This window comes from Agrobacterium tumefaciens, assembly GCF_005221385.1.
Taxonomy (GTDB): Bacteria; Pseudomonadota; Alphaproteobacteria; order Rhizobiales; family Rhizobiaceae; genus Agrobacterium; species Agrobacterium tomkonis.
On the sequence record NZ_CP039904.1, the window covers coordinates 633,654 to 689,707 of the forward strand.

Annotated in this window: 55 protein-coding genes and 1 riboswitch (2 of these 56 cut by a window edge); of the genes, 27 read left to right on the forward strand and 28 right to left on the reverse strand. The window is 59.9% G+C overall.

Annotation, left to right across the window (positions count from 1 at the left end; all coding sequences use genetic code 11):
* The 4 genes from CFBP6623_RS18090 to CFBP6623_RS18105 all read right to left on the reverse strand — a co-directional run.
* A protein-coding gene (locus CFBP6623_RS18090; RefSeq protein ID WP_046799791.1) for an ABC transporter ATP-binding protein crosses the window boundary here: on the reverse strand, nt 1-909 show its 5' portion. 204 nt of this gene lie to the left of the window's left edge; 909 of the gene's 1,113 nt are visible here — the first part of the coding sequence; the start codon lies at nt 907-909; the stop codon falls past the left edge of the window.
* Between the two features lie 5 nt (nt 910-914).
* A complete protein-coding gene (locus tag CFBP6623_RS18095; protein WP_046799792.1) occupies nt 915-1,997 on the reverse strand; it encodes a carbohydrate ABC transporter permease in 1,083 nt (360 codons plus the stop codon).
* Complete coding sequence (locus CFBP6623_RS18100) at nt 1,997-2,908, reverse strand: carbohydrate ABC transporter permease (protein WP_046799793.1); 912 nt, start codon at nt 2,906-2,908, stop codon at nt 1,997-1,999. The genes CFBP6623_RS18095 and CFBP6623_RS18100 overlap by 1 nt, the downstream gene beginning before the upstream one ends.
* Nucleotides 2,909-2,975: 67 nt before the next feature.
* Nucleotides 2,976-4,349, reverse strand: a complete 1,374-nt coding sequence (locus CFBP6623_RS18105) for an ABC transporter substrate-binding protein (RefSeq protein WP_046799794.1) — start codon at nt 4,347-4,349, stop codon at nt 2,976-2,978.
* A gap of 163 nt (nt 4,350-4,512) precedes the next feature.
* Between CFBP6623_RS18105 and CFBP6623_RS18110 the strand changes: the two genes are divergently transcribed.
* Entirely contained in the window at nt 4,513-5,652 is a 1,140-nt protein-coding gene (locus CFBP6623_RS18110) for an ROK family transcriptional regulator (RefSeq protein WP_046799795.1), read from the forward strand.
* A 28-nt stretch (nt 5,653-5,680) separates the two neighbouring features.
* Here CFBP6623_RS18110 and CFBP6623_RS18115 read toward each other — a convergent pair whose 3' ends face one another.
* Together CFBP6623_RS18115 and CFBP6623_RS18120 are read right to left on the reverse strand one after the other, a co-directional pair.
* Nucleotides 5,681-6,022, reverse strand: coding sequence for a hypothetical protein (locus tag CFBP6623_RS18115; RefSeq protein ID WP_046800018.1), 342 nt, complete (start codon nt 6,020-6,022; stop codon nt 5,681-5,683).
* 163 nt (nt 6,023-6,185) lie between these two features.
* Nucleotides 6,186-6,677, reverse strand: coding sequence for a hypothetical protein (locus CFBP6623_RS18120; RefSeq protein WP_046799796.1), 492 nt, complete (start codon nt 6,675-6,677; stop codon nt 6,186-6,188).
* Between the two features lie 172 nt (nt 6,678-6,849).
* Between CFBP6623_RS18120 and CFBP6623_RS18125 the strand changes: the two genes are divergently transcribed.
* The 7 genes from CFBP6623_RS18125 (at nt 6,850) to CFBP6623_RS18155 (ending at nt 13,200) form a co-directional block, all read left to right on the forward strand.
* A complete protein-coding gene (locus CFBP6623_RS18125) occupies nt 6,850-8,802 on the forward strand; it encodes a BTAD domain-containing putative transcriptional regulator (RefSeq protein WP_046799797.1) in 1,953 nt (650 codons plus the stop codon).
* An 8-nt stretch (nt 8,803-8,810) separates the two neighbouring features.
* On the forward strand, nt 8,811-9,239 hold the full coding sequence (locus tag CFBP6623_RS18130; protein ID WP_046799798.1) for a hypothetical protein: 429 nt from the start codon (nt 8,811-8,813) through the stop codon (nt 9,237-9,239).
* Nucleotides 9,240-9,276: 37 nt separating this feature from the next.
* Complete coding sequence (locus CFBP6623_RS18135) at nt 9,277-10,470, forward strand: YcaO-like family protein (protein ID WP_080843223.1); 1,194 nt, start codon at nt 9,277-9,279, stop codon at nt 10,468-10,470.
* Nucleotides 10,467-11,180 (forward strand): TfuA-like protein, encoded by a 714-nt coding sequence (locus CFBP6623_RS18140; protein WP_046799799.1) that lies wholly within the window; start codon nt 10,467-10,469, stop codon nt 11,178-11,180. Before CFBP6623_RS18135 ends, CFBP6623_RS18140 begins: the two co-directional genes overlap by 4 nt.
* Nucleotides 11,177-12,295, forward strand: a complete 1,119-nt coding sequence (locus CFBP6623_RS18145) for a hypothetical protein (RefSeq protein ID WP_046799800.1) — start codon at nt 11,177-11,179, stop codon at nt 12,293-12,295. Before CFBP6623_RS18140 ends, CFBP6623_RS18145 begins: the two co-directional genes overlap by 4 nt.
* Before the next feature lie 139 nt (nt 12,296-12,434).
* Nucleotides 12,435-12,872, forward strand: coding sequence for a helix-turn-helix domain-containing protein (locus tag CFBP6623_RS18150; protein ID WP_046799801.1), 438 nt, complete (start codon nt 12,435-12,437; stop codon nt 12,870-12,872).
* A 94-nt stretch (nt 12,873-12,966) separates the two neighbouring features.
* Nucleotides 12,967-13,200, forward strand: coding sequence for a hypothetical protein (locus CFBP6623_RS18155; RefSeq protein ID WP_046799802.1), 234 nt, complete (start codon nt 12,967-12,969; stop codon nt 13,198-13,200).
* A gap of 177 nt (nt 13,201-13,377) precedes the next feature.
* Here CFBP6623_RS18155 and metE read toward each other — a convergent pair whose 3' ends face one another.
* From metE to xylF, 4 genes are all read right to left on the reverse strand, one after another.
* Nucleotides 13,378-15,729, reverse strand: coding sequence for a 5-methyltetrahydropteroyltriglutamate--homocysteine S-methyltransferase (gene metE / locus CFBP6623_RS18160; protein WP_080843224.1), 2,352 nt, complete (start codon nt 15,727-15,729; stop codon nt 13,378-13,380).
* A gap of 100 nt (nt 15,730-15,829) precedes the next feature.
* A riboswitch (cobalamin riboswitch) is annotated at nt 15,830-16,046 on the reverse strand.
* A gap of 60 nt (nt 16,047-16,106) precedes the next feature.
* Nucleotides 16,107-16,889 carry an ATP-binding cassette domain-containing protein gene (locus CFBP6623_RS18165; RefSeq protein WP_046799804.1) on the reverse strand — a complete coding sequence of 261 codons (783 nt, stop codon included), beginning with the start codon at nt 16,887-16,889 and terminating at the stop codon, nt 16,107-16,109.
* A gap of 18 nt (nt 16,890-16,907) precedes the next feature.
* Nucleotides 16,908-18,212: a sugar ABC transporter permease gene (locus tag CFBP6623_RS18170; protein ID WP_404801044.1), complete on the reverse strand. Its 1,305-nt coding sequence runs from the start codon at nt 18,210-18,212 to the stop codon at nt 16,908-16,910.
* A gap of 87 nt (nt 18,213-18,299) precedes the next feature.
* Nucleotides 18,300-19,340 carry a D-xylose ABC transporter substrate-binding protein gene (xylF, locus tag CFBP6623_RS18175; RefSeq protein ID WP_046799806.1) on the reverse strand — a complete coding sequence of 347 codons (1,041 nt, stop codon included), beginning with the start codon at nt 19,338-19,340 and terminating at the stop codon, nt 18,300-18,302.
* A gap of 244 nt (nt 19,341-19,584) precedes the next feature.
* On the opposite strand from xylF, the gene CFBP6623_RS18180 reads away from it, so the two are divergent.
* Nucleotides 19,585-20,811 carry an ROK family transcriptional regulator gene (locus tag CFBP6623_RS18180; protein WP_046799807.1) on the forward strand — a complete coding sequence of 409 codons (1,227 nt, stop codon included), beginning with the start codon at nt 19,585-19,587 and terminating at the stop codon, nt 20,809-20,811.
* A 24-nt stretch (nt 20,812-20,835) separates the two neighbouring features.
* On the opposite strand, the gene CFBP6623_RS18185 is transcribed toward CFBP6623_RS18180, so the two are convergent.
* The 9 genes from CFBP6623_RS18185 to CFBP6623_RS18225 all read right to left on the reverse strand — a co-directional run bounded on the left by CFBP6623_RS18185 (nt 20,836) and on the right by CFBP6623_RS18225 (nt 31,434).
* Nucleotides 20,836-22,380: a glycerol-3-phosphate dehydrogenase gene (locus tag CFBP6623_RS18185; protein ID WP_046799808.1), complete on the reverse strand. Its 1,545-nt coding sequence runs from the start codon at nt 22,378-22,380 to the stop codon at nt 20,836-20,838.
* A 267-nt stretch (nt 22,381-22,647) separates the two neighbouring features.
* Nucleotides 22,648-23,064, reverse strand: a complete 417-nt coding sequence (gene mce / locus CFBP6623_RS18190; protein ID WP_046800021.1) for a methylmalonyl-CoA epimerase — start codon at nt 23,062-23,064, stop codon at nt 22,648-22,650.
* Nucleotides 23,065-23,077: 13 nt separating this feature from the next.
* Nucleotides 23,078-25,219: a methylmalonyl-CoA mutase gene (scpA, locus tag CFBP6623_RS18195; RefSeq protein WP_046799809.1), complete on the reverse strand. Its 2,142-nt coding sequence runs from the start codon at nt 25,217-25,219 to the stop codon at nt 23,078-23,080.
* Nucleotides 25,220-25,361: 142 nt separating this feature from the next.
* Nucleotides 25,362-27,365, reverse strand: a complete 2,004-nt coding sequence (locus tag CFBP6623_RS18200) for an acetyl-CoA carboxylase biotin carboxylase subunit (protein WP_062653051.1) — start codon at nt 27,363-27,365, stop codon at nt 25,362-25,364.
* A gap of 4 nt (nt 27,366-27,369) precedes the next feature.
* Nucleotides 27,370-27,771: a hypothetical protein gene (locus CFBP6623_RS18205; protein ID WP_170979833.1), complete on the reverse strand. Its 402-nt coding sequence runs from the start codon at nt 27,769-27,771 to the stop codon at nt 27,370-27,372.
* A gap of 35 nt (nt 27,772-27,806) precedes the next feature.
* Entirely contained in the window at nt 27,807-28,367 is a 561-nt protein-coding gene (locus CFBP6623_RS18210) for an RNA 2'-phosphotransferase (RefSeq protein WP_046799811.1), read from the reverse strand.
* A gap of 35 nt (nt 28,368-28,402) precedes the next feature.
* Entirely contained in the window at nt 28,403-28,780 is a 378-nt protein-coding gene (locus CFBP6623_RS18215; protein WP_046799812.1) for a hypothetical protein, read from the reverse strand.
* Between the two features lie 122 nt (nt 28,781-28,902).
* Nucleotides 28,903-29,799, reverse strand: coding sequence for a glutathione-dependent disulfide-bond oxidoreductase (gene yghU, locus CFBP6623_RS18220; protein WP_046799813.1), 897 nt, complete (start codon nt 29,797-29,799; stop codon nt 28,903-28,905).
* A gap of 102 nt (nt 29,800-29,901) precedes the next feature.
* Complete coding sequence (locus CFBP6623_RS18225; RefSeq protein ID WP_062653048.1) at nt 29,902-31,434, reverse strand: acyl-CoA carboxylase subunit beta; 1,533 nt, start codon at nt 31,432-31,434, stop codon at nt 29,902-29,904.
* 119 nt (nt 31,435-31,553) lie between these two features.
* Between CFBP6623_RS18225 and CFBP6623_RS18230 the strand changes: the two genes are divergently transcribed.
* Nucleotides 31,554-32,972, forward strand: coding sequence for a helix-turn-helix domain-containing protein (locus tag CFBP6623_RS18230; RefSeq protein ID WP_046799815.1), 1,419 nt, complete (start codon nt 31,554-31,556; stop codon nt 32,970-32,972).
* 13 nt (nt 32,973-32,985) lie between these two features.
* Here CFBP6623_RS18230 and CFBP6623_RS18235 read toward each other — a convergent pair whose 3' ends face one another.
* Complete coding sequence (locus CFBP6623_RS18235; RefSeq protein ID WP_080842830.1) at nt 32,986-33,633, reverse strand: DNA-3-methyladenine glycosylase family protein; 648 nt, start codon at nt 33,631-33,633, stop codon at nt 32,986-32,988.
* A 54-nt stretch (nt 33,634-33,687) separates the two neighbouring features.
* Between CFBP6623_RS18235 and gluQRS the strand changes: the two genes are divergently transcribed.
* Complete coding sequence (gene gluQRS / locus CFBP6623_RS18240) at nt 33,688-34,587, forward strand: tRNA glutamyl-Q(34) synthetase GluQRS (RefSeq protein ID WP_046799817.1); 900 nt, start codon at nt 33,688-33,690, stop codon at nt 34,585-34,587.
* Here gluQRS and CFBP6623_RS18245 read toward each other — a convergent pair.
* Entirely contained in the window at nt 34,555-35,472 is a 918-nt protein-coding gene (locus CFBP6623_RS18245) for a YihY/virulence factor BrkB family protein (RefSeq protein WP_046800023.1), read from the reverse strand. The genes gluQRS and CFBP6623_RS18245 overlap by 33 nt on opposite strands.
* Nucleotides 35,473-35,652: 180 nt before the next feature.
* On the opposite strand from CFBP6623_RS18245, the gene CFBP6623_RS18250 reads away from it, so the two are divergent.
* The 7 genes from CFBP6623_RS18250 (at nt 35,653) to CFBP6623_RS18280 (ending at nt 40,969) form a co-directional block, all read left to right on the forward strand.
* Nucleotides 35,653-36,486, forward strand: a complete 834-nt coding sequence (locus tag CFBP6623_RS18250) for an SDR family oxidoreductase (RefSeq protein WP_046799818.1) — start codon at nt 35,653-35,655, stop codon at nt 36,484-36,486.
* Nucleotides 36,487-36,503: 17 nt separating this feature from the next.
* Complete coding sequence (locus tag CFBP6623_RS18255; protein WP_046799819.1) at nt 36,504-36,701, forward strand: twin transmembrane helix small protein; 198 nt, start codon at nt 36,504-36,506, stop codon at nt 36,699-36,701.
* A 1-nt stretch (nt 36,702) separates the two neighbouring features.
* Entirely contained in the window at nt 36,703-37,281 is a 579-nt protein-coding gene (locus CFBP6623_RS18260) for a cob(I)yrinic acid a,c-diamide adenosyltransferase (protein WP_046799820.1), read from the forward strand.
* 35 nt (nt 37,282-37,316) lie between these two features.
* Entirely contained in the window at nt 37,317-38,090 is a 774-nt protein-coding gene (locus CFBP6623_RS18265; protein ID WP_046799821.1) for a rhomboid family intramembrane serine protease, read from the forward strand.
* A 183-nt stretch (nt 38,091-38,273) separates the two neighbouring features.
* Entirely contained in the window at nt 38,274-39,020 is a 747-nt protein-coding gene (locus tag CFBP6623_RS18270; RefSeq protein WP_035222604.1) for an electron transfer flavoprotein subunit beta/FixA family protein, read from the forward strand.
* Nucleotides 39,021-39,045: 25 nt separating this feature from the next.
* Nucleotides 39,046-39,975 carry an electron transfer flavoprotein subunit alpha/FixB family protein gene (locus CFBP6623_RS18275; protein WP_046799822.1) on the forward strand — a complete coding sequence of 310 codons (930 nt, stop codon included), beginning with the start codon at nt 39,046-39,048 and terminating at the stop codon, nt 39,973-39,975.
* A 112-nt stretch (nt 39,976-40,087) separates the two neighbouring features.
* Nucleotides 40,088-40,969: a 3-hydroxybutyryl-CoA dehydrogenase gene (locus CFBP6623_RS18280; protein WP_046799823.1), complete on the forward strand. Its 882-nt coding sequence runs from the start codon at nt 40,088-40,090 to the stop codon at nt 40,967-40,969.
* Between the two features lie 56 nt (nt 40,970-41,025).
* On the opposite strand, the gene tlpA is transcribed toward CFBP6623_RS18280, so the two are convergent.
* On the reverse strand, nt 41,026-41,694 hold the full coding sequence (gene tlpA / locus CFBP6623_RS18285; protein ID WP_046799824.1) for a thiol:disulfide interchange protein TlpA: 669 nt from the start codon (nt 41,692-41,694) through the stop codon (nt 41,026-41,028).
* Nucleotides 41,695-41,718: 24 nt separating this feature from the next.
* Between tlpA and argH the strand changes: the two genes are divergently transcribed.
* From argH to CFBP6623_RS18305, 4 genes are all read left to right on the forward strand, one after another.
* Nucleotides 41,719-43,119: an argininosuccinate lyase gene (gene argH, locus CFBP6623_RS18290; RefSeq protein ID WP_046799825.1), complete on the forward strand. Its 1,401-nt coding sequence runs from the start codon at nt 41,719-41,721 to the stop codon at nt 43,117-43,119.
* Nucleotides 43,120-43,213: 94 nt separating this feature from the next.
* Entirely contained in the window at nt 43,214-43,417 is a 204-nt protein-coding gene (lptM, locus tag CFBP6623_RS18295) for an LPS translocon maturation chaperone LptM (protein ID WP_003497438.1), read from the forward strand.
* A gap of 13 nt (nt 43,418-43,430) precedes the next feature.
* Nucleotides 43,431-44,699 carry a diaminopimelate decarboxylase gene (lysA, locus tag CFBP6623_RS18300; protein ID WP_080842832.1) on the forward strand — a complete coding sequence of 423 codons (1,269 nt, stop codon included), beginning with the start codon at nt 43,431-43,433 and terminating at the stop codon, nt 44,697-44,699.
* A 175-nt stretch (nt 44,700-44,874) separates the two neighbouring features.
* A complete protein-coding gene (locus CFBP6623_RS18305; RefSeq protein WP_046799827.1) occupies nt 44,875-47,589 on the forward strand; it encodes a TIGR02302 family protein in 2,715 nt (904 codons plus the stop codon).
* 251 nt (nt 47,590-47,840) lie between these two features.
* Here the strand turns inward: CFBP6623_RS18305 and CFBP6623_RS18310 are convergent, their stop codons facing one another.
* The 3 genes from CFBP6623_RS18310 to CFBP6623_RS18320 form a co-directional block, all read right to left on the reverse strand.
* Nucleotides 47,841-48,200 carry a response regulator gene (locus CFBP6623_RS18310; protein WP_046799828.1) on the reverse strand — a complete coding sequence of 120 codons (360 nt, stop codon included), beginning with the start codon at nt 48,198-48,200 and terminating at the stop codon, nt 47,841-47,843.
* A 142-nt stretch (nt 48,201-48,342) separates the two neighbouring features.
* Complete coding sequence (hpt, locus tag CFBP6623_RS18315) at nt 48,343-48,885, reverse strand: hypoxanthine phosphoribosyltransferase (protein WP_003497442.1); 543 nt, start codon at nt 48,883-48,885, stop codon at nt 48,343-48,345.
* A 70-nt stretch (nt 48,886-48,955) separates the two neighbouring features.
* Nucleotides 48,956-49,624, reverse strand: coding sequence for a hypothetical protein (locus CFBP6623_RS18320; RefSeq protein ID WP_046799829.1), 669 nt, complete (start codon nt 49,622-49,624; stop codon nt 48,956-48,958).
* 199 nt (nt 49,625-49,823) lie between these two features.
* Here CFBP6623_RS18320 and ftsE point away from each other — a divergent pair, with 199 nt between their 5' ends.
* From ftsE to CFBP6623_RS18340, 4 genes are all read left to right on the forward strand, one after another.
* On the forward strand, nt 49,824-50,483 hold the full coding sequence (gene ftsE, locus CFBP6623_RS18325; RefSeq protein ID WP_046799830.1) for a cell division ATP-binding protein FtsE: 660 nt from the start codon (nt 49,824-49,826) through the stop codon (nt 50,481-50,483).
* The gene (locus CFBP6623_RS18330; RefSeq protein WP_046799831.1) at nt 50,476-51,483 is read left to right on the forward strand and encodes a cell division protein FtsX; all 1,008 of its coding nucleotides are present in this window, start codon (nt 50,476-50,478) and stop codon (nt 51,481-51,483) included. The genes ftsE and CFBP6623_RS18330 overlap by 8 nt, the downstream gene beginning before the upstream one ends.
* A 127-nt stretch (nt 51,484-51,610) precedes the next feature.
* Nucleotides 51,611-52,327, forward strand: coding sequence for a YdcF family protein (locus CFBP6623_RS18335; RefSeq protein ID WP_046799832.1), 717 nt, complete (start codon nt 51,611-51,613; stop codon nt 52,325-52,327).
* A 115-nt stretch (nt 52,328-52,442) separates the two neighbouring features.
* Entirely contained in the window at nt 52,443-53,243 is an 801-nt protein-coding gene (locus CFBP6623_RS18340; RefSeq protein WP_046799833.1) for a lysophospholipid acyltransferase family protein, read from the forward strand.
* Here the strand turns inward: CFBP6623_RS18340 and CFBP6623_RS18345 are convergent.
* On the reverse strand, nt 53,213-53,767 hold the full coding sequence (locus CFBP6623_RS18345) for a gamma-glutamylcyclotransferase (protein ID WP_046799834.1): 555 nt from the start codon (nt 53,765-53,767) through the stop codon (nt 53,213-53,215). The genes CFBP6623_RS18340 and CFBP6623_RS18345 overlap by 31 nt on opposite strands.
* Nucleotides 53,768-53,816: 49 nt before the next feature.
* Between CFBP6623_RS18345 and CFBP6623_RS18350 the strand changes: the two genes are divergently transcribed.
* Nucleotides 53,817-54,818: a DUF2125 domain-containing protein gene (locus CFBP6623_RS18350; RefSeq protein ID WP_046799835.1), complete on the forward strand. Its 1,002-nt coding sequence runs from the start codon at nt 53,817-53,819 to the stop codon at nt 54,816-54,818.
* On the opposite strand, the gene CFBP6623_RS18355 is transcribed toward CFBP6623_RS18350, so the two are convergent.
* Both CFBP6623_RS18355 and CFBP6623_RS18360 read right to left on the reverse strand, forming a co-directional pair.
* Nucleotides 54,815-55,234, reverse strand: coding sequence for a GNAT family N-acetyltransferase (locus CFBP6623_RS18355; protein WP_046799836.1), 420 nt, complete (start codon nt 55,232-55,234; stop codon nt 54,815-54,817). The two genes, CFBP6623_RS18350 and CFBP6623_RS18355, sit on opposite strands and share 4 nt — an antisense overlap.
* 9 nt (nt 55,235-55,243) lie before the next feature.
* A protein-coding gene (locus tag CFBP6623_RS18360; RefSeq protein WP_080842834.1) for a prephenate/arogenate dehydrogenase family protein crosses the window boundary here: on the reverse strand, nt 55,244-56,054 show its 3' portion. 119 nt of this gene lie beyond the right edge of the window; 811 of the gene's 930 nt are visible here — the last part of the coding sequence; the start codon falls outside the window, past its right edge; the stop codon is at nt 55,244-55,246.

Here is a 56,054-nt window from a genome sequence, read left to right on the forward strand (position 1 = left end):
GTAGAACACCTCACGCCCCATCGGCTCGACGGTGGTGACCGGTCCTTCCAGCCGCGCTTCGGCGGATTTGACGAGCGTAATATCCTCCGGGCGCAAACCGAAAGTGATCTCGCCGTCGCAACGGGCATTGATGTCGAACCTGGCGTCGCCAATCTGCAACTGCTCGCCTTTCGCCTGCCCCTTCAGCAGATTCATCGGGGGAGTACCGATAAAACCGGCGATGAACAGATTGTCGGGCCGGCGATAAAGATCATCGGGCGTGCCGATCTGGGCGATAGAGCCGTTATTCATGCAGATGATCCTGTCCGCCATGGTGATCGCTTCGATCTGGTCATGGGTGACGATCAGCGTCGTGATGCCAAGACGCTTCTGGATGTTTTTCAGCTCGGCGCGCATGGCGATGCGCAGGGTGGCGTCAAGATTGGAGAGCGGCTCGTCGAGAAGCAGGATATTCGGCTCCTTGACCAGCGCCCGGGCCAGCGCGACACGCTGCTGCTGACCGCCGGAAAGCTGCGAAGGTCGCCGGTCGAGCAGCGCGCCGATCTGCACCAGGCTCGCAGCCTCTTCCACCCGCCGCGCCACGTCCTCGCGCGGCACATTCTTGAAACGCAGCGGAAAGGCGATGTTCTGCCGTACCGTCAGGTTGGGATAAAGCGCATAGGACTGAAAGACGATGCCGACATTGCGATCGCGTGCATCGATGCGGTTGACATTGTGGCCGTCGAAAGCGATCTCACCGCCGCTCGGCGCGTAAAGCCCGGCCAGCAGGAAAAGTGTGGTCGATTTTCCGCATCCGGAAGGACCGAGAACGGCGACGAATTCACCATCTTCGATGGAGACCGTCATCGGTTGCAGAACCCGGGTGTCGCCCCAGCTCTTGGTGACTTTGTCGAGAGTGATCCTGGCCATGGTGATTATCCTTTGATCCCGCCGATATTCATCTGGGTGATGTATTTCTGCGTGAAGACGTAAATGATCAGCACAGGCAGCAGATAAACGACGCCGACGGCGGCGATCATGCCGAAGTTCACGCCCACGCTGTCCTGTGCCACGAAGAAGAGATAAAGGCTCATCGTCATCTGGCTTTTTTCGATGAGCAGGGTCTGGACGAAGACATATTCCTCCCAGCCACGCAGAAAGGTGAAAGTGGCGACCGCGATCAGCCCGCCTCTCACCTGCGGCATTACCACCATGCGGAAGGCCTGAAAGCGGGTCGCGCCATCGGTGACGGCGCTCATTTCGATGTCCCAGGGGACATTGTCGAAGAAGCCCTTGAGAACGAAGATGGCGAAGGGCAGCTCCAACGCGCTCATGACCAGCACGACGCCGAAGAGATTGTTGAGCAGGCCCATGTAATGCAACTGCACGAAGATCGCGACGGTGAGCGCCAGCGCCGGAAAGGCATGCAGGAGCAAAAGCCCGCGCAGGACGTTTTCACGCCCGGCGAAGCTGAAGCGCGACAGGGCATAGGCGGCGGGCGTGGCGACCAGCGCGACGATCAGGGTCTGGGAAGCGGCAAACAGCAGCGAACTCTGCAGGGCCGTCCAGACGGATGGCATCAGCGCGATGCGCGTGCTGCCGGTTTTCTCGATATCGCGGCTCCACAGAAAGCTGTAGTTCTCGATGGTCAGATGCGGCAGAACCAGAACGAAAACCAGTGTCGCCACCACGGCGGCGAGCGCCAGCCAGAGCAGCATGGGATTGCGCAGGCGGGTGGAAAAAAGCGCAACCGCAACCGCCCCGCAATAGGCAAGAGCCGCGATTGCGCCGCTGCGCCACAGCACAAGCCGGCTGAGATTGTCGTCTGAGGTCGTGAACGACTTCACCACCAGCCATAGATAGGGCAGGAGAACAGGGGCCGAAACCACGGTCAGGAACACGAGGATGACAGGCAGAAAGCTGGCGCGATGGGCAAGGCCGCGCCTTTCAAGCCGCGTCCAGTCCGGCTGCAGACCAGGCACGCGCCCGGCATGGGTTTGGGTATCGGCGAGCGTCATCACAGCACCTCGATTTTAGGGGGAGCAAAGGTCGAGCGCATATTGGTGAGGCGCCATTGAACCAGCGTCACCGCGACGCCGATGGCCATCAGGCCGAGCGCGAGTGCGGCGCCATAGGCATAAGCACCGTTTTCGAAGGCGCGACGGTAGATATAAAGCGCATAGGTGGTGCTGTCGTAGACCGGGCCGCCGCCGGTGATCAGCAGAATATATTCATAGGTCGTCATCAGTGAGAGCGCCTGATAAAGCGTGACAAAACGGATCGGCGCGGAGAGAGCCGGTGCAACGACATGGCGAAGCACGCCCCACTCGCTGGCGCCGTCGATGCGCGCGGCATTGGCAAGGTGCGACGGTATGGAGCGGATAGACGACGTCAGGATGACCATGGCGAAGGACGCACCGACGACGCCGTTCGCCACCACCACCAGAATAAGCGGAAAGTCGTTGCGCAGGTTGAGCACGGGTGCGCCGAGCGCGCCAAGGAACTGGTTGAGCAGTCCGGAAGATGTGGGATCGGCGATCCAGATCCAGAGCACGCCGTAGAGCACGGCCGGACTCATGCGCGGCAGAAGCCACAGGCCGCGAAAGAAATTGCCAAGCCGGTCCGGCATCGCCGTCGTCGTAACGGCCAGAAGCGCACCGAGGCTGATATTGAAGATGAACAGGGTCGCTCCGACATAGATGAGCGTCGTCAACAGCACGATCGGCAGGCGTATGTCGCGCTGGACCATACGCTGGAAATTCTCGGCCGTGAATTTGCCGATCTTCAGATTGGCGCCCATATCGGTGAATGCGATCACCAGATTGACGACGATCGGGGCCAGAAAGAAAAGGCCGAGCAGAAGAAGAGCCGGCGCCAGATAAAAGATCGGCCGGGCCGGGCGGCGCGCCCTGAGCTGAAATTGGGACATCACAATATACCGGTGAGAGCGCAAAAGTGCCGCCCGGCAAGGCCGGGCGGCGTGGTCGAGGGCAAACTCAGTTGCTTGCGGTTTCGCGGATTTCGACGTCTGCGCCGAATTGCAGTTCCAGTTCGTCGGCAATGAAATCGACCGCCTGGGCCGCCGTCATCTTGCCGGTTTCGACCGCCTGCAGACCGCTGAACAGCACCTTGTTATAGCTGCTGAACTTGGTGTGGTTGGGCACGAACTTCGCGAATTTCATCATCGGCGAGGCGGCGGAGAGTGCCCAGTTGTCCTTGTACTTCGGCATCGCCGTCTGGGCGTTGCTGATGGCCGTGTGATAAGAGGTCACGGCGTGTTCGTTGTTGAAATAGGGCAATGTCGCGAGCGCCACGAGATCGGCGGCTATATCGGGATTGGTGCCCTTCGGGTTGAGGGTATAGAGCAGCGGATGCGACAGGTTGGCCGGCTTACCGCCCTTTTCGGCGGCCGGAGCGGCGATCCAGCCGATCTTGTTGAAATATCCCTTGCCGTCGGTCGGCCAGGTCGCGCCGTTCTTTTCACCCACCTGCCAGGCAACCGCCCAGACGCCCTGATGGAAGATGAAGGACTTTTCCGTTTTGAAGGCGGTCTGGATCGCTTCCCAGCTCATGGCCGTATTGTCGACCGGGGTGACGCCCTGCTTGGCATTGCGCTCGTACCAGCCGAGCGCCTTGACCATCTCGGCCTTGGGGAACAAGAGCTTGCCGGTCTTTTCGTCCATGAACTTCACGCCATAGGACTGGAACACCATCAGGTAGTCGATGCCGACATTCGGACGGTGCAGCATGCCGTATTGCGCAACCTTGCCGTCCACCACTTCCTTCGACAGCGCCGTCAGATCGTCGAGCGTGAATTCACCGGCGTCGACCTTGGCCGGCAGGCCCTCGATGAAAGCCTCATCCTTGCCGATCTTGCGCAGCATGTCCTTGTTGTAGAAGAACATGCGGATTTCCGCATCCTGCGGAACGCCGTAAATCTTGCCGTCCGTCGCCCTGGCGGAATCCCACAGAACCGGCAGGATATCGCCATAGACCCAAGGCGTAGCGGCGATCTTGCCTTCCATCGGCATGGCGTAACCGTCCTGCGCGAACTGGCCGATCCACTCATGCGGCAGAACGTATATGTCCGGCCCCTGGCCGACAGAAAACGCCTTCAGCGTATCGAGTGCCAGGGCGTCCCAGCCCTGTACGCTACTGTTGTTGACGTCGATGACAATGCGCTTGTCGACGCCTGCGGCCTTGAACTGCGCGTTCATGATGCCGGCGGCGGCTTCGATGTTGGTGACGCGGCCAGGTCCATTCTTGTCGGCGAGCGTCCAGAGTTTGATTTTGATGTCTTCGGCAAAGGCAACAGCCGGCAAAAGCGTGCCGAGAGCGACTGTCGCCATCAAAGAAAGAGACTTGAACATGTGAACTATTCCCGTTGAAACTTTTTACTTAATTAACTTGCTTAATTAACAGCCTTATGACAGTTTTCGTCGCGAACCATTTCCGATGAAAACATCATTTAATTAAGTTGCTTAATTTACATCTTCATGACAATTCCGTGGGTGGAGTCTGGAGAGCGAAACTTTGACTGAGCGACGAAACGGCGGACTTACGGGCATCGGCACGACGCAGGGCGCGCTTCTGGGTTACATCAGGCGCAAGGGTTCGGCCTCGCGGGTCGAGCTTGCCGATCATTGCAACATAACGCCGGCCGCCGTCAGCATGATGACGCGCAATCTGCTCGAGCGTGGAATCATCGTGGAGGGCGCGCGACGGCAGGAGGGGCGCGGCGCGCCCCATATCGATCTGCTGCTCAAGAAAAACGTCGGTTATGCCCTTGGCGTGCACGCCAATTGTTATCTGGTGATGTTGACGCTCCTGAATTTCGGCGGCGAGATCGTCGGCGAATTGCGGCTGCGCGGCTCCTATCGTGCATTTTCCGATGTGCAGAAGGCGCTTCAGGAAGGATCCGAGGAACTACTGGCAAAAAACGCGATCGACAGGAAGGACCTGATCGGCGCCGTGATTGCCATGCCGACCCGCTTTCACAGAGAGGCCGCGTCGCTCGATCTGGCCGAAGAGGTGATTTCCTGGGCAGATTCGGACCTTTCCGCCATGCTGCGCGAAGCGTTGCCCTGCCCGGTGATCATCGAAAACGACGCCAACGCCGCCGCCATGGGCGAACTCACGCTCGGCAACACGGCCGGGCATGAAAATTTTGCCTATATCTACCTGTCCGAAGGCATTGGCGGCGGCGTCATCATCAAGAACGAGCTTTATCGCGGTTATCTCGGCAATGCCGGCGAGATCGGTGCCTTGCGCAACCGCAACGTTTCGCGACCCTCCTTCGAAGATCTGGCTGCATGGTGCCTCAAGCATGTGGGCGAAAAACCCGCAGGGCGCGCGCCCGATGTCTGGACGGATTATCTGTCGCGCAATCCGGCCGTGCTTGATGCGTGGCTTGAGCGGGCAGGCCCGGAGGTCGCCAGCCTTGGCTTCGCCGTCAGCGCCGTACTTGCACCCACCGCCATCTATGTCGGCGGCACATTACCGAGGATCGTGCGTGAAAAACTGGTGGACTGGCTGGATTTCAAACGCTCGGACCCGTTCAACGGCTCGAAGGTGATACAGCCGCAGATCCTGCTGCCTGAAGTGATCGCGACAGACCCCGTTGCTTTCGGCGCGGCGGCGATGATCCTCCACGGCGTCAGCGAAACGGGCTGACGCCCCGGACCTTCCGGGTTGTCGTGCCCTAACCGAGATTGGTCACCATGAAATAGATCAGCCAGCAATGTGCGATCGCCAATGCCGCCCAGGCCCATTTTGCGACCTTGATATCGGCGTCGACGACGGTATTGCTGATCTCGCCCCCGCCAAGAGCCTCTTCCCCAACCCGATCCTCCCGCGTCAGAGACGTGGAAGAAGCCTTGGAATCCGGCTCGCTGACAATATAAAGCCTGTCGCTGCGCATCAAAGCACGCGGCTCGGCATCGACGCTTTCCGTATGGGAAAGTGCGCCCTGACGGGAGACGCCGTTCACCGCAGGAAGCTGCGATGACACCCGCCTGTTACGCATGTTACCTCGATTGGGCATCATAATTTTCCACATAATAAAAATAAAAATATTCACCGGTAAGCCCGGATAAAGCCGTGGCTTTTCCGGGCATGTCAGAAAGAGCGGCAGCTCACGCCCCGCCTATCGACCAGGTATTCCCCCATGTCCCTGCGTCTCCCCGGACACAAAGACGCCCTTGCATTCAGCGTGCCGGACTTCCCGGCAGATCACGCCTGACCGCGTAAGGCTTTGCCTCCCGCTGGATCAGGAAGACGGATTTCTCGACCGGCAGCGGCTCGACCGTCCGGTACCGTTGAAACCGCCTGGAATATTCGAACCGGATCAGCCTGCCTTCGAACTTCCCGGCCAGAACACGATAGCCGTTGACGAATTCGTTCAGGATTTCCAGTTCCTCTCCCCACAGCCAGCCACCGTAAGAGGTGCCTTCGTTCGAACGCAGCACGATCTCGAAAAAATGCCCGCCCGCCACCACCGGCATGCGGAAAAGAATATCGAGATTATCCTCGTCCTCATCGTCGCATTTTTCAGCCGATAACCTGGCATGGGCAACCTTCGCATGAACCAGCGCCGAGACCGGATAGAACGGGCGTCCCTTGAACCACATGAACTCGCTGACCGCATATCCGACATCGTCGGCACGCTGGTAAGGTTCAATACGCGGCTCGAACGCCATGTAGCTTCCGTTAAACGCTATCACTTTCGAAAATTCCCGATGCCTGCCCGCTGCATATTCGCTGCTTTCAGCCCGTCCTTCATGCTTCTGCCTGCGACAATAGGCAGGCCGCGTCACACCAGCGTCAAATGGAGCGCTATGATGACTTTCAATTTCCCGGACACGTTGTTAGATGGTGATTCATGAGGGGACGAAAGTGGCTGGGAACGCTGAACTGATACCGATCCGGCTTTTTGGCACCCCGCGCTGTGATGCGGTGCGGGAAGCATTTTTCCCGTCCAAGGGCTTTGCCCTCATCGCAGCCCTCATTCTTGCGCCCAACCAGTCGCTTTCCCGCCAGCACGCCGCATCGCTCCTGTGGGAAAATGTCGAGCAGAAACGCGCACTCGGCAATTTACGACAGCTGATTCTGCGCCTTCAGAAGCTGCCCAATGAAGACGAGTCCATCCTTCTGACCGAAGGGAACGATCTGAAGGCGGGAAAGCTGGCGCAGCGGACCGACCTTGCGATCTTTCTTGTCGGCGCGAGAGCCGAAGACCCGATGCGGCGGCTGCAGGCCCTGCTCGAATTTAGCGGCGACCTGCTGGATGGGCTGGATGCCGGGCAGGATCATCTCTACCTCTGGCTATTGTCGGAACGCCGTCGTCTCAAGGACCTGTTCTTCTCAAGCTACACGCAGCTTCTGGAGGAGCTGACCCGCTTCGGCCGCGCCAGCTCCAACGATATCGCGAGACTTGCCGAATGCGCGTGCAAGATCGAACCGGAACGCGAGGAAACCTACCGCGCCGCCATGGCCGCCTATGCGCGGATCGGAAATATCAGCGCCTGCGAGGGCATGTTCGCGCTGTTGCAGGAGCAGCTGCGTCAGGAGGCACGCTCGCCGGAAGCCGAGACCGTGGCGCTGAGACGCCGGATACAGAGCCTCGCCTCAACGATAACCACCCCCGCCGAGCCTGACGAAGCCAGCCGGCGAAAAACCACCACGAAACCGCGCGTCGCCTTCGGCCTGCCGGCCCGGGTGGACGGGCTGCCGGCATCGCCGGTCATGCATGCCTTTATCGAGGATGTCGCCAACAGCCTGGTGCGCTACCGGACCTTTACCGTCCTTTCACCACACAGCACCTTTGCGCTCTCGCGGGACCGGGCCGATGATGGTTACGCCATGCTGCGGGCCGACTACCGGATCATGTCGTCGGTTTTCGACGATACCGGCATGTCGGTGGCGCTGATCGAGGAGGCGACCGGCGAAATCGTCTGGTCGCTGGAAGTGGTTCTCACCGAGCGGCACATCCACACCGCATTTCGCCTGCTCTCCAAACAGGTGGCTGCGGCGCTTGCCCGCGAGATCGAGCGGCTACAGGTGGAACCCGACCGGAACCATAGCGGCGAGGCCTACCGGCAATTGCTGGAGGGCCAACAGCTCCTGCGCGGCAAATGCGACCTGCCGCTTCTGCGCAGAGCCCGCTCCATGTTCCGCAGAGCCGTCGATCTCGATCACGGCATGGCCGTCGCCCGCGCCCGGGTGGCGCAGAGCCTGCAGCTGGAATGGCTGATGCTGGGCGGCAACGACCCTCACCTGCTGCACCGCGCCAAGGCGGAGGCCGACGCTTCCGTGGAGATCGACCCTGCCCTCGGTGTTGGCCACTGGATGTGCGCCGTGGTGGCGCTCTACCAGCGGGATTTCGACATATCCGCCGAAAAATTCTTCGAGGCAGAGGCGCTTGCTCCCAACTCCGCCGACCTCCTGCTCCAGCATGCCGATGCACTCGCCCACTTTGGCGATGCCGAAACCGCCTGGGAGAAGTTCCAGCAGGCGATCGATCTCAACCCGCTCGCACCCGATATCTACTGGTGGGCCGGCGCCAGCATCGCCTTCAAGCGCGAGGATTACGGCGCGGCGGTGGAATTATGCGCGCGAATGGAAAATGACGAGCCGGCCCTGCGGGTTTTGACCGCAAGCCACGCGCTGCATGGCGATTTGGCCGCTGCCCGGGAAACCGGCGGCAGGCTTCAGGAAAACTATCCGGGTATGTCGGCGAGGGAGATCAGCAGCCTTTCTCCAGACCGTGACCCGATAGCGAATGAAAAATTCTATCACGCACTTCGATTAGCTGGGATCAAATAGGAGATATTATGTCCTCGCATTTCTTCATTGTCGGAAAAAAGGGCTTCGGCGTTCTTTTCATTCGCACGACGCCGCTCAGGGTTGCGTCCGTATCGCATGAGACGATCGCGGCCTATGAAGCCAGCCACCCCGGCGTGGACGGCTATGCACGCGTCGCGGCTGCGGCAAAGGCCATGCTCGTTCGCCAGGACGGCCAGCCCGAGGCTGAGCTGGACCAGGTCCAGATCCAGGGCATCGAAGCCCTCGTCGCCGGTGGCGCCGTGGTTTCCGAAGCCGATTTCGCCTTTATCGGTGAAGTCACCGACGCCGGCTGGGATTTCAACCGCATGGTGCAGGCGCCAATCGGCGCGGCGCTGAAGGCTGTCGGTCCGGCAGGTTCGGTCACCGGCGAGCTGTTCGACGCCATCCTTGCCGACGACGCCAACTCTGCGCCCTGATCGCGGTTCCGCAGCCTTGACCGCTGCCGGTGCTCCCATATCAGCGACAGCGGCTTCAAGGCATGCGGACGCATCGTTCTTCGATCCCGAACTGCTCCGGCAGTTCGGGATTACCCGTGTCGGTGACGTGACCGGTCTCGATATTATCGGCATACCCGTCTGGTTTGCGGTGCGCCCCAATTCGCGCGGGCTTTCGGTTTCGCAGGGCAAGGGACTTGTCGCGGAACAGGCGCGGCTCTCGGCGATCATGGAAGCGGTCGAAGGTGCCGTCGCTGAAGATACCCGCAAACATGTCTCCGCCTTCGGCTCTCTCGAGCAGATGCGGGCAAAAGGCGTTCCTCTCATTCCTTTCGAAACCGTCGGCCGCGTCGATCCGGAAAGGCTGGATCCTCGGCGCGAACGCGGCTGGGTGAAGGGAATATCCGTTCGCCAGCAGCAGGACGTATTTGCTCCTTACGAACTCATTGGAATGGATTTTCGCGCGGATTTCCCCTGGGATCGGCAGGCTTTCCTCATGAGTTCGCAAGGTCTCGCGGCGGGGTTTAATCATGACCATGCGGTTCTCCACGCCTTGCTCGAACTCGTTGAAAACGACGCCTGCTTTCTCGTCGATACTTTCGAAACCCGCACGATCGCGCCAGATCCGGTCACGTTTCCGGTCGGCATCGATGCGTCGTTCGACAGCCTTGTTGAACGCCTTTCAGACATTGACCTGACACCGCCCTTCTTCGACATGACGAATACACTCGGCGTGCCGGTGGTGATGGCAAGCCTTCCCCGCTCGGTTAACGCGCTGGACGGCCCCGCAACCCGCAATGCGGCGGGCGCCGCCTGCCGTCCCGCAACCTATGACGCCGCTGTTGCAGCGCTGCTCGAAGCGATCCAGTCGCGACTGACGGATATCAGCGGCGCGCGGGATGATCTCTCCCCACTGCGTTACCAGCGGGACATGTTGACTGCGCCCGCTTTCGGGCGGCAACCGGTAGAACGGACGCCGGTGCAGCTTGATCTTGTAACGGATGACAGAGCTTTGCCGCCCTGGCGCCAGCTTGCCGAGCGCCTTTTCACCGCAGGAATCAAGGATATTTATGTCTTCCCACTGGAAACGGGTGTCCCGGGCCTCAATGTCGTGCGGGTTTTGGCGAGCGGCCTTACCCCGACCAGTGGAGGCCTGCAAAACATATCGCCGCGGGCGCTCGATCATTTCCTGAGCGCCGGAGGTCTTCGATGAAAACCGTGGTTTTTGCAGGCCCCTCCATCCATGGTGTCACTGGCGAAAAAATGTCAGGTCTCGATCTTCGCGGACCGGCGGCCTGCGGTGATATTTTCGATGCCGTGCAGCAGGGCGTCCGGACAATCGGTCTCATCGACGGCCTTTATGGGGACTGCGCCGCCGTCTGGCACAAGGAAATCCTGCATGCCCTGTCATCCGGCGTCACTATTCTCGGGGCTGCCAGCATGGGAGCGCTCCGGGCGACGGAATGTGCCGCCTTCGGCATGATCGGCATCGGCGAAATCTTCGCGGCCTATTTTGACGGACGACGGTTTTCCGACGCGGATGTGGCGGTCAGCCACGCGCCGGGTGAACTTGGCTATCGTCCACTGACGATCGCGCTGGTCGACGCCGAGGCAACGCTAGAAGCGTGCCGCGATAAAATCACACCGGAAGACTACGATACGCTGCTGCGCGCTGCCCGATACCTGCATTTTAGCCGCAGAACATGGCGTGCCATTACCACTGAAGCCGGGCTTGGTTCAGAAGTGGCAAATTTTCTGGCCAAAGAGGCCGTTTCCGTAAAAAGAAACGACGCGGTCGAACTTCTGGAGGCGCTCAATGCAGGGGACCTGCCGTCCCCGCCATCGCCATCATGGAAATTCCAGAACACGGTGTTTTTTCAGCAATTGGCGGCGCGGCGGATGACGGGAGAAAAGATGCCGTGACAATTTCCCGGTCTCCGTCTTTCGTAGCCGATTGTGGTGGACTGATTGACACGATCGCGTTCGCGCTTCCGGCATCGTTTTTTACCGATGATCACGACAGGCATCGCGTCTCGCCACTGCTTCCCATCGGAAACCTGCTTTCGGCTCTGCCCCACGAAATGATGGCGGCCATCATCATTGACCGGGACTGCATTCCATCGGCGCAGGACTGGCTCGAAAGGCTGGCTCCCCCCTGCGCCGCCGAGTTGCTGCCGCTTGATGAAAACAGCCGCATTTCGCATCCGTGGATACAGGATATGGTCCATGTTCGGACCGATGAAGAAGGCGCTGCGACCGAACTGGTTTCGGCAGCGGGAAACGCCAGCGCCAGCGCGCTCGCCAAGCGTTTCGAACTTGTAACAGCCGTTTCGGACGTCCTCTTGGATGGTGGCAACCAGCTGGTTGGCCCGGATTTTCGGCTGATTGGCCATTCGAGCCTTGAGGACGGCAGCGGTACAGGTGTCGGGAGCAACGCTGTAGAATGTTCGCAGCAATGGCAGAAGGTTCAGGCTCTCGACGGCAGAACAGTCTACAGCTTTGGATACCGGCCGGAAGACCTTTCTCCGGCAAGACCGGCCCCCATGGCGATGGCCTCCCGGAGAATGCACCAATGCGGTTTCCACGTTGACCAGTTCGTTTCGGTGACTGGTCTGAGACAGGATAACCGTCCGCTGCTCCTGGTCGCCGATCCGGTGGCGCATGCGGGATGCGGCAGCCGTGCAGCGACGGATCTGAAACAAAAGCTCGACGCCTCGGTGCATTCGCTGATCCGGCAGGGTTTCGCGGTAAGGCGAAATCCCATTCCTGTTTCCCCGGCCATCGACAGCAACAAATGCATTCCGCGACTTTACAACAATGTCATTCTTGAAAATGTCGTACGATCAGGCCAAAAGCAGCCATTCGTCTGGTTGCCGCATTTCGGCGATGAGGAGGCGCTCGGGGAGTTCGACGAAGACAACAGGCAAATCTGGGCAGGGCTCGGTTTCGATCCCATCTGCGTGACCGGGTGGAGCCATCTTGCAAGCCGCAACGGGGCGTTGCGTTGCGCCACAAAGGTTATAAGCCGGGCTTCGTAGCGTGTTCCGTATCTGTAAAACCGAATTCTTTTGTCAATAAAGGTTCATATTACCCGTGGAAATTGTGTTGAATGTCTACCTTCAACAATATTAATTGATAATTATCCGATTTAAGACCCTCAACATGGAGGAATTTATTATGCAGCCCAAACTTCCCAGCCCGATCGACGTGCATGTCGGCACCCAGATCAGAATGCGGCGCAAGTCGCTCGGCATGAGCCAGAGCGCTCTGGCCGGCCGGCTCGGTATCACCTTTCAGCAGGTCCAGAAGTACGAAAAAGGTGCAAATCGCGTTGGTGCATCGCGTTTACAGGCCATCGCATCGGTTCTCGGTGTCGATGTCAGCTCGCTTTTCGCCAATGCCACGCCCGATGTCGGAAACGACAATCCGGCCATAGGCTCGATAAACGCCATGCAGTCCTTCGTCGCTTCGAATGAAGGATTTTCGCTCAATCAGGCCTTTTCGCGAATCAAGAGCGCAAGCATCCGCCGAAGCATTGTCGCCCTCGTGACATCGCTTGCAGCGACCGAAACGGCGGAAAATACGACCGCGCCAGAGAAGAAGAACGATGAGTAACGCAGGTGTGACGCTCGCGTGACGCTCGATATGGTCGAAAATGAATAACGCGGGATCAACGCGTTTTCATACTGTCGATTGTCGAGAGGGAAGCATGGCGGCGTCTACCACAGCAATACTTGAACAGGACAATGCAGACGAGATTCTGGCGCTTGGAAGGATGGTTTCATACCTTTGCCAGCGCTCGAAATCCATGGAACTGGGCATGTCGACCTATTTCCTGGAAATGGCATTGTTGTCGCTGGCTCAGGATATCAATCAGCACGGCCTGCCGCCTGCAGGCGCAGAGCTGAATTCCAGCGGTTTCGCACCGGCCGATCTGCATTGAGCAATTTCCTATCCGCAGCCGCATAGATGCGTAGCACGAAGCGTTCCCGCACCTTCCTCCAGCCGGGAACGCCTTGAAATGAATTGACGCATCTTGCATCTGCCTGCGCATAGCCCCTCCCAAGGGATTTCATCGTAAATGATGATCGAGGCCCGGTTTTTCGCCGGGCCTCGCCTATTATCGGGGCAGCGCGCGCCGAAGTTCCGCAGCTGCGGCGACCATGTTGACGAGCGCCGGCCTCACCTCTTCCCATTTGCGGGTTTTCAGGCCGCAATCCGGGTTGATCCAGAGTTGCCGATCGTCAAGCCGCTCTCGCGCCAGTGCCAGAAGGTCAACCATTTCGCCGACGGCCGGTACACGCGGCGAATGGATGTCGTAAACGCCGGGGCCGATCTGGTTCGGATATTTGTAGGTCCGGAAAGCATCCAGCAGTTCCATCTTCGAACGTGAGGTCTCGATGGAAATCACGTCGGCATCCATTGCGGCAATCGCATCGATGATCTGGTTGAACTCCGAATAGCACATATGGGTGTGGACCTGTGTGTGATCGCCCACGCCGCTCGAGCAAATGCGGAAGCACTCCACCGCCCAGCCGAGATAGTGCTGCCAATCCCGATGCCGAAGCGGCAGACCTTCACGAAGAGCTGCTTCATCGATCTGGATCATCTGCGCGCCTGCCGCCTCGAGATCATTGACCTCATCACGGATGGCCAGCGCGATCTGCCGGCATGTCAAGCTTCTGGCGATATCGTCGCGGACGAAAGACCAGTTGAGGATCGTTACCGGACCGGTCAGCATGCCCTTGACGGGTTTATCAGTGAGTGACTGCGAATATTCCCACCAGCGAACCGTCATCGGTTTCGGCCGCGACACATCGCCGAAGATGATCGGCGGGCGGACATAACGCGAGCCGTAACTCTGCACCCATGCGTGCTGAGTGAAAGCGAAGCCGGAAAGCTGCTCGCCGAAATATTGCACCATGTCGTTGCGCTCGAACTCGCCGTGAACGAGGACATCGAGACCTATTTCTTCCTGCCAACGGATGGTTGCTTCGGTTTCCTTTTGCAGAAAGCCTTCATATTGCGCATCTGTCAGGGCACCTTTCGCATGCGCGGACCGGGCCTTGCGCACCTCCGGCGTCTGCGGGAAGGAGCCGATGGTCGTCGTCGGGAAGAGCGGCAGGGTGATGGCCTGCGCCTGCACCTTCTGCCGTTCGGCAAAGGCGCTCGTCCGCTGCCTGTCGGCCTCGCCGATCGTTCCGATACGTTTCTGCACGGCTGTATTCGTCACCTTTGGCGACGAGGCGCGTGTGGCAGCTGCCTTCGAAGCCGCGCCCAGTTCAGCCGCAACCGCAACCTTGCCCTCACCGAGCGCCCTGCCGAGCGTCGCAAGCTCGCCGAGCTTTTGGGTTGCGAAGGAAAGCCAGCTTTTCAGGTCGGCATCAAGGCCGGTTTCCAGTTCGAGATCGACGGGAACATGCAGCAGCGAGCAGGAAGGAGCAATTTGAAACGCTTCTACGCCCCGCGCGGCAATGGCCGCTTCCAGCCGATCAACGATTGCCGCAAGATCGGCACGCCAGATGTTACGACCATCAATGACACCGAGCGAAAGGACGCGATTTGCGGGCAAAGCCTTCAGCACAGCCTCGAACTCATTGGACGCACGCACCAGATCAATATGAAGACCCGCGACCGGAAGTGCCACAACGGTTTCCAGATTGTCCTCAAGCCCGCCGAAATAGGTGGCGACGAGGATTTTCAGGTCCGGCGCGGCTTTCGACAAGGTCTGATAGGCCATTGTGAGCGCATGGCGTTCACCCTCGGAAAGGTCCAACGCGGCAACTGGTTCGTCTATCTGTACCCAGTTCGCACCGGCCGCATGCAGACGGCGCAGCAGTTCTTCGTAAACAGGCAATAGCTTCGCCAGCAGATCGAGCGGCTTGAAAACGGCCTCCCGCGCCTTGGCAAGTTTCAGGAAGGTGACCGGACCGAGGATGACGGGACGAGTGTGAATGCCGAGCGCCTTCGCCTCAAGAAAATGCTCGACCGGCTTTTGCGAGGTGAGCACGAAATGCTGATCCTCGGAAACCTCCGGCACCATGTAATGATAATTCGTGTCGAACCACTTGGTCATTTCCAGCGCCCGAACGCCCAACCCGTGAAGGTCATCTGCCCCGTGGGCGTGGCCGCAACCCGCATGGGCCTCGCTCTGGCTGCCACGCACCATGGCGAAATAGGTCGACAGGGAAACGTCTCCACCTTCCCATCCGTAGACCGACGGAATGGCACCCACCATCACGGCTGTATCAAGAACATGATCATAGAGGGAGAAATCATTGGAGGGGATGTGGGCGATCCCCTTCTCGCGCTGAAGCACCCAGTTTTCGGCGCGCAGCCTGGCGGCGGTTTCAAGAAGTTCCGTCTCGGGAATCTTTCCCGACCAGAAGCCTTCAAGCGCGAACTTCAATTCGCGATGGCAGCCAATTCTCGGAAAACCGAGCGATGCGACTGGAATGGTCTTGTTTGGCATTGTCATACCCCATTTGGTTGTGGGGGCATGGGTAAAGCGGACGCGTGCAGGCCCGACCTTTGCCGAACCATTGCAGCAACCACCGGGACACCCCGCCCGTGGACGTTATTTTGTCCTGGCAGGTCTCCTGGCTTACGGGTCGTCGCCTTTGCCCGTCTTCCCGGGGGTTTTCACCCCAGTGACGTGGATGGACAAAGGCTCGCCGCTTACAGTTGCGGGGGCAGCTCCGGCCTTGCCGATCGTCGGCGCACCGGATTCCCTCTTAGCTCCGAGATTGAAACATTCAGGCCCGGAGAACCATGACGTCAGCATTTCTCACCACAGGCGTCACGATGTCAATAGACATAAAGAAATCTTTATGTCTTTATTTCCCCATTTCAGGATGCGACCGCGCCCGGCCCCGGAACGGCACCCGAGGGCACCTTGCCGAGAATGATCATGCCCAGAACCTCGTCTTTAGTGACATCCTCAGTCCGGGCATGGCCGACAACCTTGCCGTTTTTCATCACGAAGACCCGGTCGGCAAGATCGAAGACATCGTGAATATCGTGGCTGATGAGGAAGATGCCGATGCCCTGCCGTTTCAGCTCCTTGACGAGATCGCCCACCTGCGCCGTCTCCTGCGGCCCGAGTGCCGCCGTTGGCTCATCCATGATGAGGATACGGGCATCGAACAGAATGGCGCGGGCAATGGCGACGGACTGCCGCTGGCCACCGGACAGCGCCTTCACCGGCTCCTTGAACCGCCGGAAATTGGGATTGAGACGCCCCATCACCTCGCGGGCTGAGGCTTCCATGGCGACATCGTCAAGCGTGCCCCATTTCGTTTTCAGCTCGCGACCGAGATAAAGATTGGCCGCCGCATCGACATTGTCGGCCACGGCCAGCGTCTGGTAGATGGTCTCGATGCCGTATTTCTTAGCGTCGCGGGGATTACGGATATCCGCATCCTCGCCATTGATGAGGATATCGCCGCCATCGCGCCGGTAGGCGCCGGAGAGGATCTTGATAAGGGTCGATTTGCCCGCGCCGTTGTGGCCGAGAAGGGCGACCACCTCACCGGGGAAAAGGTCAACAGAGGCGTTTTCCACCGCATGGATGCCGCCGAAGGAAATGGAAATATTGCGCATTTCCACGAGGGGCGTGACTTGGTCCGTCATAGGAGTTCTCCTCGGTTCTTACTTGGCGCGGGCGCGGTAGATGGTGTCGAGCCAGACGGCGACGACCAGAACCACACCGACGACGATGCGCTGGAAGGGCGTATCAATACCCACCAGCACCATGCCGGATTGCAGCGACTGCATGACGAGCGCGCCGAGCATCGCGCCCGCTATGGTGCCGACACCGCCGGCAAGCGAGGTGCCGCCGATGACAGCCGCCGCGATGGTGTAAAGCTCGTCCAGCTCCCCTTGCGCATTGGTGGCCGCATTGAGGCGAGCGGTCGAGATGGCTGCGGCGATGGCGCAGAGAACGCCCATCAGCGTGAAGATCTTGACCGTGACCCAGCGGGTCTTGATGCCGGCCAACTCCGCAGCCTCCGGGTTGCCGCCAATGGCGAAGACATAACGCCCGAAGCGCAGCCGCGTGGCGATGAAGGTCATGACCGCACCAACCGCAAGCGCCATCAGCACCGGAACGGCAATGCCGTGCGCAATGAACAACCCGCCTTCCGGCCAGGTTATGCCATTGGCGTCAGCATAGTTGCGGGCAATGTTGATAGGCCAGGGGTAGCTGTTCACCACCGCCACAAAACCGATAACAATGAGGCAGCCGAGCGCCACCAGAAAATATTCCGCCCAGACCGGCCGCAGCGGAAAACCGAAACGGCGACGCTGATGGCGGGAATTCAGGATGGCCGCCACGATGGCGACGCAGGCCACGACAGCGGCGATCCAGCTCCATGTCGCGCCAATCGAGCCATTGGTGCCGCCGCCCATCAGACGGAAGGTGGAATCCATCGGCGCAACGGTACGCCCGCTGGTAATAAACCAGGTGCCACCGCGCCAGACCAGCAACCCGCCGAGCGTGACGATGAAGGACGGCACGTTCAGGAAAGCGATGATCGAGCCCTGCAACATGCCGATCGCGCCGCCGACGAGAATGCCGGTGAGAAGCGTGACGATCCATGTCGCCCAATGTTCGAAGCCGAGAAGCTGCGGCAGGATTTCTGCCTGCATGACCCCCATGATCATGCCGGAAAAACCGAGGATCGACCCGACCGACAGATCGATATTGCGGGTGACGATGACAAGCACCATGCCGGTTGCCATGACAGCCACGGACGCGGTCTGCACTGAAAGGTTCCAGAGGTTTCGCGGCGTCAGGAACAGGCCGCCAGACAGGATATGAAATCCGATCCAGATCAGAAGAAGCGCCCCGACCATGCCGAGCAGCCTGGTATCCAGCTCCGTGGCACTGATGAAGCGCGTTATCGAGCCTGTCTTTTCCGTCTTTTGCGACGCTGTGGAATTGGATTGGGTCATATCGGCCATGAACTGCCGGTCCTCCTTACATCTGAAAGGCGCCACGCCACCGATGTGGCGCAGCGCCCAAAGCTGGACCCTTGGGTCTTAGTCGCAGGCCTTCACGGTTCCGGCCTTCACACCCTGGCAGGCCGTTTCCTTCTTGATCCAGCCGGCATCGATGACGACGTTCAGATTGTCCTTGGTGATCGCGATCGGCTTGAGGAAGACCGACTGCATCGCTACCTTTTTCGGACCGCCATCAAAGCTGGTGACGCCCTTGATTTCCGTCATCTTCTTGCCGCCGGCCAGTTCCAGCGCGATGCCGGCTGCTTCCTTGCCGAGTTCGCGGCTGTCTTTCCAGACCGATACCGTCTGCGTGCCAAGCGCAACGCGGTTAAGTGCCGCGAAGTCTGCATCCTGACCGGAAACGGGAACCGAACCGGCCATGCCCTGCGCAGCGAGAGCGGCAATAGCGCCACCGGCCGTGCCGTCATTCGAGGCAACGACCGCATCGACCTTATTGTTATTCTTGGTCAGGAACTGTTCCATGTTCTTCTGGGCATTTTCCGGCTTCCAGCCATCGGTATAGGCTTCGCCGACATTCTTGATCTTGCCACCGTCAATGGCGGCCTTCAGCACTTCCTGCTGGCCGGCGAACAGGAAGTCCGCATTCGGGTCGGAAGACGAGCCCTTGATGAAGACGTAGTTACCTTCCGGCTTGACCTTGAAAACTTCGGCAGCCTGAAGACGGCCAACTTCCTTGTTGTCGAAGGTGATGTAGAAGGCGTTCTGATTTTCGATCAGGCGGTCATAACCAACAACCGGAATGCCTTCGGCAACGGCCTTCTCCACCGCCGGGCCAATCGCGTCGCTATCCTGCGCCAGAATGATCAGCGCATTGGCGCCCTGCGAAATCAGCGACTCCACATCGGTCAGCTGCTTTGCGGCAGAAGACTGCGCATCGGCGGAAATGTATTTCGCGCCGGCCTTGTCGAGTGCTGCCTTGATGGCCGCCTCATCCGTCTTCCAGCGCTCTTCCTGGAAATTCGACCAGGAAACGCCAACGACGAGATCAGCCGCGATGGCGGCGGTATGCAGGGAAACGAGTACGGCCGTACCCGCCAAAAGCTTGGCAAACGAATTCATGATGTCCTCCCGGTAAGGGCGAAGCCCCACACCTCCATGCAGGGAAAACGCCCGGAAAAAAGCTGACGGTCTCTGTGATTGCACAATTTTCTCGACAGTCGAGAAAATTAATGTCAGAGATTCCCAATGCTGTCAACAACGGCTGCGGGCAGCATCCGGGTGCCTTGATCTTCGCTCTGGCATGCGCCATCAGACGGGGGTCAACACCACAGGAAAAAGCCGTTCAGGGAGCAGGCCCCAGCCCATGTCCGCCATTGCAAGTACGGAACTGGTGCGCCAGAAAAACAGCCTGTCGGTTATGGCGGCCCTGCGCCTGCACGGCAGCCTTTCCCACACCGACATGTCTTCCTTCACCGGGCTCGCCTCGGCCACCGTCTCCGCCATCACCATGGAACTTGAGCGCGCCGGCCTCATTCTGCGCAAGGAACAGCTCGCCGCCACCGGTCGCGGGCGGCCGCGCATTCTCTTTGCGCCGCGCGGCGCATTCTGCCACGTCGCCATCGTCATCATTTCTTCCGACAGCGTGCAATATTCGCTGGTTGATTATGCCGGCAAGCTGGTGGATCGCTTCACCGAACAGAGGTTAGCTGCCGAAAAAGGCACATTCGGCGGGGCAATACTCGCCGGCCTCGCACGGCTTGCGGACCGCTCACGCATCGATCGGCACGATATTCTTCAGGTATCGATCAGCAGCAAGGGGCTGGTGGATGCGGCAGCGGCAACGCTCGTCTGGTCACCGGTACTCGGCAATGAAAGGATCGATTTCCGGCAATTGCTTTCCGCTGACGGCCGCAATCGCGTGACACTGAACAACGAAACCCTGCTCGCCGCCAAGGCCATCAGGATGCGCGAGCAGACGAAAGACGAGCCGGCGCCGGAAGCGCTCGTCACCCTGTCGCTCGGCCACAGCATCGGCCTCGGCATCGCCCGCTCCGCAGGCGGTACAATCGAGGTCAGCGCCCCCAATTTCGGCCATATGCTGCATCTGGCCGATGGCGCCCTGTGCCGCTGCGGCACCAAAGGCTGTATCGAAGCCTATTCCGGGTTCTACGCCATCCTACGCTCGGCTTTCGAAGCCCCACCCCAGGCCGAACCGGCCAAATTCGTGCCGATTGCCGAAGTAGACAAGATCGCCGCTTCCGCCCGCGCCGGCGCACGCATGGCGCGCTTTGCCTTCCGCACCGCCGGGCTTGCGCTCGGCAACGGTCTTTCACGCCTGTTCAGCCTGCATGGCCATATGCCGGTTTTTGTGACAGGACCCGGCACGCGTTATTTCGATCTTCTGGAAAGCGGCCTGCATGATGGCCTTGCGCAATCGCAGGCGGTACGTTTCGGCGGCATGCCCAAAATCAGCATCACGCCCGACGAACCGGAACTGGTATTCGAAGGGCATATGGAACACGCGCTTTCCGCTGCCGACGACTATATATTGAGCGCCGATGGCCCGGAGAAATCGGCGCGCAATGCGTGAGGCTTATTGGGAATTGCCAGGAGCTCAGGCCCGCTCCGCCACGGCAACGGTCTTTTCCTCGACGCCTGTCAAAAGCCGGACGAATTCATCCAGACCGGCCGCCTGTTCCTTGCTGAGCAACAGGCCCTGCTTCGTGCGCCGCCAGAGAATATCTTCTGCCGCACAGGCCCATTCATGCTGCACCAGAAAGCGAACCTCACATTCATATAGCGTGCCGCCGAAATAGCGGCCGAGGCCGGATATGTCGGTGGCCGGACCGAGCAGATCTGCCGCTTTGGTGCCGTAATGCCTGACGAGACGTTCCGCGTGGCGGCGCTCAAGAAAGGGATACAGGTCAATCAGCCCCCTCACTTGATTTTCATATCGCTCCACACCGAAATCACCGCCCGGCAGGTGAGAGCCCGCCGTCCATGGCCTGCCCTTATCGCCGATCGCCGCACCGATCTTTTCCAGCGCATGTTCCGCCAGCCGCCGATAGGTGGTCAGCTTGCCGCCGAAAATGTTGAGAAGCGGCGCTTCGCCGTCCCCTCCCTCCAACTTCAGCACGTAATCGCGCGTGGCTTCCTGTGCTTTCGAAGCACCGTCATCAAAAAGCGGCCGCACACCGGAATAGGTCCAGATGATGTCTTCCGGCTTTACCGCTTCGCTGAAATAGTCGCTGGCGGCATTGCAGAGATAGGAAATCTCTTCCTCCGAGATGCGCACCTTCGCCGGATCGCCCTTGTAATCGCGGTCCGTTGTGCCGATCAGCGTGAAATCCCGCTCATAGGGAATGGCGAAGATGATGCGGTTATCAGGGTTCTGGAAGAAATAGGCGCGCGGATCGGAAAATTTCCTGCGCACGATGATGTGGCTGCCCTGTACGAGCCGGACATTATGAACATCCTGGCGGCCAAAGACGCCGGACAGCACCTTGTCCACCCAGGGACCAGCGGCATTCACCAGCATACGCGCCTTGTGCGTGGCAGCCCGTCCGGTTTTTTCATCCATCGTTTCGATGAGCCAGAGGCCGCCTTCACGCCGCGCGGAAACGACCCGCGTGCGGTTCATGATCGTCGCGCCGCGATCCGCGGCATCGCGCGCATTGAGTACCACAAAACGGGCGTCATCCACCCACCCATCGGAATATTCGAAAGCCTTGGCGAAAGCCGGTTTCAGCGGCTTGCCCGCCGGGTCCTTGCGAAGATCGAGCGTGCGGGTCGCCGGCAGCAGCTTGCGGCCGCCGAGATTGTCATAAAGAAACAGGCCGAGCCGGACCATCCAGGCCGGGCGTACGCCGCCCTTCTGGATGGGCAGAACGAAGCGCATCGGCCAAATGACATGCGGGGCCATGGCCCAAAGGATTTCCCGCTCCATCAGGGCTTCACGCACCAGACGAAACTCGTAATGTTCGAGGTAACGCAGGCCGCCGTGAATGAGTTTGGTGGCGGCGGAGGACGTGCCGGAGGCAAAATCGCCCTTTTCCGCCAGCGCCACGGAGTAACCCCTGCCCACCGCATCGCGGGCAATGCCGCAACCATTGATGCCGCCACCGATGACAAAAAGATCGAAAATGTTTTCGCCGGACATGAAGCCTCCGCGACAATGCAGGGGAGGAACCCCTTATGGAAAGACAATTATATAAAAACGAAAACAAAACGAATGTCAAAAGAAAACAAACGAACATTGCAAACGCAAGCAATATCGTCGCCATGAGCAGCGCTTCACAACGTCAGTCTCCCGGAGCACTTTCGGTTTTCTGCGAATCGCGAAAACGCTCTCACTTCTTGTTTGCCGCATTTCCTGACGGAAAACCGGGGTCCACTTTTTCTGGAAATGCTCTAGGAGATTTATGTTTCAGCCATATGTCTGAGAAACCTGCTCAAGCTCATAGAGCACGCCGCCCATGTCTTTAGGGTGCAGGAAGAGAACGGGATTGCCATGCGCGCCGATCTTCGGCTCGCCATCGCCCAGAATTCGGACGCCTTTTTTGACGAGATCGTCGCGGGCCACGAGAATATCAGGCACTTCGAAGCAGAGATGATGGGTGCCGCCGCCCGGGTTTCTGTCGAGAAACGCGGCAATCGGCGAATTTTCCCCGAGAGGATAAAGAAGTTCGATCTTGGTATTGTCAACCTGAATGAACACCACCGTCACGCCGTGTTCGGGTAGCGATTGCGGTTCCGAGACATCTGCGCCCAACGCCCTGTAACGGGCCACGGCGGCATCGAGATCGGGCACCGCGATGGCGACATGATTTAGTCTTCCAAACATGGCCATCCTTCCCTTACGCGTTCCGCCTGATGCCTTCCAGCAGATCTAGGACCTTGTTGGCGGCATCCATGACATTGGTGCCGGGTCCGAAGATTGCCGAAACCCCGTGGTCGAGCAGAAACTGGTAATCCTGACGCGGAATGACACCGCCGACGACAACGACGATATCGCCCGCACCTTTCTGTTTCAGCGCCTCGACCAGCTGCGGCGCAAGGGTCTTGTGGCCGGCGGCCAGCGATGACATGCCGACCACATGCACCTTGTTCTGAACAGCAAGATCGGCCGCTTCGGCCGGCGTCTGGAACAAGGGACCGGCCAGCACATCGAAACCGATATCACCGAAGGCGGAGGCGATGACCTTCGCGCCACGATCATGCCCGTCCTGCCCGAGCTTGGCGACCATGATGCGCGGTTTCGTGCCGATCCTCTCAGCAACGCCGGAAAGCCGGGCGGCGAGCGTGGCCAGCTCGGGCTCGTCTTTATAGGCCTCGCCGTAAATATCGCTCACCACCTCCGGCACGGCGGCGTGATCGCCGAAGGCCAGGCGCAGCGCATCGGAAATCTCGCCAACCGTGGCGCGGGCGCGGGCGGCGGCGACTGCTGCTTCGAGAATATTGCCCTTGCCGCTGCGGGCGACTTCGGAGAGTGCGACCAGCGCCTTGGAAACATCTCCACCATCCCGGCGGCGTTTGGTGTCCTCAAGCCGGCGGATTTGCGCGGCGCGCACGGCGGCGTTGTCGATGTCGAGGACATCAATATCCTCTTCGGTCTCCAACCGGTAACGGTTGACCCCGACGATGACCTCTTCCCCTTTGTCGACCGCTGCCTGTCGGCGTGTCGCGGCCTCCTCGATCAACCGCTTCGGCAGCCCCTCCGTTACGGCCTTGGTCATGCCGCCAAGCGCCTCGACTTCCTCGATCAGCGCCCAGGCCTTTTGCGCCAGTTCGTCCGTCAGGCTCTCGACATAATAAGAACCGGCCAGCGGATCGACGACCTTGGTGACGCCGGTTTCGTGCTGGAGGATAAGCTGGGTATTGCGGGCGATGCGGGCGGAAAATTCCGTCGGCAGGGCAATAGCCTCATCGAAGGAATTGGTGTGCAGCGACTGCGTACCACCAAGCACGGCGGACATGGCCTCAAAGGCGGTGCGGACGATGTTGTTATAGGGGTCCTGTTCCTGCAGCGAGACGCCGGATGTCTGGCAATGGGTGCGCAGCATCAGCGACGAGGCCTTTTGCGGCTTGAACTCTTCCATAATGCGCGACCAGAGGAAACGGGCGGCGCGGAGCTTGGCCGCTTCCATGAAGAAATTCATTCCAATGGCGAAAAAGAACGACAGGCGGCCGGCAAAATCATCGACATTCAGCCCTTTCGCAAGGGCGGCCCGCACATATTCCCGGCCATCCGCCAGCGTGAAGGCAAGCTCCTGCACCAGCGTCGCGCCCGCCTCCTGCATGTGATAGCCGGAAATCGAGATGGAGTTGAATTTAGGCATCTCTTTTGCGGTATATTCGATGATATCGGCGATGATGCGCATCGAAGGTTCGGGCGGATAGATATAGGTATTGCGGACCATGAACTCCTTGAGAATATCGTTCTGGATCGTACCCGAAAGTTTTTCGCGCGAAACGCCCTGTTCCTCGCCGGCGACGATGAAATTGGCAAGCACGGGAATGACCGCGCCATTCATAGTCATCGATACCGAGACTTTTTCAAGCGGGATGCCGTCGAACAGGATTTTCATGTCCTCGACGCTATCGATCGCCACGCCGGCCTTGCCGACATCGCCTTCCACGCGTGGATGATCGCTGTCATAACCGCGATGGGTTGCGAGATCGAAGGCGACGGAAACGCCCTGCTGGCCGGCGGCGAGCGCCTTGCGGTAAAAAGCGTTCGAGGCCTCCGCCGTGGAGAAACCGGCATATTGGCGAATTGTCCAGGGCCGCCCGGCATACATGGTGGCGCGCGGGCCGCGGGTGAAGGGCGCAAAGCCCGGCAGGCTTTCGAGATGGGACGTGTTTTGCAGATCGTCGGCCGTATAGAGCGGCTTGACCTCTATGCCTTCAGGCGTATGCCAGACGAGTGTTTCCGGTGACCGCTTCAGCTCCTTTTCGGCAAGCTGCAGCCAATCCCGCACCGTTTTTTCACCCGACATGCATCTCTCCCCTTCTGCATTTCATCTTAACATTGTGGCGGGCAATCGTGACCGAAATCCAGCCATGCCCCTGCCGGGCCAAACCTGCCGACCCCGTAAACCGCTCCCGCCCGCATCCGTTCCGGAGAAATGGTAACAGCCATCACTCGAATTCGAGGATCACCTCGTCAACAGCAAGGCTGTCGCCCGGCTTAGCCGAAACTTTCGCGACGCGGCCGCGTTTTTCCGCGCGCAGGATGTTTTCCATCTTCATGGCCTCCACCGTCGCCAGCGCCTGACCGGCTTCCACCTCATCACCCTCACCGACCGAGATGCCGGTGATGACGCCCGGCATGGGGCAGAGCAGCAGTTTCGAGGTATCCGGCGGCAGTTTTTCCGGCATCAGCAGCGCCAGTTCCGCCACGCGTGGGCTGCGCACGCGGGCGACAACATCCATGCCCCGCCAGCGAAGGCGGATCGCGGCACCGGCAAGATCAACCTTGGCGGCGATCACCTCGCCCGCCACCGTGAACAGCCCGAGTCTCTGGCCGGGAAGCCAGCCGGTATCAACCGTCAACGCTGTGCCGTCCTCAAAACGGATCGCCGTGCCATCTGCGCCGGTTTCAACGCCGACCCGGTGATGGGAAGCGCCAAATGACACGACCCAGTCCTGACCGACAATGCGGCGATGATTGCCGATGGTGCCGGAAATTTCCACCGCGCGGTTCTGCAACCGCTGCTGAATAATGGCCGCGATGGCGGAAAGTTTACGCGCCGAAGCCTCATCAGGCTCGACGCCGGAAAAGCCTTCTGGAAATTCTTCTGCGATAAAGCCCGTCGTCAGGCGTCCGGCGCGAAAACGCTCATGCTGCATGACGGCCGACAGGAACGGCAGGTTGTGGCCGATACCCTCCACCTCGAAACGGTCCAGCGCCTCTCCCATGGTGTCGATTGCCGTTTCGCGGTCCTCACCCCAGCTGCACAGCTTGGCGATCATCGGATCGTAATACATCGATATCTCGCCGCCTTCGAAAACGCCGGTATCGTTGCGGATGACGGTGCCGTTTTCCTGCTCGCCTTCCTGCGGCGGGCGATACCGCGTCAAGCGGCCGATGGAGGGCAGGAAGTTGCGATAGGGGTCTTCGGCATAAAGCCGGCTTTCGATCGCCCAGCCGTTCAGCTTCACATCCGCCTGCCCGAACGAAAGCTTTTCCCCGGCAGCGACACGGATCATCTGTTCGACCAGATCAATGCCGGTGATGAGTTCCGTTACCGGATGCTCCACCTGCAGGCGGGTGTTCATTTCCAGAAAATAGAAATTACGGTTGCCATCGACGATGAATTCCACCGTTCCGGCCGAATGGTAGCCGACGGCCCTTGCCAGCGCCACGGCCTCTTGCCCCATCGCTTGCCGGGTCGCCTCATCCAGAAACGGCGATGGCGCTTCCTCTATGACTTTCTGGTTGCGGCGCTGGATCGAGCATTCGCGCTCACCGAGATAAAGAATGTTACCGTGCCGATCGCCCAGCACCTGTATCTCGATATGGCGCGGCTGGGTGACAAATTTCTCGATGAAGATGCGGTCATCGCCAAAGGAGGACTTCGCCTCGTTTTTCGAGGACTGGAAACCCTCCCGCGCCTCGGCGTCGTTAAAGGCGATACGCATGCCCTTGCCGCCACCGCCGGCAGAGGCCTTGATCATCACGGGATAACCGATCTGCGATGCAATCTTCACCGCCTCTTCGGCATCACCGATCAGCCCCATATGGCCGGGAACAGTGGAAACACCCGCTTCCGCCGCGAGTTTCTTCGAGGTAATCTTGTCGCCCATCGCCTTGATGGCGCCGACGGGCGGGCCGATGAAAATGACGCCCGCCTTCTCTAGCGCCTCGGCAAAGGCGGCATTTTCCGACAGGAACCCGTAACCCGGATGTACCGCATCCGCCCCGGTCTTTGCGATAGCCTCAAGGATTTTGTCGATGACAATATAAGACTGCGACGAAGGGGAAGGGCCGATATGAACGGCTTCATCCGCTTGTCTCACATGCAGCGCATTGGCATCCGCATCAGAATAGACCGCGACGGTGGCAATGCCCATTTTCTTCGCCGTCTTGATCACCCGGCAGGCGATCTCGCCGCGATTGGCGATGAGGATTTTCTTGATCATGCGGTTATTCTCCCCTCGCATCGTCATCATCTTCGCGGAATTTCTTTTCATAGGGCATCAGCAAGATCGCCGAGGCAGCGGCCGCCGCGCCGAACAGGGACGCTATGGGCACGACGACCAGCAATACGGGCACGGCAGGATTTGCCGCACGGCCGATGCGCGCGCCCAAACCGCCAATGTCGAGAAAGATCAGCGCTGCACCGACGCAGACGCCGATCAGCACGCCAACTGCCGCATTGAGCGCCATGAAACGCAGCATCTGCCGGTGATCGAGCCGTGCGGCCTCCGGCGTCAGTCTGGGTTTCAGGTTGCGGTTACCGGATGCCTTACCGGAGCCAAGGCGAAACCCCTGCCGCAGCCAGCGTTGCAGCCAATCCATATCGATCTGAAATATACCGACACCCATTTCGCCTCCCTCCTCCATTATCAAATTTCACCCCGTCACCTGTCGCTTTCCGCTGAGGAATCCGCAGACACGGTCAGATAGGAAAAAGGCACGGCATCCGTCAGCCAAACGCCATTATCGACCAGGTAGAAACGGCAACCATCCGCAAACATCTGAGCGGCATCGACAACCAGGACCACAGGCTTTCCATGCCGTTGTCCGACGGTCAGCGCGGTCGTCCGGTCAGCGGAAAGATGAACCTGTTGTCTTTCCCCAGGGCGCAGGCCTTGCTGCAGGATGGAATCGAGAAAACGCGTCGCCGTACCGTGAAACAATTGCGTCGGCGGCTCGACCGGCGGCTGGCCAAGATCGACCTTCACGGAATGCCCCTGCGCCGCCCGGATGCGGCGACCGTCTTCCGATAGCGTAAAGCGCTTCTTGTCGCTTTCTGCGACGACCGCAAGCAAGCCTGCCTCATCGAGCGGCGTGCCACTCGCATTCGCTTTTGCCAAGAGATCTGCGACATCCGCCCAACCCTGATGATCCAGGGCGAGGCCAATACTTTCAGGCGCATGGCGCAGAACATAACTCAGGAACTTGCTGGTCGCTGTCGACATCGAATTTCATTCCCCGTTGGCGGATGACAGCACCCTCAAATCTCGAAGAAATTCTCAAACGATTCCGGGAAATTCTGCCGGGCGACACGCTCGTCGATGACAAGCATCGCCTGATAGGACAGCGGATCGAAATTCTTTTCCGCCGGAAGAACTTCGCGGCCGAACAGCAGGTTGAGGCGGGCAGCGTCGAGATTACCCCGCTCGAACGGTTCCGGACCGAAATGGTGCCAGAGCGAGTGCAGGAAGGCGGCGTCGATGCGGTGTTCCTTGGAGTCGTCGCGCGCCCTGCGGGGTATCATCTTGATGGGCGTCACCCCTTTTGGATTGGCGCGACGGATGGTGAACTGGACGCCCGTGCTTGGCATGCCGGAGGGAAACCCCTTGTGTTTGGTCATTTCGGGCAGGTTCGCCATGTCTTTTCCTTCCAGAAGCATTTTCAGTAAAAGCGGGTTCGCTTTATGTCCTGACAATGCGCAAATTCAAATAATGAGAGCGCTTCCACGGTCCAACAAACCAGAAGCGCTCCAGTCTCTCGTTATGCCTTGCCGATCTTATCCTGCGTCTTCGTATCGAAGTCGGAGGCATCGTGGCGTTCGTGCAATTGTTCGGACGGATCGCCCGAGGTCTTGTTGACGATCACGCCGCGTTTTACCGCCGGGCGTTCACCGATTTCAAGCGTCCAGCGCATGACGTTCTTATAGCCATCGGCTTCAAGGAAAGCACCGGCATCGCCATAGGCCTGCCCGAGCGCGATCTTGCCATACCACGGCCAGACGGCCATGTCGGCAATCGTGTATTCGTCGCCCGCCAGATAACGGTTTTCGGCGAGGTGCCGGTCCAGCACGTCCAGCTGGCGTTTGACTTCCATGGCGTAACGGTCGATCGCGTATTTGATCTTCACCGGCGCATAGGCATAAAAATGCCCGAAACCGCCGCCGAGGAAGGGCGCGGAGCCCATCTGCCAGAACAGCCAGTTCAGCGCCTGCGTGCGGGCATTGCCCTCTTTCGGCAGGAAGGCGCCGAATTTCTCCGCGAGATAAACGAGGATCGAACCGCTTTCGAAAACGCGCGTCGGCTCAGGCGTCGAATGATCCATCAGCGCCGGGATCTTGGAATTCGGATTGACGCCGACAAAACCGGAGCCGAACTGGTCACCTTCGCCGATCTTGATCAGCCAGGCATCATAGTCTGCGCCCTTGTGGCCGGCGGCCAGCAATTCTTCCAGCATGATGGAAACCTTCTGGCCATTCGGCGTCGCCAGCGAATAAAGCTGCAGCGGGTGCTTGCCGACCGGCAGTTCCTTTTCATGGGTGGGACCGGCAATCGGGCGATTGATATTGGCGAACTGGCCACCATTGCCCTTGTCCCAGGTCCAGACCTTGGGCACTTCATATCCGGCGGGGAAATTATCTGCAGAGGAATTTTCGGCCATAAAACTCTGTCCTTGTGCGTTTCGGGAGGGCATCCGAAGGTCCGGGCGCCTGAACATCATTATAGTAAGGTGGCCGAAGCATTTTTCCAGCCCCGCGGCGGATCAGAGCGGAATGGTATCGTGTTTCTTCCAGCGGGTTTCGACGTTCTTGTTGCGCAGCGAGGCAAACGCACGGGCGATGCGGCGGCGTGACGAATGCGGCATGATCACCTCATCGATGAAACCGCGTTCCGCCGCCACGAAGGGGTTGGCAAAACGCTCCTCATATTCCTTCGTACGCGCGGCGATCTTTTCCGGATCGGAAAGCTCGGAACGATAGAGAATTTCCGCAGCACCCTTCGCGCCCATCACGGCGATTTCCGCCGTCGGCCAGGCATAGTTCACATCTGCGCCGATGTGTTTCGAGGCCATCACGTCATAAGCGCCGCCATAGGCCTTGCGGGTAATCAGCGTTACCATCGGCACCGTCGCTTCCGAATAGGCGAAGAGAAGTTTCGCACCGTGTTTGATGACGCCGCCATATTCCTGCGCCGTTCCGGGCAGGAAGCCCGGCACATCCACCAGCGTCAACAAAGGAATGTTGAAGGCATCACAGAAGCGCACGAAACGCGCCGCCTTGCGCGAACTGTCTATATCGAGGCAGCCGGCCAGCACCATCGGCTGGTTAGCGACAACCCCCACCGTCTGGCCTTCGAGACGGATGAAGCCGGTGATGATGTTGCGGGCAAAGGCTTCCTGCAACTCGAAGAAATCACCCTCGTCGGCAAGCGCGTGGATCAGTTCCTTCATGTCATAGGGCTTGTTGGAACTGTCGGGGATCAGCGTATCCAGACGCGCTTCCAGCCGTGCGGGATCATCATGGAAAGGCCGGACCGGCGGTTTTTCGCGGTTGTTGAGCGGCAGGAAATCGAACAGCAGCCGCACATGCTCCAGCGTTTCGATGTCGTTTTCATAAGCGCCGTCGGCGACGGAGGATTTTTTGGTGTGGGTGGAAGCCCCGCCGAGCTCTTCGGCCGTAACGATCTCGTTGGTGACGGTCTTCACCACATCCGGCCCGGTCACGAACATGTAAGAGGTGTCGCGCACCATGAAGATGAAATCGGTCATGGCAGGCGAATAGACGGCACCGCCCGCACAGGGCCCCATGATAACGGAGATTTGCGGCACGACGCCGGAGGCGACGACATTGCGCTTGAACACATCGGCATAACCGCCAAGCGAGGCGACACCCTCCTGAATGCGCGCCCCGCCGCTGTCGTTGAGCCCAATTACCGGCGCGCCGTTGCGCACCGCCATATCCATGATCTTGCAGATTTTCTGGGCGTGGGTTTCCGAGAGCGAACCGCCAAGCACGGTGAAATCCTGGGAGAACACGTAGACCTGCCGGCCATTGATGGTGCCCCAGCCGGTAACGACGCCGTCGCCCGCCACCTTCTGCTCCGCCATGCCGAAATCCACCGCCCGGTGGGTGACATACATATCGTATTCTTCGAAGGAACCGTCATCCAGGAGCACGTCGATGCGTTCGCGCGCCGTCAGCTTGCCCTTGCCATGCTGCGCCTCGATGCGCTTGACGCCACCGCCGAGCCGCGCCTCGGCGCGCCGCGTTTCCAACTGCTCCAGAATGCCGGGCATGTTTCCTCCATGCGTTGTCATTACGATCCATAGCCCAGAAAATAGTCGTCCAGAAGCCTTGATCGTGTGCGTATGCGTGCCATAAATATTTGCAATATTAAATTTTGCAAAGTTGCAACATGGCGACGGAAAAACTCTTCATCGGCCGCAAGGTTCGCGGCCTTCGCGAAAACGCCCGCGCCACGCAGGCGCAATTTGCCGAACGGCTGGGTATCTCCGCAAGTTACCTGAACCAGATCGAGAACAATCAACGCCCGGTTTCCGCCAGCGTTCTGGTGACGCTGGTGGAAAAATTCCAGCTGGACATGGCGGAACTGGCGACCGGCGAAAACGACCGGCTGGTTTCCGCCGTGCGCGAGGCGCTGAAAGACCCGCTATTCCTGAATTACGAGCCGGGGCTACAGGAATTGAAGCTGATTGCCCAGAACGCGCCGGGTTTTGCCCATGCCCTGCTGCGCGCCCATCAGGCTTACCGACAGAACAGCGAACAGCTGGTGCAGCTCGACGACCGGCTCGGCCGCGGCACCGCGCAGGTGGAAAGAACCCCCTATGAGGAGGTGCGTGACTTCTTCCACTTTGTCGACAATTACGTCGCCGAGATCGACCTTCTGGCCGAGGAACTGGCGCAGGAACTGGAGATAGAAGGCGGCGAGACCTATGGCATTCTGGCAGCGCATCTGCGCAACTGTTACGGCATCCAGATCACGAGAACCGAGGCGGCGGGCGGCCTGATCCGGCATTTCGATCCTGCCAGCAAAACCCTCGCCCTCAGCTCCTATATGGCCGCGCCGACCCGCTGCTTTCAGCTTGCACTACAGATCGCCCAGCTTCACGCCGGCCCAACGGTGGACAGGGTGCTGGCCGGCGCCGGTTTCCGCAATGCGGAAGCCGCAGAAATCTGTCGTATCGGGCTGCACAATTATTTCGCCGCAGCCCTCATCCTGCCCTATGGGCAATTTCACCGGGCGGCGCAGGAGCTGCGCCACGATCTCGAGCTTCTGGCCGTTCGTTTCGGCGCGAGCCTTGAGCAGGTGGCCCACCGGCTGAGCACCTTGCAGCGGCCGGGCATGAAAGGCGTGCCGATCTTTTTTGCCAAGATCGACCGCGCCGGCAACATCACCAAACGCCACAGCGCCACACGGCTGCAATTTGCCCGTTTCGGCGCGGCCTGTCCGCTGTGGAACATCCATCAGGCTTTCGAAAGCTCCGACAGGATCGTGCGGCAGCTGGCAGAAACACCTGATGGCGTGCGCTATCTTTCCATCGCCACCCAGATCGAAAAGGCCGGCGCCGGTTTTAATACCGAGAGGCCGCGTTACGCTATCGCGCTTGGCTGCGAAATTTCCCATGCGCAGAATTTCGTTTATGCCGATACGCTCGATCTCGGCAATTCAGCCTCCTTCAAACCAATCGGCATTTCCTGCCGGGTCTGTGAAAGGGTGGATTGTGTGCAGCGCGCCGTACCGCCGCTGAAACGCAAACTGCAATTCGATCATCTTTCGCGTGGAGCATTGCCCTATAGCATCGCAGATTTTTAGCCTTCAGAGCCGCTCAGGGCAGCGGCACCATGGCGCGGCGCATGATGTTGGCATAATAACCCCAGAAAAGCCGGGCGGCGACGGAGCGCCACGGCGACCAGAGTGTCGCCCGTTCCGCCAGCCATTTCGCTTCCGGCCTCACTTCCAGATCAAGCGCATGCGCCACCGCCGATCTCAGCGCCACATCCCCCACCGGAAAGATATCCGGATGCCCGCCGCAGAACATCAGATAGACTTCCGCCGTCCACGGGCCGATGCCACGAAGCGCGACCAGTTCGGAGAGGGCAGTTCCCGCCTCCTTGCGCACCACGCCGTCCAGATCGATCTGCCCTTCCGTGACGGCAAGCGCCAGCCCTTCCAGCGTCATTGCCTTGGCACGGGAAAGGCCGAATGTGGCGCGTAGCTCCTCCGGTGCGGCCAGATAATTTTCCGCCGTGACCACACCGTCGGTGCCGGCAAGAATTCGCGCCCAGATGGCATTGGCGCTGGCGCGCGACACCATCTGCGAGACGATGATATGGGCAAGGCCGGCAAAACCGGGTTCATGGATGCGCAGTTCCAGCGGGCCGGCTTTTTCGATGACGAGGCTGAGCGCAGGATCGAGGCGGGCCAGATGCTCCAGCCCTTCGTTGATATCATCTATTCTGGTAATGATTTTCATCTTCGCATTCCGTATCCGCCCCGCCCGCAGCCGGCTGGCGGGGTGCTTTAAAACATGGCAGAAGAAACCATGCCTTCGCCTCTCCGTCAAAAACCGGTTTACCGATTTGCGCCAAGTCCCAACGGCCCGCTGCATCTCGGCCATGCGCTTTCCGCCTTCCTGAACCATGATATGGCGCAGGACAATGGCGGCCGCTTCCTCCTGCGTATCGAGGATATCGACCAGACGCGCTGCACGCCGGAGCTGGAGCAGGCGATCTATGATGATCTCGGCTGGCTGGGGCTCGCCTGGGAAAATCCTGTCCGACGTCAATCGGACCATTTCGATGCGTATCGGGTGGCGCTGGACAGGCTGATCGACGCGGGCCTTGCCTATCCTGCCTTTCTGAGCCGTGGAGAAACCAAAGCGATCGTCAAAGCCTTCGAGGCCGATGGCGGGCTCTGGCCGCGCGATCCGGATGGCGCGCCGCTCTACCCATCGGTGGACCGCGAAATGCCCGAGGCGGAACGGACAAAACTCCTCGCCTCCGGTCGGCAGCATGCCTGGCGGCTCGATATGGAAAAGGCGATCCGCGCCGCCGGCAGCCCCCTGTTCTGGCAGGAGAGCGGCGATTGCGAGAGGGGGGAGATCGAGGCCCGACCCGCACTGTGGGGTGATGTGGTGCTGTCTCGTTCCGACGCGCCTTCGAGCTATCATCTGTCCGTTGTGGTTGATGATGCGCTGCAGGGCATCACCCATGTGGTGCGCGGCATGGACCTGTTCCACGCAACCGCCATTCACCGGCTTTTGCAGCATTTGCTGGACCTGCCGCAACCCGCCTATCACCATCACCGGCTAATCTTGGGCGCGGACGGGCGCAAGCTTTCGAAAAGCGAAGGCAGCACCGGGCTTGCCGCTCTTCGTGCAGAAGGGGAGACACCCTCAGATATCCGCCGGCTTGTCGGCCTCCTCTAGCGCCCGCTCACGGCGAGCGCCGTTGCCGCCAATATTGCGGCGGATGATCTGCCGCACCTTGTATTTCATCAGGGCCGCATTCATCTCCGCACCGAGCATGAAGATGACGCCGACCATATAAAGAAACACCAGAACCACCATGACAGAGGCGAGACCGGCATAGGTCGCGGCATAATTGGCGAAAGTGGAGAGGTAATAGGCAAAGATCGCCGCGCCGATGACCCAGAAGATCATCGTCAGCAGAATGCCGGGCCAGACGTCCCAGATGCGCCGCTTGCCGGCCGGAAGCCACAGATGCGCCGCAACCAGCCCCGCGGTCAGCACGACGATGGTGCCGTAAAGGCCGAGGTTGGAAATGGTGTTCAGTACATCCGTCAGCCACGGAAACCGCTCTTCGGCAAAGGAGGTGGCGACCGGCACGGCCACGAGCACGATGCTGATGCCGGTAAAGACCACCACCGCGATGAGCACGTAAAGCAGGCTGAGCAGGCGGGTAATGTACCACCAGCGCGTCTCGGTGACGCGATAGGCGCGGTTGAGCGAAATTCTCAACGCCTCGACGCCGTTGGACGCAAAATAGGCGGCGGCCAGCACCGAAATCGTCAGCAGCCCGCCGCGCGGAATGGTGAGCACCTGCTGCACCTGCGCCGCAAGCGGCCCGGCAATCGCTTCCGGCCAGGTGTCGAAAATCAGATGCACCGCCGTTTCGGAAAACTGGTCGGCACCCAGAAAACCGGCCAGAGCCGTGCCGAAGATCAGGAATGGAAACAGCGCCAGAAGAATGGACAGCGCCATATGGCTTGCCATCGCCCAGCCGTCATCCTCGGCGAAATGGGAATAGGCATCAAAGGCAACCTTGCCTGCCAGGCGCACTGCGGCAACCATGTCACCTCCATTCATCGGCATTTCATTTGTAACTTCGTCGCGAATATGGGAAATCAGCTTCGCTTTGTACAGCGCGCCAACCCGTCTTTCGGTTCCCGCCGGGGCACGAATTTTGCGCAATTCAATTTTCACGGGCCGGACTATCAGGCCAGAACACCATTCGGCTTTCCGGAGCGGCAGATGTCTGAAAAACCCGTCATCATCATCACCGGATGTTCCTCGGGCATCGGCGCTTATTGCGCCGGCGCGCTTCACCGGGACGGCTGGCGGGTCTTCGCCACGGTGCGGCGCATCGTCGATATGGCCGCCCTCGAAAACCAGGGCATCGAAACCCTGATCATGGACTACACAAAGCCGGAAACCATCGCTGCTCTGGTAGACACCGTTTCAGCCCGGACCGGCGGCCGCATCGACGCGCTGTTCAATAACGGCGCCTATGGCCAGCCGGGTGCGGTGGAAGATCTGCCGGTGGAGGCGCTGCGAGCGCAGTTCGAAACCAATGTCTTCGGCTGGCACGATCTGACACGGCGGGTCATTCCCTTCATGCGCAGCCGAGGCGCCGGCCGCATCGTGCATTGCTCCTCCATTCTCGGCCTCGTCCCCTATCGGTATCGCGGCGCTTATACCGCTTCGAAATTCGCGATCGAGGGGCTGGGCGTGACGCTGCGCATGGAGCTTCAGGGCAGCGGCATCCATGTGAGCTTGATTGAGCCTGGTCCGATCACCTCGAAATTCACCGCGACGGCGCTTGCCCATGTCAGGGACAAGATCGATCTGGAAAATTCGGCCCATGCGGTGGAATATAAACGCCAGCTGGCGCGCATGGATGGTTCAGGCCCCGTCAACCGCCACAAGCTTGGCCCCGAGGCCGTTTTTGCCGTGCTGAAACACGCCCTGACCGCCGCGAAGCCGAAACCGCATTATCCCGTCACCGTTCCAGCCAAACAGGGGCTGTTGCTGAAACGGCTCTTGCCTGCCGGACTGTTCTATCGTCTGCTGCGCAGATTCGATTGAGGAGGAGTAACCCCTAAATGTCCGGCTTCACCAGTGTTCTGGCCCTTATCGTCATGGGCCTTGTCGTCATCGTGCTTATACGTGGCCTTTTCAACATGCTGAAGGGACAGGACGCCAACCGGTCCAACAAGCTGATGCAGCTTCGTCTGCTGTTGCAGGCCATCGCCATCGTGCTGATCATGCTGACGCTCTGGCTCACCGGCGGCGGCCGCTGACATGGTGAAACTGAACAAGATCTACACCCGCACTGGTGACAAGGGCACGACGGCGCTGGTTTCCGGCCCGCGCCGCCTGAAGCACGATCTGCGCGTCGAGGCCTATGGCACGGTGGACGAGACCAATTCGGCCATAGGCATCGCGCGACAGCACACGAACGGGCTGGAAAAGCTTGATGCCATGCTGTTCCGCATCCAGAACGACCTCTTCGATCTCGGCGCCGATCTCGCCACGCCTGACAGCGGCGAGCCGCTGTCCTACGAGCCGCTGCGCATCGTCGAAAGCCAGGTTACCCGGCTCGAAAATGAAATCGACGAACTCAACGCGACGCTCGAACCGCTGACATCCTTCGTGCTACCGGGCGGTAACGCGGCTGCGGCCAATCTACATCTGGCGCGCACGATCTGCCGCCGGGCGGAAAGGCTGATGGTGGCGCTTTCAGTCACCGAGAACGAGATCGTCAGCCCGGCGGCCATCAAATATGCCAACCGCCTGTCCGACTTCCTGTTCGTCGCCGCGCGTTTCGCCAACGACACGGGCAAGGCCGATATATTATGGGTTCCCGGCAAGAATCGCTAAAAACCTAAGACAATCGCGTAACCAAAGGGCATTCGATGTTCATACCGCTGCACGACGCGAATTCCCTGAAACACATCCGGCTGCAATATGTCACGATTGGCCTGATCGTCGTCAATGTGCTGGTCTGGCTGTTTACCGGCGTGCTTGCCAGCGACACACAGGCCAATGCCGCAGCCCTCGGCCTCGGCTTCATTCCAGCAGTCGTGTTCGATTATGCCTATCTGGAGCCGGCCCTTCAGGTCGTGCCAGATGACCTGACCGTTGTCACCTATGCGTTCCTGCACCTCGATTTCTGGCATCTGGCCGGCAACATGCTGTTCCTCTGGGTATTCGGTGACAATGTCGAGGACGCGCTCGGCCATTTCCGATTCCTGATCTTTTATCTCGCCTGCGCCATCGCCGGTGCGCTGCTGCACGGCTTCGTCGCCCCCACCTCGGAAGGGCCGCTGATCGGCGCGTCGGGCGCGGTTTCCGGCGTCGTCGCCGCTTATTTCCTGCTGCATCCAAGGGTGCGGGTCTGGGTGCTGGTCTTCATGCGTATTCCGCTTCCCCTGCCCGCCTTCATTCCGCTGGCGCTGTGGATTGGCCAGCAGTTCCTGATGCTGGCGCTCGGGCTGGAACAAAACGTCTCCTGGGGCGCGCATGTGGGCGGCATATTGGCAGGTGCCGTCATGGTGCTTTTCATGCGCAGGCGGGGCGTTCCGCTATTCGACCGCACCATTGTTCCGCCGAGGGCGGCGCAGTTCAAGAATCCGTCGCAAACGGCAGGGTTGTCGCAAATCGAACGGGGCTATGACGGGGGCGGATAAGCCCGTGAGGAAGAGATAAAGTATTTACGTTAACGTCAACGTAAGATATGCCTTGCGTGCATGTGATAATGAACATTGCTCCGTTGTATTTGCGAGAAAAATGCTTATCCATGTCGCCAACCTGTTTTTGGAGGTCCGCGCGGTCTATTCACCAAGCGGACAGGAGTTTGAGGAAAGCCGCCGATGAAAATCCTTGTCCCCGTTAAACGAGTCGTCGATTACAACGTGAAAATCCGCGTGAAATCGGATGGTTCGGGTGTCGAGCTTGCCAATGTGAAGATGTCGATGAACCCGTTCGACGAGATCTCGGTGGAAGAGGCGCTTCGTCTGAAGGAAGCCGGCAAGGCCGAAGAGGTTGTGGTCGTGTCGATCGGCCCGGCCAAGGCGGAAGAAACGCTGCGCACCGCGCTTGCCATGGGTGCAGACCGCGCCATCCTGATCGAGACCGACGAAACGGTCGAGCCGCTTGCCGTCGCCAAGCTTCTGAAGGGCGTGGCAGAGGCTGAACAGCCCGGTCTCGTTATCGTCGGCAAGCAGGCGATCGACGACGATTCGAACCAGACCGGCCAGATGCTGGCAGCCCTTCTCGGCTGGGGCCAGGGCACCTTCGCCTCGAAGGTCGAGCCGTCCGACGGCAAGGTCGCGGTAACGCGTGAAGTCGATGGCGGCCTGCAGACGGTGGAGCTGAAGCTTCCCGCCGTTGTCACCACCGATCTGCGTCTGAACGAGCCGCGTTATGCTTCGCTGCCGAACATCATGAAGGCCAAGAAGAAGCCGCTCGACAAAAAGGCGCCGGCCGATTTCGGCGTCGACGTTTCGCCGCGCCTCAAGGTGCTGAAGACCGAGGAGCCGGCAGGCCGCAAGGCCGGCATCAAGGTCGGCTCGGTGGCCGAGCTGGTCGAAAAGCTCAAAGCCGACGGCGTCCTCTAAGGTTTCGGAAAAGGGAGATATTCTTATGGCCATTCTTCTTCTGGCAGAACACGACAACGCAACCCTTTCCGACCTGACGGCAAAGACGCTGACGGCGGCAACGCAGATCGGCGGCGACGTCCACGTGCTGGTCGCCGGCTCCGGCGCGAAGGGCGCTGCGGATGCAGCGACGAAACTATCCGGCGTTTCCAAGGTGCTCCTTGCCGACGACGCCTCCTATGCCAATGCGCTGGCCGAGCCGCTGGCGGCGCTGATCATCTCGCTTGCACCTTCCTATGACGTCATCGTCGCACCTGCCACCGCATCTGCCAAGAACGTGCTGCCGCGCGTGGCGGCGCTTCTCGATGTGGCGCAGGTTTCGGAAATCATCGAAGTGGTTTCGCCTGATACCTTCAAGCGGCCGATCTATGCCGGCAACGCCATCCAGACGGTGCAGGCGACTGACGCCAAAAAGGTCATCACCGTGCGCCCGACCGCTTTTGCGGCGGCGGCTGAAGGCGGTTCTGCAGCGGTTGAAACCATCGGCGCTGCCGAAAACCCGGGCCTCTCCAGCTTCGTTTCCGATGCTCTGGCTTCGTCCGACCGTCCGGAACTGACATCCGCGAAGATCATCATCTCGGGTGGCCGCGCGCTTGGCTCCTCGGAGAAATTCAAGGAAGTCATTCTTCCCGTTGCCGACAAGCTGGGGGCCGCCGTCGGTGCAAGCCGCGCCGCAGTCGATGCCGGTTATGCACCGAACGACTGGCAGGTGGGCCAGACCGGCAAGGTGGTTGCACCGCAGCTTTACATCGCCGCCGGCATTTCGGGCGCCATCCAGCATCTGGCCGGCATGAAGGACTCGAAAGTCATCGTCGCCATTAACAAGGACGAAGAGGCGCCGATCTTCCAGATTGCCGATTACGGCCTCGTCGCCGATCTGTTCGAGGCGCTGCCCGAACTCGAAAAGGCGCTTTGATTTTAACCAGCCAACCAAGGCGGCGCGTTTTTTGAACGCGCCGCCTTCTCTTTTCCGGCGATATGCGTAACATCGCCGACAATGACGCAGACCAGCCACAGGAGAACAGCATATGACCGCCCCCTTTAAGAATATCGGTGTCATCGGAGCCGGTCAGATGGGGTGCGGCATCGCGCATGTTTCCGCCTTGGCGGGTTACAAGGTTCATATCTACGATCTCTCCAAGGATGGCATCGAAGCCGGCCTTGCCACGATCAACGGCAACCTCGCCCGCCAGGTCACCAACGGCAAGCTTTCCGACGACGCCCGCAAGCAGGCGCTGGCCCTTATCAGCGGATCGACCGATATTAACGACCTCGCACCGATGGATATCGTCATCGAGGCCGCGACCGAGAACGAGGAGATCAAGCGCAAGATTTATGCGCAGGTCTGCCCTGCCCTGAAGCCGGAGGCGCTGCTCGCCACGAATACCTCATCGCTTTCGATCACCCGTCTCGCATCTGCAACCGACCGTCCCGAACAGTTCATGGGCATTCACTTCATGAACCCGGTGCCCGTGATGAAGCTCGTTGAACTGGTGCGCGGCATTGCCACCAACGAAAAGACCTTCGACGCGGCCAAGGACTATGTGCGGACGCTGGAAAAGGCGATCACAGTTGCCGAGGATTTCCCGGCCTTCATCGTCAACCGCATCCTGCTGCCGATGATCAACGAGGCGATCTATACGCTTTATGAAGGCGTCGGTTCGGTGGAAGCCATCGACACCGCCATGAAGCTCGGCGCCAACCACCCGATGGGACCATTGCAGCTTGCCGACTTCATCGGTCTCGACACCTGTTTGTCGATCATGCAGGTGCTGCATGACGGCCTGGCCGACAGCAAATACCGCCCCTGCCCGCTGCTGGTGAAATATGTCGAGGCCGGCTGGCTCGGCCGCAAATCCGGCCGTGGTTTTTACGACTATCGCGGCGAGACGCCGGTTCCGACACGCTGAGGCGCAAGGATCAGCTGCGGGAGGAAGAACCGAACCCTCCCGCACGACCGGAAAAATTATCTAGCCTTCACCGCCGATACCAGCGCCTTGGCATCCTCACTGTCCCACGCCGCCGGGCCATTCATCGCCGCGAGCAGGCAGCCGTTTTCGTCAAGCAGCATGGTTGCCGGCAGGCCGAAGGCGAGGCCTTCCTTTTTTAGCGTGTTGAAGACACCCATGGAACTGTCGCGATAAAGCTTCAGCGCATCAATCTTGTATTCGTCCATGAAGGCTTTCGGCTTCTCGTCCGCGCCGATGTCGATATTGACGGTGACCACCTCGAAATCATTGCCGCCCTTTTCTTTCTCAAGCGCATTCAATGCCGGCATTTCCTCCCGGCATGGCACACACCATGTGGCCCAGAGGTTGAGCAGAACCGCCTTGCCCTTGAGATCGGTAAGCGTCATATCCTGCGCGTCCGGCCCCTTGAAAGACAACGGGACGACACGTGGTCTATCCGCGGCCGACATGGCAGCCACCTGCCCCTTCAGAAACGGTTTCAGCGAGGCAATGCGGTTTGCGGCACCCTCACATAAACCGGCGTCAGCGACCGCTGCCCCTTGAACAGGGCTCTCAGACCCAATATGCCTGAACCAGACCGCGCCCGCGCCGCACAAGACACCGGCAACGGCAGCAATTGCAACCAATCTGGCGGAAGGAAGCCTGAACGGCCTTTTTTCTGTCATCGAATACTCCAGGGCACTGCGAACATGGCTGACGGCACAGATCAGAAATCCTCCAACCAGATGTGGGGCGGACGTTTCGCTTCCGGGCCATCAGCCATCATGGAAGAGATAAATGCCTCCATCGGCTTCGACAAGAAGCTTTATGCCCAGGACATCCGCGGCTCTATGGCGCACGCCACCATGCTGGCATCTAAAGGCATTATTTCGCCGGAAGATAAAGACAAGATCATCGAGGGCCTGAACACGATCCTGTCAGAAATCGAAGCCGGCACCTTTGAATTCTCGCGCAAGCTCGAAGATATTCACATGAACATCGAGGCGCGTCTTGCGACCCTCATCGGCACGGCAGCCGGCCGCCTGCACACGGCCCGTTCGCGCAACGACCAGGTGGCGCTCGATTTCCGCCTCTGGGTCAAGGAAGAATTGCAGAAGACTGAAGCGCTGCTGACCGCGCTTATCGCCGCCTTCCTCGACCGCGCCGAAGAAAATGCCGATACGGTGATGCCGGGCTTCACCCATCTGCAGACGGCCCAGCCCGTCACTTTCGGTCACCATTGCATGGCCTATGTGGAAATGTTCGGCCGTGACCGCGCCCGCGTGCGCCACGCCATCGAGCATATGGATGAAAGCCCGATTGGTGCGGCCGCACTCGCCGGCACCGGCTATCCCATCGACCGTCATATGACGGCAAAGGCGCTCGGTTTCCGCGAACCTACCCGCAATTCCATAGACACAGTCTCCGACCGCGATTTCGCGCTGGAATTCCTGTCGATCGCCTCGATCTGCGCCACGCATCTGTCGCGTCTCGCCGAGGAGATCGTCATCTGGTCGACACCGCAATTCGGCTTCATCCGCCTGTCGGACGCCTTCTCGACCGGCTCCTCGATCATGCCGCAGAAGAAGAACCCTGACGCCGCCGAACTGGTGCGCGCCAAGACCGGCCGCATCAACGGCTCGCTGATCGCACTTCTGACAGTCATGAAGGGCCTGCCGCTCGCCTATTCCAAGGACATGCAGGAAGACAAGGAACAGGTTTTCGATGCCGCCGAGAGCCTGGAACTGGCAATTGTCGCCATGACCGGCATGATCCGCGACCTCGAAGTGCGCAAGGACCGCATGCGCGCCGCCGCCGGCTCGGGTTATTCCACCGCCACCGATCTTGCCGACTGGCTGGTGCGCGAGGCAGGCCTTCCTTTCCGCGATGCACACCATGTGACCGGCAATGCCGTGGCGCTGGCCGAAAAGAAAGGCTGCGATCTGGCCGACCTTTCGCTCGAAGAGCTTCAGGCCATCCACCCCGGTATTACCAAGGGTGTTTTCGACGTTCTGTCCGTCGAGGCTTCGGTCGCCAGCCGCACGAGCTTCGGCGGCACGGCCCCTTCGGAAGTGAAGAAGCAGATCGCCTGGTGGCGCGGACGCAACTGATAAAATCGCGTTACGCTGCGATCACAAGAAACAGGGTGCACAAGCGCCCTGTTTTTCGTTATCAGAGAGGCACATATTTCCTTTGGACAGGCTCATGCTTTCAAAAACCGCGCGCAAACTCATCGTTCCCATCGGCATGACACTCGCTGTCAGCCTTGTTCTCAGCGCCTGCGGGCGTAAGGGCGACATCGATCCGCCGAGCACGCCGGTCGAAATGCGCAACAAGCGCAATGCCGACGGAACGGAGACGAAGCCGGCAACGGCGGAACGCCCGTTCATCCTCGACAAGCTTCTCTGACGGGTAAAAAGCCGTGAACCATTTTGGCTATATCGACGGCGTGCTGCACGCCGAAAACGTGCCCGTGCCCGAGATCGCCAAGGCGGTCGGCACACCCTTCTATGTCTATTCGACTGCAACGCTGGAGCGCCACTACAAGGTGTTCTCAGGTGCGTTTGCCGATGTGGACGCCATGGTCTGTTACGCCATGAAGGCCAATTCCAACCAGGCGGTGCTGAAGACGCTCGCAAAGTTCGGCGCTGGCATCGACGTCGTATCCGGCGGCGAATTGCGCCGCGCGCTTGGCGCTGGCGTGCCGGCAAGCCGCATCATGTTCTCCGGCGTCGGCAAGACGGTGGCGGAAATGGATTACGCGCTTGAAGCGGGTATCTACTGTTTCAACATCGAATCCGAGCCGGAACTGGAAGTCCTCAACCTGCGCGCGGTCAAGGTGGGCAAGCGGGCGCATGTCTCCTTCCGCATCAATCCGGATGTGGATGCGCGCACCCACGCGAAGATTTCCACCGGCAAGAAGGAAAACAAGTTCGGCATTTCCTATGAACGGGCGCGGGCGGTCTATGCCCATGCCGCCACTTTGCCCGGCATCGAAGTCACCGGCATCGACATGCATATCGGCAGCCAGATCACCGAATTGCAGCCCTTCGAGGATGCCTTCCGCTTGCTGCGCGAACTCGTGGAAGTGCTGCGCGAGGATGGTCATGTGATCAGCCACGTCGATATTGGCGGTGGCCTTGGCATTCCCTATCGCGAGGATAACAATCCGCCGCCACTGCCGGATGCCTATGCGCATATCGTCAAAAACGAGCTGAAAAGCCTCAACTGCAAGATCGTCACCGAACCCGGACGCCTGATCGTCGGCAATGCCGGCATTCTGGTGACGGAAGTCATCTATGTAAAGGACGGCGGTGACAAGACCTTCGTAATCGTCGATGGCGCGATGAACGACCTCATCCGCCCCACGCTTTACGAGGCCTATCACGGCATCCGCCCGGTGGTGCAGCCGGCCGAAGACACGCCGCGCATCAAGGCCGATATCGTCGGCCCGGTCTGCGAGACCGGCGATTATCTGGCGCTGGACCGGGAGATGGCCGCACCGCAGCCGGGCGACCTGATCGCCGTCAGTTCCGCTGGCGCCTATGGCGCGGTGCAGGCCGGCACCTATAACTCGCGCCTGCTGGTGCCGGAGGTGCTGGTGAAGGGTGACAAGTTCCACGTCATCCGTCCGCGTGGCACCTATGAAGAGCTGATCGCCCTCGATTCCGTACCGGCTTGGCTCGACTGACCGTCTATCATACGGCTGGTCGATCACAATTGAGCGAAGCTGCCTAAAAAATGGGGGTGAGGGCTTAGGTGCCCTCGTCTTCGCCACAAAGAATGTTATCCTTGCTCCAGTGATATGAACAGCTCGCCGTTCCGGGAATGGCGTTCGACGTGGCCAGAACCGGGAGAACGGATTGATGACCACAGCCGGAGAGGACAGGACAGGCAGAAAGCGCCCGACTGGCGCATTCGCGCAGCGGTCGGATCTTGCTCGACGGGTTGCCGCCAAGCGGTTCTTCGCGAAAATCGTGCTGTTTTCCGAAAAAATGGCCCCGAAGACGCTGTGGCCGCTATCCATCGCCGCCGTGTTTCTGGCGCTCGCCTGGTTCGGCCTGTACCGGCACATGCCGGATTTTCTGCGCCTCGGCATTGTTTTCGTCCTTGTTTTCGGTTTCATCACCACACTCCTGCCGATCGTGCGGTTGAAGTGGCCAACCGACAATGACGCCTCCCGTCTGCTGGAAGAACGTAATGGCATGGCGCACCAGCCGGTGGGCGTGCAGGAAGACGAACCGGCCTTTGATACCCCCTTTTCACGCACCTTGTGGAAAGAACACCAGATCCGCATGGCGGAGCGCATTGCCGCGCTCAATGCCGGCCTGCCGAAACCCGATATCGCCCGTTATGACCGCCTGGCGCTGCGCGCCGTTCCGGCATTGCTTCTGGTCACTGCTTTCGGTTTTTCCTATTCCAATGGTGCCGGCACGGTTGCAGATGCATTCCGCAGCCGGCCGGCCGTGGGTCCGCTCAATCCCGATATCCGTCTCGATGCCTGGGTCACACCGCCCGCCTATACCGGCCGCGCACCGATTTTCCTGACCGGACGTGATGCGAGCGGCCGCGACGCGGTTTCCGTGCCGCAATCCTCCAAGCTGACGATCCGCATGACCGGCGGCGATGGCGGTGAGGAAGTGACCTTCGAGCCGGAAATGGCAGGCGCGTTGCAAAAGCTTGCGCCGGAAGCTGCACGTGCCGATAGTGCAAGCGGCGACGTCGCGGTTCAGACGCCGGCACGCTCGACGGATCAGCCTGTTGCTCCACGCACTTTCGCTATGGATGTCACCGAAAGCGGCATGATCAGTGCCAATGGCGAACAATGGGTGTTCAACGTCATTCCAGACCAGCCGCCCAGCATTGCCTTCGACAACATGCCGCGCCGCGCCGTCAACGGTGCGCTGGAAATCGGCTTCACCGCCAAGGACGATTATGGGCTGAAAGAAGCCCATGCCATCATCGAGCCGCTCGGCGTTGCAGAGGGGGCGACCGCGCTTTATCCGGCGCCGGAATTCAAGCTCGATCTGCCGCGGCAGAATAATCGCGAGATCAAGGGCCTGACCAGCCGCAACCTGACCGAACATCCTATGGCGGGAAAACGCGTGCGCATCACGCTGGTGGCCACCGATGGCGCCGGCCAGACCGGCCGCAGCCCCGCGCATGAAATGGTGCTGCCGGGCCGCAATTTCTCCGAACCACTGGCAGCTTCCATTGCCGAACAGCGACAGATATTCTCGCTCGACACGCGCCAGATGCCGAAGGCGATCGCCTATAACGAGGCGGTGGGCCTGCGGCCGGAAGAGACCATTCCCAACACGACGCACTATCTGCTGCTGCAATCGGCGCAGACCCGCATGCGGCTCGCCTATAATCAGGAAATGCTGAAGGACACAGCCGACTATCTCTGGGAAATCGCGCTCGGCATCGAGGATGGCGATCTTTCGCAGGCGGAAAAACGCCTGCGCGATGCACAGAACGCGCTGTCCGAAGCGTTACAGCGCAATGCCTCGGATGAGGAAGTTGCCAAGCTGATGCAAGAGCTGCGCGAGGCGATGCAGCAATTCATGAGCGAGCTTGCGCAACGCATGCAGAACGCGCCGCAAGCCAACATGAACCAACAGGCGCAGAACGTGTTGCGCCAGCGCGATCTGGAAAACATGATGAACCAGATCGAGAACCTTGCCCGTTCCGGCAATCGCGACGCGGCGCAGGAAATGCTTTCGCAGCTGCAACGCATGATGAACAATCTGCAGGCTGGCCGCCCGCAACGTCAGGGCCAGCAGGGGCAGCAGCAGAGCAGCAAGATGCGCCAGCAGATCGACAAGCTGGGCGAAATTCTGCAGCAACAGCAGAAGCTGATGGATGAGACCTTCAAGCTCGATCAGGCGCTTCGCGACCGCATGCAGCGCGGCGACCCGCAGCAGGGCGGCGAAAGCGAAGACCAGCAGATGGGCGAAAACGGTGAGCAGCCACAGCAGGATCAGCAAGGCCAACAGGGGCAGCAGGGTCAACAGGGTCAAAATGGTCAGCCGGGCGGACAACAGCCAAGCGACCAGATGACCGCTGAACAGTTACGCGAGGCGCTGAAGAACCTGCGGGCGCAGCAGGATGCGCTCGGCAAGCAGCTCGGCGAATTGCAGCAGGGCCTTCGTGATCTCGGAATGGAACCGGGCGAAAACTTCGGCAAGGCGCAGCAGGAAATGCAGGGCGCCGGCGAGGCGCTGGGCAAGGGCCAGGGTGAGCAGGCCGTCGAAGGCCAGGGCAATGCGCTGAACGCGCTGCGCCAGGGCGCGCAGGACATGATGGGCCAGATCATGCAGGCCATGCGCCAGCAGGGTCAGCAGCCGGGGCAAGGGCAGGAAGGCATGGCCGGTCAGGGCGGACAGAACGGCCGCGACCCGCTCGGCCGCCCGCGCAGCACCACCGGCCCGGATTTCGGCGATCAGGTGAAGGTGCCGGACGAGATCGACGTGCAGCGCGCCCGCGAAATTCTTGAGGCCATCCGCGAAAAACTCGGCAACAATCCGCCCGGCGAAATCGAACGGCGGTATCTGGAGCGATTGCTGGATATACGGTGAGGATCGGAAGCCATTCACGGCGATCCCGCCGCCTGTCACTAAGCCAGCACCGTGTCAAATGTTGCTCGGAACGTCGCCAAATGCTCTACGTCATCCTCGGCCTTGTGCCGAGGATCTGCCAAGCTTCCATGCAACCGCTACGTTACAGATGCTCGGGACAAGCCCGAGCATGACGCCAGAGAGAGCTGGCCACTCGGCAACAAAAAAGGCGGCCCGACAGGCCGCCCTTTAAATCTCTGCAATCTCGCCGCTCAGGCCGCCAGCGCCCGCGCCACCGCCTTGCGAATATCCGGAAGCGCAAAGGGTTTGGAAACCACGTCCACAATCTTCGTCGCCAGATCATCAGCCCGTTCGCGCTGTTCGGCATAACCGGTCATCAGCAAGATACGCATGGCCGGGAAGCGTTCGGCGGCGCGGTGCGCCAGCTCGATGCCATCCATGACCGGCATGCGAATATCCGAAAGAAGAAGATCGAAACTGGTCTCCTGAAGCTTCTCCAGCCCCTGCTCGCCGTCAGCCGCCTCATGGGTCTCGTGACCGTCGAGACGCAGCGCGCGGGCGACGAAAGCCCGCAATGCATCCTCGTCTTCGGTAATCAGAATTTTCGCCATTAATCATTGCTCCTGGGCATCATTTCCAGCCATGAGCAACATCGCAGGCTCCTCTTTTCAAGAGGTAAACACCCAGGCTTTCGCTGGGTGAATGGTTAATGAGGCGTCTCCGCCCTGTGCCGTTCCGGCACGGCAAACATGCTCAGGCGTCGCCTGTCACCACGCCGACGAAAGGCAGTTCGCGGAAGGCATAAGCGACATCCATGCCGTAACCCACGACGAAATAGTCTGGACATTCGAAACCGACATAATCGGCCTCCAGATCTTCCTTGCGCTTGACCTTCTTGTCGAGCAGCACGGCAATGGTGACGTTACGCGCGCCGCGCTCGTAAAGCAGTTCCTTGGCGAAACGCAGCGTGCGGCCGGATTCGAGAATATCGTCGATCAGGAGCACATCGCGGTCCTTCACGTCGCTGTCGATATCCTTGACGATCCTCACCCCCTGCGAAACCGTGCCGGCGCCATAGCTCGATAGCGTGATGAATTCGACTTCGGGAGCAAGACCACTATCATGCAGCGCGCGGATAAGATCGGCTGCGAAAATAAACGATCCCTTGAGCACGGCAATGACCAGCAAATCCTTGGTCGGGCCACCGGCAATGTGCTTGGCCATATCGCGATTGCGCTCGGCGATCTGCTCGGCGGTGTAAAGCGGCTCGATGTTTTTTCCACGGACGACGGGCATTCTTTCTCCTGTGCTGCGCCTTGCCGATTTTACCTTTCAGTAAAAATACGAAGATCACGCGTTAGCACAGTCAACGTTCGGACGCACCCGCCTCAACGAAGGAAAGCTTGATGTCAGGCGTTTTTCCACCGGGATGGCGCAACTTTGCCGAAAATCCGTGGCTGAAACCGGGCTGCATCTCTCGCACCGGCGGTTCAATGACCATGCTGGCCACCAACTGCCCCTTGGCCGCAAAGAGATCGGCGCGAAGGGCCGGCACCTCTTCCAGGTTGCCGCCATTATTCTCCACGATGCCACTGATGAGCAGGATATCCATGCCGCCTGCCTCCTGCGGCGTAACGGTCACATGGGAAATGGCGAGCGGGTTTGCCGTGGCGGCGGTCTGCTTTTCCGGCACAACCACCGAGAGGCCGCCGGAGCAGACGAAAACGAAAATGGCGAGCCCCGCAACCAGCGCTGAATAGGCATCCGCCGACAGGCGCGACAATCTGCGATCCAGCCAGCCGATGAAGGCAAGGCCAAGCGTACCGATAGTGACGGGCGATTTTGCCCTCTGCCGGCGTGCCGCGCCGCGATTGTCGTTTCCGGGCTGACGCGAACGGTTTTCCTTGATGGTGACAAATTCCGCGTCTACCACGTCGTGGATCGGATTTGCCGCCCGCGCCGCGCGGCGCACCGGCGTTTCCGGCATCAGGAGGTCGAAATCGAATGCCGCTTGCCGGCGAGATGAACGGAACATAGCCATAGAATTCCCCGGTCAGGTTTTCCGGCCCGCAAAACTGGGCATTGCAACGAATCCTGCCAAGTTTTAAATTTAATTGGTTAATGCTTCGCAAAAACGGCTCGCGCAGGCCACCGGAACCGGTTTACACCGCGACATCCGGCCCCAAGCGCCAGCGGTTTGCGAACCACCACGAAACGAAGAGACTGGAAGTCCGTTGATCCATTTCGAAAATGTCGGGTTGCGTTACGGCATGGGGCCCGAGATCCTGAGGGACATGACCTTCGATATTCCCAAGGGTTCGTTCCAGTTTCTGACCGGCCCTTCGGGTGCGGGCAAGACCTCGCTGCTGCGCATGCTTTTGATGTCGCTGCAGCCCACCCGCGGTAATATCCGCATGTTCAACCGCGATGTATCGCGCATTCCGCGCAGCGAGTTGCCGATGTTGCGCCGCCGTGTCGGCATCGTCTTTCAGGATTTCCGGCTGCTGGATCATCTGACGACCTATGAGAATGTCGCCCTGCCGCTGCGGGTGCGCGGCAAGGAGGAAAGCGCTTACCGCAACGATGTGATCGAGCTGCTGAAGTGGGTTGGGCTTGGCGAGCGCATCAATGTGCTGCCGGCCATCTTGTCCGGCGGGGAAAAGCAGCGCGCCGCCATTGCCCGCGCGCTGATGGACCAGCCGGAAATCCTGCTGGCCGACGAGCCGACCGGCAACGTTGATCCGCCGATGGCCAAGCGTCTTCTCAATCTCTTCCTCGAACTCAACCGGCTGGGCACGGCTGTCGTCATCGCCACCCACGATTTCGCGCTGATGGACCAGATCGACGCGCGCCGGATGATCCTGACCGAAGGGCGGCTCGACATCTATGAATGAGATCACCCGCAAACAGCTGACCCCGGAACCGGCCCAGCCGAAGCGCCCGCCCATGCGCATCCGCCCGATGGCGCCCATCCTGCCGCCGTCGAACATTCAGGGCAATGCGCTGATGGTGGTGATCGCCATCATGGCCTTTCTCGCCTGCCTGACGCTCGGCGCCGTCTCCATGGTGCGCGCCACCGCCGCCACCTGGCAGAGCCAGATTTCCCGCGAGATCACCATCCAGATCAAGCCCGAGGACGGGCTGGACATGAATGCGGCGCTCAACAAGGCGCGCAATCTGGCGCTCACCTTCGTCGGCACGCGAGACGGCACGATCCTTGACGATGCGGCGACATCGCGCCTACTGGAGCCATGGCTCGGCAGCGGTCTTGACCTTTCCGAACTGCCGATACCGCGCCTCGTCGTCATCACCATCGATGAAAACAATCCGCCCGATTTTCAGGCGATGCGGGACATGCTGAAGGCCGAGCTTCCGCAGGCGTTTCTGGATGACCACCGCACCTGGGTGGACAGGTTGGTCTCCATGGCCAGAACCACGGTCATGATCGGCCTCGGCGTTCTGATCCTCGTTTTCACCGCCATGGTGCTGACCGTGGTGTTTGCAACGCGCGGGGCGCTTTCCGGCAACCGGCATATCGTTGAGGTTCTGCATTTCGTCGGCGCGGAAAGCAGCTTTGTGGCACGGGAATTCCAGAAACACTTCCTGAAGATCAGCCTTAAAGGGGCGGCCGCAGGCGGCGCGCTCGCCGCAGCGGTTTTCCTTGCCGCCGGTTTCTGGCAATCGAGCACGGTCGCCACGCCGCAGAGCGATCAGGCAAGCGCGCTTTTCGGTTCCTTTTCCGTTGGTCTCGGCGGCTATATCGGCATCGCCACAACGATGATCGTCATAGCACTTCTCACGACCATTACGGCACGCGTGACCGTCATCCGCACCATCGACGATATCGACCGCGTCCGCTCCGATCCGTCGAAAAGTGACGGCCTCACATCATGACTTTACTCCCAGAATCCCGTGGCAAACTGAAACCGTCACAGGCCGGATGTAACCTGCGGACGGTGGACAAAAATGCCTGTTCCTTGCCTTAATCGGCGAGTATTCAGGAGGAATGTTTGTGAGTCGGATGGACCAGGATCAGACGACCACGCGACCGGCCAGAAGGGGCCTGTTGTCGCGGCGTGGTCCGTTGCGCCGTTTTATTCGCGGCTTTATCCTTCTTTGCGTTGTTCTTCTCGGCGTTTTTTTAGGCGGCTTCCTGTGGTTCGCTGACTCCGTCGCTTCCATGCGCCCGCCGGAGGGCACGAAGGGCGATGCCATCATCGTTCTGACCGGCGGCTATCAACGCATCGAACAGGCGGTCGGCCTGCTGCGTGATGGCGTGGGCAAACGTTTGCTGATTTCCGGCGTCAACCCGGCCACCACCCGCTCGCAGATCCGCAAGATGACGCAGGGCTCATCCGACATGTTTTCCTGCTGCGTGGATATGGGTTACAAAGCCATAGACACGATCGGCAACGCCAATGAAGCGGCAAGCTGGATACGCGATCACAACTATTCCTCGATTGTCGTCGTCACCAACAATTATCATATGCACCGCAGCCTGCATGAATTGCGCAGCGCCAGCCCGCAGACGCAATTCATTGCCTATCCCGTCATCAGCGCTGATCTTGCCCGCACGAACTGGTTCGTCGAGCCGGATGTGGTCAGAACCATGCTCTACGAATATTTAAAGTTCGTGGCCGCGGCAGGACGCGATCTGACCGGCTTCGGCAAGGGTGACGGCCTGCGCAAGGCCGCCGCTGACCATTCCACGCCGAAGGTCGCGGCCGCTTCTCCATGAGCGGCAAGAAACGCGCTTGCTGCGGGGCCTTGTTTTCGTGTAGGCGTCTGGCATCGGCATCCGGCATCGAGGCGCATCAACGCTTCGGAACGGCTGCGCCCCGGGAAGGCTGTTGATGCTCAAGCTGCGCTCTTTTCTTTTCAATACGCTGTTTTATCTCAACCTGATTGTCCGCATGATCGTGCTGACACCGATCTATTTCATTCTGCCGCGCAAGATCGCCTTCGAAATCCCCAAGAACTGGGCGCGGTCCAACCATTGGCTGATGAAAACCATCGTCGGCACCACCTTCGAGATCGAGGGGCTGGAGAACATCCCGGAAACCGGCTGCATCTTCGCGCCCAAACATCAATCCTTCTGGGATACTTACGCACTGCTGCCCAATCTGCCGGACCCCGTCTACATTCTGAAACGGGAATTGATGTGGATTCCGCTATTCGGCTGGTATGTGATGAAACAGCGGATGATCCCGGTCAACCGCGCCGCGCGCGGCAAGGTCATGCTGAAGGTGATGGAGCGGGCGAAAGAGGAAATGGCGGCGGGTCGCGAACTCATCATCTATCCCGAAGGCACACGCCGCCCGCCCGGCGCCGAGCCGGAGTACCGTTACGGTATCGCCCGGCTTTACCGTGATCTGCAGGTGCCGGTCATTCCCGTCGCCATGCATCCCGGCCTCTTCTGGCCACGCCGTTCGACAATGCGTTATCCCGGCCATTTCAAGGTGCGTATCCTGCCGGCCATCGAGCCGGGGCTGGATCCCGATGTGTTTTTCAAGCGATTGATCGACGTCACGGAAAAGGCGAGCGACGAGTTGCTGCTGGAAACCGCGCGCAACAATCCGCACTTGCCGTTGCCGCCAACCGCCATCAAGCGGATCGCCGAACTTCAAGGCACGGGCACGCCCTCCGCCGACTGAACCACGAGCGTGCCGACATTGGCGGCAATGCTTTCCAGCAGAGAGTCGCGAATGCCCATATCCTGTAGATGCTGCACGGTATTGAAAACGTAATCCGTGTTCGGGCCGGACCGACCCGAGGCAGTCGCGACGATGCTGGCCGCCTCGGCCACAGCAAGACCGCCGATATATTGCTCATGCGCGGGGTCGGCCACATAGGTTACGGCGCTGCCGCGCCTGCCGTCGGCAAATGCAATGGCAACCACCCGTTCCTTGTAGACATTCGTCACCAGTTCGCGCTCGCGCAGATAAGCCATGACGGAATCCTGATCCTTGCCCTGCACGCGAAATGCAACACCGAGGCAGGAGCCGCCGCGCTCCAGACCCAGCACAAGACCGGGCTTTTCCTCCGTGCCACGATAAACGCTGGAACTGATGCAAAGGGAGCGGCGATAGCCATGCAGCCGCGCCTGCTGCCTTTCCTCAAAGGCAAAGCCGGGGTTCCACATCAACGAACCGTAGCCAAAGACCCAAAAATCGTCCATATCCCAAGCCAAATCAAAATTCCCTGAAGTCTGTTCATCGGAGATCAATATGGCAGCGTCAAGCCAATCCGGCACCGCCAAAAAATTCCTCTGGCTTGCCATCGCCGTCGCGGTGGTCATCGGACTTTATACGGCCGGGTGGTTTTATGCCGCCGACAGGCTAAAGCAGACGGTGCTGAACGTCATTGCTCCCTCACAGGCGAGGAATCTCAGCGCCGAATGCGGCGATATCGCCTTCCGGGGTTATCCTTTCCGCATCGGCCTCTTCTGCTCAAAGGTGACAGTGGACGACAGCGGGAACGGCGTTTCCGCGTCTTTCGGCGAGCTTCGCTCGGCGGCACAGGTCTATAATCCCGGCCACATCGTCTGGGAACTCGATTCGCCCGCAGAAATCCGCTCCGCCCATGGCCTGACCGTTTCAGCCTCCTGGCAGAACATGCAGTCGAGCGTCGTCACCAAGCTGAAGGGCATCGACCGCAGCTCGCTTGTCATCGACGGGCTGAAGGCGCAGGCGGTTTCCTCCGTCACCGGCCAGACGATCGACTTCGATGCCGTCAAGACGGAGATGCACCTGCGCCAGAACGGGACCGATCTTGACGGCGCAATCACGCTGACCGACTCGGCCACCGTCATCAAGGACTGGCCGCAAGTTCTTCCCCGCCTCGACGCCATCGTCGATGTGACGCTCGCGGGTAAGGCGGGCATGGTGGACGGCAGCGACACGTCAGGCCTTTACGGCACAAGCGGCGAGCTTCGCCGGCTGGTGGCCGATATTGGCGACGGCCGCACCATGCGCATCAGCGGCCCCTTCTCGTTTGACAATGAGGGCTATCTCTCCGGCCAGTTCAAGCTGGAGATCGAAAAGCTCGGCGCTTGGTCGGACAATGCCAAACAGGCTTTTCCACAGCTGCAATCCACCATCGATACGGCCCGCAAGCTGCTCGGCGCTCTCGCCGGCGGCGGAGACAGGGCATCCGTCGATCTCGTGGTGGACCGCGGCCGCGCCACTGTCAGCGGCTTCATTCCGCTGGGCAAGATTCCGCCGATTTAACAGAGAGTTTTTGTAAAAAACACCTCAGCGGCATCCTGAATTTTTGGGAGGTTCAGGATGCCAGCTTCTTTGTATCCATTGCGACGATGCCACGTCTGCGGTTCCTGCTCGTCCTGCTGGCTGGAGGTCATCACCAGTGAGGCACCCTGCTCACGCATCAGGGTTTCCCAAAAAACTGTAAGCGTTGCACCGACGCCATGCCCGCGAAACTCGGGAATGACGCGGATCATGTCCATGTAAGGAATCTTGCCCCAGAACATCGAGAACCGCAGAAAACCGACTAGAATCGTATCTTCTTTCGCGACGAGATATTCGCGGTGTCCGACGCAACGCCGCAACCAATCCTCACCGATCCATTTGTCTTCGCGCAGCAGCCATTCGATATCGTCATCCGTAGCCGCCGATATCAATATCATGCCAGCGCCCTACTTCTTCTGATCCAGCGCATGACGGCCGAAGTCCGGCGCGTCGACGTCCTGACCAGCCTGCACGATAGAACGGCGGATGGCGCGGGTGCGGGAAAACAGCTCAAACAGCTTGTCGCCCTCGCCCCAGCGGATCGCCCTTTGCAGCGACGCAAGGTCTTCGGAAAACCGTGCCAGCATTTCAAGGATGGCATCCTTGTTGTGCAGGCAGACGTCACGCCACATGGTCGGATCGGAAGCGGCGAGACGGGTGAAATCGCGGAAACCGGAGGCGGAATATTTGATGACTTCCGATTCGGTCACCGTCTCCAGATCATCCGCCGTGCCGACGATATTGTAGGCGATGATATGCGGCAGATGCGAGACGATCGCCAAAACCTTGTCGTGATGCTCGGCATCCATTTCATCGACGCGGGAACCGAGCGCCCGCCAGAAATCCTTCAGCTTTTCCAGCGCCTTGGCATCCGTGCCCGGCAGCGGCGTGAAGATGCACCAGCGCTCACGGAAGAGACCGGCGAAACCAGCATCCGGGCCGGATTTTTCCGTACCCGCCAGCGGGTGTCCGGGAATGAAATGCACATTGTCGGGCATATGCGGGGCCATCTGGGCGATGACCGAAGCCTTGGTGGAGCCGACATCGGTCACGATGGCGCCCGGCTTCAGATGCGGCGCGATCTGCTGCGCCACACTTTCCGAAGCACCGACCGGCACCGAGACGATGACGAGATCGGCATCCTTCACCGCCTCTGCCGCCGAGACGGTATAATCCGTGCCAAGCGCCACCTCCTCCGCCCGTTTCAGCGTGTCTTCG

Excerpts from the sequence above, each read along its gene's own strand:
- CFBP6623_RS18260 (WP_046799820.1), top strand. The coding sequence starts at position 36,703 with ATGGTGAAACTGAACAAGATCTACACCCGCACTGGTGACAAGGGCACG.
- CFBP6623_RS18185 (WP_046799808.1), bottom strand. The coding sequence starts at position 22,380 with ATGTCCGGCGAAAACATTTTCGATCTTTTTGTCATCGGTGGCGGCATC.
- CFBP6623_RS18140 (WP_046799799.1), top strand. The coding sequence starts at position 10,467 with ATGAAAACCGTGGTTTTTGCAGGCCCCTCCATCCATGGTGTCACTGGC.
- CFBP6623_RS18270 (WP_035222604.1), top strand. The coding sequence starts at position 38,274 with ATGAAAATCCTTGTCCCCGTTAAACGAGTCGTCGATTACAACGTGAAA.
- hpt (WP_003497442.1), bottom strand. The coding sequence starts at position 48,885 with ATGCCCGTCGTCCGTGGAAAAAACATCGAGCCGCTTTACACCGCCGAG.
- CFBP6623_RS18155 (WP_046799802.1), top strand. The coding sequence starts at position 12,967 with ATGGCGGCGTCTACCACAGCAATACTTGAACAGGACAATGCAGACGAG.
- tlpA (WP_046799824.1), bottom strand. The coding sequence starts at position 41,694 with ATGACAGAAAAAAGGCCGTTCAGGCTTCCTTCCGCCAGATTGGTTGCA.
- CFBP6623_RS18235 (WP_080842830.1), bottom strand. The coding sequence starts at position 33,633 with ATGAAAATCATTACCAGAATAGATGATATCAACGAAGGGCTGGAGCAT.
- CFBP6623_RS18170 (WP_404801044.1), bottom strand. The coding sequence starts at position 18,212 with ATGACCCAATCCAATTCCACAGCGTCGCAAAAGACGGAAAAGACAGGC.
- scpA (WP_046799809.1), bottom strand. The coding sequence starts at position 25,219 with ATGTCGGGTGAAAAAACGGTGCGGGATTGGCTGCAGCTTGCCGAAAAG.
- CFBP6623_RS18165 (WP_046799804.1), bottom strand. The coding sequence starts at position 16,889 with ATGACGGACCAAGTCACGCCCCTCGTGGAAATGCGCAATATTTCCATT.
- CFBP6623_RS18350 (WP_046799835.1), top strand. The coding sequence starts at position 53,817 with ATGGCAGCGTCAAGCCAATCCGGCACCGCCAAAAAATTCCTCTGGCTT.
- lptM (WP_003497438.1), top strand. The coding sequence starts at position 43,214 with ATGCTTTCAAAAACCGCGCGCAAACTCATCGTTCCCATCGGCATGACA.
- argH (WP_046799825.1), top strand. The coding sequence starts at position 41,719 with ATGGCTGACGGCACAGATCAGAAATCCTCCAACCAGATGTGGGGCGGA.
- CFBP6623_RS18205 (WP_170979833.1), bottom strand. The coding sequence starts at position 27,771 with ATGGGTGTCGGTATATTTCAGATCGATATGGATTGGCTGCAACGCTGG.
- CFBP6623_RS18150 (WP_046799801.1), top strand. The coding sequence starts at position 12,435 with ATGCAGCCCAAACTTCCCAGCCCGATCGACGTGCATGTCGGCACCCAG.
- CFBP6623_RS18330 (WP_046799831.1), top strand. The coding sequence starts at position 50,476 with ATGAATGAGATCACCCGCAAACAGCTGACCCCGGAACCGGCCCAGCCG.
- CFBP6623_RS18120 (WP_046799796.1), bottom strand. The coding sequence starts at position 6,677 with ATGGCGTTCGAGCCGCGTATTGAACCTTACCAGCGTGCCGACGATGTC.
- CFBP6623_RS18280 (WP_046799823.1), top strand. The coding sequence starts at position 40,088 with ATGACCGCCCCCTTTAAGAATATCGGTGTCATCGGAGCCGGTCAGATG.
- CFBP6623_RS18115 (WP_046800018.1), bottom strand. The coding sequence starts at position 6,022 with ATGCCCAATCGAGGTAACATGCGTAACAGGCGGGTGTCATCGCAGCTT.
- CFBP6623_RS18345 (WP_046799834.1), bottom strand. The coding sequence starts at position 53,767 with ATGGACGATTTTTGGGTCTTTGGCTACGGTTCGTTGATGTGGAACCCC.
- CFBP6623_RS18100 (WP_046799793.1), bottom strand. The coding sequence starts at position 2,908 with ATGTCCCAATTTCAGCTCAGGGCGCGCCGCCCGGCCCGGCCGATCTTT.
- CFBP6623_RS18275 (WP_046799822.1), top strand. The coding sequence starts at position 39,046 with ATGGCCATTCTTCTTCTGGCAGAACACGACAACGCAACCCTTTCCGAC.
- CFBP6623_RS18105 (WP_046799794.1), bottom strand. The coding sequence starts at position 4,349 with ATGTTCAAGTCTCTTTCTTTGATGGCGACAGTCGCTCTCGGCACGCTT.
- CFBP6623_RS18265 (WP_046799821.1), top strand. The coding sequence starts at position 37,317 with ATGTTCATACCGCTGCACGACGCGAATTCCCTGAAACACATCCGGCTG.
- CFBP6623_RS18250 (WP_046799818.1), top strand. The coding sequence starts at position 35,653 with ATGTCTGAAAAACCCGTCATCATCATCACCGGATGTTCCTCGGGCATC.
- CFBP6623_RS18210 (WP_046799811.1), bottom strand. The coding sequence starts at position 28,367 with ATGTCGACAGCGACCAGCAAGTTCCTGAGTTATGTTCTGCGCCATGCG.
- xylF (WP_046799806.1), bottom strand. The coding sequence starts at position 19,340 with ATGAATTCGTTTGCCAAGCTTTTGGCGGGTACGGCCGTACTCGTTTCC.
- CFBP6623_RS18335 (WP_046799832.1), top strand. The coding sequence starts at position 51,611 with ATGGACCAGGATCAGACGACCACGCGACCGGCCAGAAGGGGCCTGTTG.
- CFBP6623_RS18305 (WP_046799827.1), top strand. The coding sequence starts at position 44,875 with ATGACCACAGCCGGAGAGGACAGGACAGGCAGAAAGCGCCCGACTGGC.
- CFBP6623_RS18200 (WP_062653051.1), bottom strand. The coding sequence starts at position 27,365 with ATGATCAAGAAAATCCTCATCGCCAATCGCGGCGAGATCGCCTGCCGG.
- CFBP6623_RS18355 (WP_046799836.1), bottom strand. The coding sequence starts at position 55,234 with ATGATATTGATATCGGCGGCTACGGATGACGATATCGAATGGCTGCTG.
- CFBP6623_RS18310 (WP_046799828.1), bottom strand. The coding sequence starts at position 48,200 with ATGGCGAAAATTCTGATTACCGAAGACGAGGATGCATTGCGGGCTTTC.
- CFBP6623_RS18095 (WP_046799792.1), bottom strand. The coding sequence starts at position 1,997 with ATGACGCTCGCCGATACCCAAACCCATGCCGGGCGCGTGCCTGGTCTG.
- CFBP6623_RS18245 (WP_046800023.1), bottom strand. The coding sequence starts at position 35,472 with ATGGTTGCCGCAGTGCGCCTGGCAGGCAAGGTTGCCTTTGATGCCTAT.
- yghU (WP_046799813.1), bottom strand. The coding sequence starts at position 29,799 with ATGGCCGAAAATTCCTCTGCAGATAATTTCCCCGCCGGATATGAAGTG.
- CFBP6623_RS18225 (WP_062653048.1), bottom strand. The coding sequence starts at position 31,434 with ATGCCCGGCATTCTGGAGCAGTTGGAAACGCGGCGCGCCGAGGCGCGG.
- gluQRS (WP_046799817.1), top strand. The coding sequence starts at position 33,688 with ATGGCAGAAGAAACCATGCCTTCGCCTCTCCGTCAAAAACCGGTTTAC.
- CFBP6623_RS18255 (WP_046799819.1), top strand. The coding sequence starts at position 36,504 with ATGTCCGGCTTCACCAGTGTTCTGGCCCTTATCGTCATGGGCCTTGTC.
- CFBP6623_RS18180 (WP_046799807.1), top strand. The coding sequence starts at position 19,585 with ATGTCCGCCATTGCAAGTACGGAACTGGTGCGCCAGAAAAACAGCCTG.
- CFBP6623_RS18320 (WP_046799829.1), bottom strand. The coding sequence starts at position 49,624 with ATGTTCCGTTCATCTCGCCGGCAAGCGGCATTCGATTTCGACCTCCTG.
- metE (WP_080843224.1), bottom strand. The coding sequence starts at position 15,729 with ATGCCAAACAAGACCATTCCAGTCGCATCGCTCGGTTTTCCGAGAATT.
- mce (WP_046800021.1), bottom strand. The coding sequence starts at position 23,064 with ATGTTTGGAAGACTAAATCATGTCGCCATCGCGGTGCCCGATCTCGAT.
- CFBP6623_RS18230 (WP_046799815.1), top strand. The coding sequence starts at position 31,554 with ATGGCGACGGAAAAACTCTTCATCGGCCGCAAGGTTCGCGGCCTTCGC.
- CFBP6623_RS18215 (WP_046799812.1), bottom strand. The coding sequence starts at position 28,780 with ATGGCGAACCTGCCCGAAATGACCAAACACAAGGGGTTTCCCTCCGGC.
- CFBP6623_RS18130 (WP_046799798.1), top strand. The coding sequence starts at position 8,811 with ATGTCCTCGCATTTCTTCATTGTCGGAAAAAAGGGCTTCGGCGTTCTT.
- CFBP6623_RS18340 (WP_046799833.1), top strand. The coding sequence starts at position 52,443 with ATGCTCAAGCTGCGCTCTTTTCTTTTCAATACGCTGTTTTATCTCAAC.
- CFBP6623_RS18125 (WP_046799797.1), top strand. The coding sequence starts at position 6,850 with ATGGTGATTCATGAGGGGACGAAAGTGGCTGGGAACGCTGAACTGATA.